At 70.3% G+C, this 57,671-nt stretch carries 53 protein-coding genes and 1 riboswitch (1 of these 54 running past the window's edge); of the genes, 38 read left to right on the top strand and 15 right to left on the bottom strand.

The features are described 5' to 3' along the window. The 18 genes from G6039_RS07055 to sfnG form a co-directional block, all read left to right on the top strand. A protein-coding gene (locus tag G6039_RS07055; RefSeq protein WP_044476334.1) for an LLM class flavin-dependent oxidoreductase crosses the window boundary here: on the top strand, window positions 1–1,158 show its 3' portion. It extends 87 nt beyond the left edge of the window; 1,158 of the gene's 1,245 nt are visible here — the last part of the coding sequence; the start codon falls outside the window, past its left edge; it ends in the stop codon at window positions 1,156–1,158. Then, a complete protein-coding gene (locus G6039_RS07050) occupies window positions 1,155–2,513 on the top strand; it encodes an NtaA/DmoA family FMN-dependent monooxygenase (RefSeq protein ID WP_043796845.1) in 1,359 nt (452 codons plus the stop codon). Before G6039_RS07055 ends, G6039_RS07050 begins: the two co-directional genes overlap by 4 nt. Before the next feature lie 12 nt (window positions 2,514–2,525). Then, window positions 2,526–3,947, top strand: a complete 1,422-nt coding sequence (locus G6039_RS07045; RefSeq protein ID WP_006943641.1) for an MFS transporter — start codon at window positions 2,526–2,528, stop codon at window positions 3,945–3,947. A gap of 45 nt (window positions 3,948–3,992) precedes the next feature. After that, window positions 3,993–4,084, top strand: a riboswitch (SAM riboswitch). Window positions 4,085–4,288: 204 nt separating this feature from the next. Further along, on the top strand, window positions 4,289–5,920 hold the full coding sequence (locus G6039_RS07040) for an ABC transporter substrate-binding protein (protein ID WP_043796847.1): 1,632 nt from the start codon (window positions 4,289–4,291) through the stop codon (window positions 5,918–5,920). Between the two features lie 3 nt (window positions 5,921–5,923). Beyond that, the gene (locus G6039_RS07035; protein ID WP_043796849.1) at window positions 5,924–6,955 is read left to right on the top strand and encodes an ABC transporter permease; all 1,032 of its coding nucleotides are present in this window, start codon (window positions 5,924–5,926) and stop codon (window positions 6,953–6,955) included. Then, complete coding sequence (locus tag G6039_RS07030; RefSeq protein ID WP_043796850.1) at window positions 6,948–7,841, top strand: ABC transporter permease; 894 nt, start codon at window positions 6,948–6,950, stop codon at window positions 7,839–7,841. The genes G6039_RS07035 and G6039_RS07030 overlap by 8 nt, the downstream gene beginning before the upstream one ends. Then, window positions 7,838–9,439: a dipeptide ABC transporter ATP-binding protein gene (locus G6039_RS07025; protein ID WP_043796852.1), complete on the top strand. Its 1,602-nt coding sequence runs from the start codon at window positions 7,838–7,840 to the stop codon at window positions 9,437–9,439. Before G6039_RS07030 ends, G6039_RS07025 begins: the two co-directional genes overlap by 4 nt. Next, window positions 9,429–10,532 (top strand): LLM class flavin-dependent oxidoreductase, encoded by a 1,104-nt coding sequence (locus tag G6039_RS07020; RefSeq protein WP_043796853.1) that lies wholly within the window; start codon window positions 9,429–9,431, stop codon window positions 10,530–10,532. The genes G6039_RS07025 and G6039_RS07020 overlap by 11 nt, the downstream gene beginning before the upstream one ends. Before the next feature lie 14 nt (window positions 10,533–10,546). Then, on the top strand, window positions 10,547–11,917 hold the full coding sequence (locus tag G6039_RS07015; protein WP_043796854.1) for an NtaA/DmoA family FMN-dependent monooxygenase: 1,371 nt from the start codon (window positions 10,547–10,549) through the stop codon (window positions 11,915–11,917). Further along, window positions 11,914–12,690 carry a DUF1684 domain-containing protein gene (locus G6039_RS07010; RefSeq protein WP_006943651.1) on the top strand — a complete coding sequence of 259 codons (777 nt, stop codon included), beginning with the start codon at window positions 11,914–11,916 and terminating at the stop codon, window positions 12,688–12,690. The genes G6039_RS07015 and G6039_RS07010 overlap by 4 nt, the downstream gene beginning before the upstream one ends. Beyond that, window positions 12,687–13,841 (top strand): LLM class flavin-dependent oxidoreductase, encoded by a 1,155-nt coding sequence (locus G6039_RS07005; RefSeq protein ID WP_043796856.1) that lies wholly within the window; start codon window positions 12,687–12,689, stop codon window positions 13,839–13,841. Before G6039_RS07010 ends, G6039_RS07005 begins: the two co-directional genes overlap by 4 nt. A 242-nt stretch (window positions 13,842–14,083) precedes the next feature. Continuing rightward, on the top strand, window positions 14,084–14,662 hold the full coding sequence (locus G6039_RS07000) for a hypothetical protein (protein ID WP_006943653.1): 579 nt from the start codon (window positions 14,084–14,086) through the stop codon (window positions 14,660–14,662). 171 nt (window positions 14,663–14,833) lie between these two features. Beyond that, on the top strand, window positions 14,834–16,006 hold the full coding sequence (locus G6039_RS06995) for an LLM class flavin-dependent oxidoreductase (RefSeq protein WP_043796858.1): 1,173 nt from the start codon (window positions 14,834–14,836) through the stop codon (window positions 16,004–16,006). A gap of 1 nt (window position 16,007) precedes the next feature. Further along, the gene (locus tag G6039_RS06990) at window positions 16,008–17,222 is read left to right on the top strand and encodes an SfnB family sulfur acquisition oxidoreductase (RefSeq protein ID WP_043796860.1); all 1,215 of its coding nucleotides are present in this window, start codon (window positions 16,008–16,010) and stop codon (window positions 17,220–17,222) included. Between the two features lie 122 nt (window positions 17,223–17,344). Beyond that, window positions 17,345–18,562 carry an acyl-CoA dehydrogenase family protein gene (locus G6039_RS06985; RefSeq protein ID WP_043796861.1) on the top strand — a complete coding sequence of 406 codons (1,218 nt, stop codon included), beginning with the start codon at window positions 17,345–17,347 and terminating at the stop codon, window positions 18,560–18,562. Beyond that, the gene (locus G6039_RS06980) at window positions 18,559–19,971 is read left to right on the top strand and encodes an LLM class flavin-dependent oxidoreductase (protein WP_006943659.1); all 1,413 of its coding nucleotides are present in this window, start codon (window positions 18,559–18,561) and stop codon (window positions 19,969–19,971) included. Before G6039_RS06985 ends, G6039_RS06980 begins: the two co-directional genes overlap by 4 nt. Before the next feature lie 29 nt (window positions 19,972–20,000). Then, window positions 20,001–21,374 carry a styrene monooxygenase/indole monooxygenase family protein gene (locus G6039_RS06975; RefSeq protein WP_043796862.1) on the top strand — a complete coding sequence of 458 codons (1,374 nt, stop codon included), beginning with the start codon at window positions 20,001–20,003 and terminating at the stop codon, window positions 21,372–21,374. Between the two features lie 100 nt (window positions 21,375–21,474). Next, a complete protein-coding gene (sfnG, locus tag G6039_RS06970; RefSeq protein WP_029546686.1) occupies window positions 21,475–22,596 on the top strand; it encodes a dimethylsulfone monooxygenase SfnG in 1,122 nt (373 codons plus the stop codon). A gap of 10 nt (window positions 22,597–22,606) precedes the next feature. Here the strand turns inward: sfnG and G6039_RS06965 are convergent, their stop codons facing one another. The 6 genes from G6039_RS06965 to G6039_RS06945 all read right to left on the bottom strand — a co-directional run bounded on the left by G6039_RS06965 (window position 22,607) and on the right by G6039_RS06945 (window position 26,812). Beyond that, entirely contained in the window at window positions 22,607–23,098 is a 492-nt protein-coding gene (locus G6039_RS06965) for an NADPH-dependent FMN reductase (protein WP_043796864.1), read from the bottom strand. 228 nt (window positions 23,099–23,326) lie between these two features. Continuing rightward, complete coding sequence (locus G6039_RS06960; protein WP_043796865.1) at window positions 23,327–23,839, bottom strand: winged helix-turn-helix domain-containing protein; 513 nt, start codon at window positions 23,837–23,839, stop codon at window positions 23,327–23,329. A 101-nt stretch (window positions 23,840–23,940) separates the two neighbouring features. Beyond that, window positions 23,941–24,504 (bottom strand): flavin reductase family protein, encoded by a 564-nt coding sequence (locus G6039_RS06955; RefSeq protein WP_043796867.1) that lies wholly within the window; start codon window positions 24,502–24,504, stop codon window positions 23,941–23,943. 64 nt (window positions 24,505–24,568) lie between these two features. Next, window positions 24,569–24,640, bottom strand: coding sequence for a putative leader peptide (locus G6039_RS31390; protein ID WP_353852504.1), 72 nt, complete (start codon window positions 24,638–24,640; stop codon window positions 24,569–24,571). 95 nt (window positions 24,641–24,735) lie between these two features. After that, entirely contained in the window at window positions 24,736–25,599 is an 864-nt protein-coding gene (locus G6039_RS06950; protein WP_043796868.1) for an NADPH-dependent oxidoreductase, read from the bottom strand. A 94-nt stretch (window positions 25,600–25,693) separates the two neighbouring features. Continuing rightward, window positions 25,694–26,812: an LLM class flavin-dependent oxidoreductase gene (locus G6039_RS06945; protein ID WP_010596237.1), complete on the bottom strand. Its 1,119-nt coding sequence runs from the start codon at window positions 26,810–26,812 to the stop codon at window positions 25,694–25,696. Window positions 26,813–27,310: 498 nt separating this feature from the next. On the opposite strand from G6039_RS06945, the gene G6039_RS06940 reads away from it, so the two are divergent. The 8 genes from G6039_RS06940 (at window position 27,311) to G6039_RS06905 (ending at window position 35,497) form a co-directional block, all read left to right on the top strand. Further along, on the top strand, window positions 27,311–28,375 hold the full coding sequence (locus tag G6039_RS06940; protein WP_010596238.1) for an isopenicillin N synthase family dioxygenase: 1,065 nt from the start codon (window positions 27,311–27,313) through the stop codon (window positions 28,373–28,375). After that, entirely contained in the window at window positions 28,372–29,211 is an 840-nt protein-coding gene (locus G6039_RS06935; RefSeq protein WP_006943671.1) for a MetQ/NlpA family ABC transporter substrate-binding protein, read from the top strand. Before G6039_RS06940 ends, G6039_RS06935 begins: the two co-directional genes overlap by 4 nt. After that, window positions 29,208–30,218, top strand: coding sequence for a methionine ABC transporter ATP-binding protein (locus tag G6039_RS06930; RefSeq protein ID WP_043796874.1), 1,011 nt, complete (start codon window positions 29,208–29,210; stop codon window positions 30,216–30,218). Before G6039_RS06935 ends, G6039_RS06930 begins: the two co-directional genes overlap by 4 nt. Next, complete coding sequence (locus G6039_RS06925; RefSeq protein WP_029546695.1) at window positions 30,215–30,883, top strand: methionine ABC transporter permease; 669 nt, start codon at window positions 30,215–30,217, stop codon at window positions 30,881–30,883. The genes G6039_RS06930 and G6039_RS06925 overlap by 4 nt, the downstream gene beginning before the upstream one ends. A gap of 119 nt (window positions 30,884–31,002) precedes the next feature. Then, a complete protein-coding gene (locus G6039_RS06920) occupies window positions 31,003–32,046 on the top strand; it encodes a YeiH family protein (RefSeq protein WP_006943674.1) in 1,044 nt (347 codons plus the stop codon). Between the two features lie 169 nt (window positions 32,047–32,215). Beyond that, window positions 32,216–34,177 carry a gamma-glutamyltransferase family protein gene (locus G6039_RS06915; protein ID WP_029546696.1) on the top strand — a complete coding sequence of 654 codons (1,962 nt, stop codon included), beginning with the start codon at window positions 32,216–32,218 and terminating at the stop codon, window positions 34,175–34,177. Window positions 34,178–34,315: 138 nt separating this feature from the next. Then, entirely contained in the window at window positions 34,316–34,744 is a 429-nt protein-coding gene (locus tag G6039_RS06910; RefSeq protein WP_029546697.1) for a CBS domain-containing protein, read from the top strand. 81 nt (window positions 34,745–34,825) lie between these two features. Then, complete coding sequence (locus G6039_RS06905) at window positions 34,826–35,497, top strand: hypothetical protein (RefSeq protein ID WP_043796876.1); 672 nt, start codon at window positions 34,826–34,828, stop codon at window positions 35,495–35,497. On the opposite strand, the gene G6039_RS06900 is transcribed toward G6039_RS06905, so the two are convergent. Further along, a complete protein-coding gene (locus tag G6039_RS06900) occupies window positions 35,488–37,236 on the bottom strand; it encodes a cutinase family protein (protein ID WP_043796878.1) in 1,749 nt (582 codons plus the stop codon). The two genes, G6039_RS06905 and G6039_RS06900, sit on opposite strands and share 10 nt — an antisense overlap. A gap of 197 nt (window positions 37,237–37,433) precedes the next feature. Here G6039_RS06900 and G6039_RS06895 point away from each other — a divergent pair, with 197 nt between their 5' ends. The 3 genes from G6039_RS06895 to G6039_RS06885 all read left to right on the top strand — a co-directional run bounded on the left by G6039_RS06895 (window position 37,434) and on the right by G6039_RS06885 (window position 40,096). Beyond that, the gene (locus tag G6039_RS06895; protein WP_029546700.1) at window positions 37,434–37,994 is read left to right on the top strand and encodes a dihydrofolate reductase family protein; all 561 of its coding nucleotides are present in this window, start codon (window positions 37,434–37,436) and stop codon (window positions 37,992–37,994) included. 58 nt (window positions 37,995–38,052) lie between these two features. Continuing rightward, entirely contained in the window at window positions 38,053–38,469 is a 417-nt protein-coding gene (locus G6039_RS06890; RefSeq protein WP_006932325.1) for a TIGR03618 family F420-dependent PPOX class oxidoreductase, read from the top strand. A 307-nt stretch (window positions 38,470–38,776) separates the two neighbouring features. Then, on the top strand, window positions 38,777–40,096 hold the full coding sequence (locus tag G6039_RS06885) for an MFS transporter (protein WP_006932321.1): 1,320 nt from the start codon (window positions 38,777–38,779) through the stop codon (window positions 40,094–40,096). A 110-nt stretch (window positions 40,097–40,206) separates the two neighbouring features. On the opposite strand, the gene dnaB is transcribed toward G6039_RS06885, so the two are convergent. From dnaB to rpsF, 5 genes are all read right to left on the bottom strand, one after another. Then, complete coding sequence (dnaB, locus tag G6039_RS06880) at window positions 40,207–43,422, bottom strand: replicative DNA helicase (protein WP_043796882.1); 3,216 nt, start codon at window positions 43,420–43,422, stop codon at window positions 40,207–40,209. 472 nt (window positions 43,423–43,894) lie between these two features. Next, window positions 43,895–44,350, bottom strand: a complete 456-nt coding sequence (gene rplI, locus G6039_RS06875) for a 50S ribosomal protein L9 (protein ID WP_006932315.1) — start codon at window positions 44,348–44,350, stop codon at window positions 43,895–43,897. Window positions 44,351–44,369: 19 nt separating this feature from the next. After that, complete coding sequence (rpsR, locus tag G6039_RS06870) at window positions 44,370–44,612, bottom strand: 30S ribosomal protein S18 (RefSeq protein ID WP_003938621.1); 243 nt, start codon at window positions 44,610–44,612, stop codon at window positions 44,370–44,372. Between the two features lie 43 nt (window positions 44,613–44,655). Further along, complete coding sequence (locus G6039_RS06865) at window positions 44,656–45,165, bottom strand: single-stranded DNA-binding protein (protein ID WP_006932313.1); 510 nt, start codon at window positions 45,163–45,165, stop codon at window positions 44,656–44,658. Window positions 45,166–45,229: 64 nt separating this feature from the next. Next, complete coding sequence (rpsF, locus tag G6039_RS06860) at window positions 45,230–45,517, bottom strand: 30S ribosomal protein S6 (protein WP_003938619.1); 288 nt, start codon at window positions 45,515–45,517, stop codon at window positions 45,230–45,232. Between the two features lie 130 nt (window positions 45,518–45,647). On the opposite strand from rpsF, the gene G6039_RS06855 reads away from it, so the two are divergent. The 4 genes from G6039_RS06855 (at window position 45,648) to G6039_RS06840 (ending at window position 48,439) form a co-directional block, all read left to right on the top strand. After that, a complete protein-coding gene (locus G6039_RS06855) occupies window positions 45,648–46,991 on the top strand; it encodes a glycosyltransferase 87 family protein (protein ID WP_206530792.1) in 1,344 nt (447 codons plus the stop codon). Beyond that, complete coding sequence (locus G6039_RS06850) at window positions 46,988–47,587, top strand: GNAT family N-acetyltransferase (protein WP_043796888.1); 600 nt, start codon at window positions 46,988–46,990, stop codon at window positions 47,585–47,587. The genes G6039_RS06855 and G6039_RS06850 overlap by 4 nt, the downstream gene beginning before the upstream one ends. A gap of 76 nt (window positions 47,588–47,663) precedes the next feature. After that, the gene (locus G6039_RS06845) at window positions 47,664–48,014 is read left to right on the top strand and encodes a CD225/dispanin family protein (protein WP_006932305.1); all 351 of its coding nucleotides are present in this window, start codon (window positions 47,664–47,666) and stop codon (window positions 48,012–48,014) included. Between the two features lie 11 nt (window positions 48,015–48,025). Further along, entirely contained in the window at window positions 48,026–48,439 is a 414-nt protein-coding gene (locus G6039_RS06840) for a DUF2752 domain-containing protein (protein WP_043796892.1), read from the top strand. A gap of 99 nt (window positions 48,440–48,538) precedes the next feature. Here G6039_RS06840 and G6039_RS06835 read toward each other — a convergent pair whose 3' ends face one another. The 3 genes from G6039_RS06835 to G6039_RS06825 all read right to left on the bottom strand — a co-directional run bounded on the left by G6039_RS06835 (window position 48,539) and on the right by G6039_RS06825 (window position 53,411). After that, entirely contained in the window at window positions 48,539–50,116 is a 1,578-nt protein-coding gene (locus G6039_RS06835) for a glycosyltransferase family 87 protein (RefSeq protein ID WP_043796895.1), read from the bottom strand. 9 nt (window positions 50,117–50,125) lie between these two features. Then, window positions 50,126–52,642, bottom strand: coding sequence for a transglycosylase domain-containing protein (locus tag G6039_RS06830; protein WP_231385975.1), 2,517 nt, complete (start codon window positions 52,640–52,642; stop codon window positions 50,126–50,128). Window positions 52,643–52,988: 346 nt separating this feature from the next. Beyond that, window positions 52,989–53,411: a DUF5318 domain-containing protein gene (locus G6039_RS06825; RefSeq protein ID WP_065923290.1), complete on the bottom strand. Its 423-nt coding sequence runs from the start codon at window positions 53,409–53,411 to the stop codon at window positions 52,989–52,991. 94 nt (window positions 53,412–53,505) lie between these two features. Here G6039_RS06825 and G6039_RS06820 point away from each other — a divergent pair, with 94 nt between their 5' ends. The 5 genes from G6039_RS06820 to G6039_RS06800 all read left to right on the top strand — a co-directional run bounded on the left by G6039_RS06820 (window position 53,506) and on the right by G6039_RS06800 (window position 57,494). Beyond that, complete coding sequence (locus G6039_RS06820) at window positions 53,506–54,336, top strand: DUF1707 SHOCT-like domain-containing protein (RefSeq protein WP_029546711.1); 831 nt, start codon at window positions 53,506–53,508, stop codon at window positions 54,334–54,336. A 23-nt stretch (window positions 54,337–54,359) separates the two neighbouring features. Continuing rightward, complete coding sequence (locus tag G6039_RS06815) at window positions 54,360–55,187, top strand: DUF1707 SHOCT-like domain-containing protein (protein ID WP_029546712.1); 828 nt, start codon at window positions 54,360–54,362, stop codon at window positions 55,185–55,187. After that, entirely contained in the window at window positions 55,184–55,735 is a 552-nt protein-coding gene (locus G6039_RS06810) for a hypothetical protein (RefSeq protein ID WP_231385976.1), read from the top strand. The genes G6039_RS06815 and G6039_RS06810 overlap by 4 nt, the downstream gene beginning before the upstream one ends. 120 nt (window positions 55,736–55,855) lie before the next feature. Further along, a complete protein-coding gene (locus G6039_RS06805) occupies window positions 55,856–56,413 on the top strand; it encodes a PadR family transcriptional regulator (RefSeq protein WP_006932293.1) in 558 nt (185 codons plus the stop codon). Beyond that, complete coding sequence (locus tag G6039_RS06800; protein WP_006932291.1) at window positions 56,406–57,494, top strand: inositol-3-phosphate synthase; 1,089 nt, start codon at window positions 56,406–56,408, stop codon at window positions 57,492–57,494. The genes G6039_RS06805 and G6039_RS06800 overlap by 8 nt, the downstream gene beginning before the upstream one ends. The last annotated feature ends 177 nt before the right edge of the window (window positions 57,495–57,671 follow it).

The raw sequence follows: 57,671 nt of genomic DNA, 5'->3' as shown, positions 1-57,671 counted from the left end.
CCCGACGAATTGACCTCACCCACGTACTGGGCCGATCTCGTCACCACCGCGGAACGCGGGCTGCTGGACTTCGTCACGATCGAGGATTCCCTTGCCGTACCCGCGAACCCGTACACGAGCGAGGACCCCGACGCGGTGGACCGGGTACGGGTCCGGCTCGATGCGCACCTGATCGCCGCGCGGGTTGCACCGTCGACCCGGCACATCGGGCTGATCCCGACGATCACCACCACGCACACCGAACCGTTCCACGTGTCCAAGGCGCTGGCCACCCTCGACTACACATCGCACGGTCGCGCCGGCTGGCAGGTCAAGGTGTCCTCCTCCGCGCAGGAGGCCGCACACTTCGGCCGGCGCGACATCCCCGGACTCGACAAGCGCGACCGGCAGGCGCTCGCCGAGAATCGCCTGCCCGAGTTCGTCCACGACCTGTTCGACGAGGCCGCCGACGCCGTCGAGGTCGTTCGGCGGCTGTGGGACAGCTGGGAGGACGACGCGGAGCTCCGCGACGTGAAGACACGACGGTTCATCGACCGCGACAAGCTGCACTACATCGACTTCGAAGGCCGGTTCTTCCACGTTCGAGGGCCGTCGATCACGCCCCGACCGCCGCAGGGGCAGCCGGTGGTCGCACTGCTGGCCCACCGCGACCTTCCGTACGAACTGGCCTCGCGGCAGGCAGATCTGGTGTTCGTCACCCCGTCGGACACCCGCCGCGTGCGTGACCTCGTCGACGAGGTCACGGCGGCGGGGGTGCGGGTCGGGCGTGTCGGTGAACCGCTGCGTGTGTACGCGGACCTCATGGTCTTCCTCGACACACCGCGCGAGAGCGGCGCCGAGCGGCTCCGGCGTCTCGACGCACTCGCGGGCAGCGCATTCGACTCGGATGCACTCGTGTTCACCGGATCGGCGGCCGAACTCGCCGACCGGATCGGTGAGTGGCGTCGACAGGGTATCGACGGCTTCCGGCTCCGGCCCGGGGTGGCAGTCGACGACCTCGACGTCATCGTCGACGCGCTCGTCCCGATCCTGCAACAGCGCGCGGTGTTCCGCTCCGAGTACCCCGGCACGTCCCTGCGCGGACTTCTGGATCTGCCGACCGACATTCCCCACCGCTACGCCGTCACCACGGCCGGAACCGAAGGACACGACCGATGAGCACACGCAAGCAGGTCATCCTCGGGGCCTACCTCGGCGGTGTCAATCACCACACCGCATGGTGGGATCCCCGGGCGGGCAGCCAGATCGAGTTCTCGACCTTCGAGCACACCGCCCGTACCGCCGAGCGCGGCAAGTTCGACTTCTTCTTCCTCGCCGAGGGCCTCGTGCTGCGCGAGCGCGCGGGCCGGATCTTCGATCAGGACATCATCGGCCGGCCCGACACCTTCACGGTCCTCGCGTCGCTGGCCGCCGTCACGGACCACCTCGGCCTGGCCGCCACCATCAACACGACCTTCAACGAGCCGTACGAGCTGGCTCGGCAGATCGCCTCTCTCGATCACCTCTCCGGCGGCCGGGCCGCGTGGAACGTGGTCACCTCCTTCGATGCCTTCACGGGGCACAACTTCCGCCGCGGCGGCTTCCTGGATCGCTCCCACCGGTACGAGCGCGCGGAGGAGAACCTGACGCTCATCCGTCAACTCTGGGATTCGTGGCGTAGCGACGACATCGTCGCCGACAAGGCCGGCGGCCGGTTCCTGCGTCGACCCGACGCCGGCGCCTTCGAACACCACGGCAACCACTTCGACGTGCACGGCAGGTTCACGGTTCCGCGCAGCCTCCAGGGACGCCCGGTGATCCTCCAGGCCGGGGTGTCCCCGCAGGGCCGGGACTTCGCTGCCGCGAACGCCGACGCCATCTTCTCCCCGTACGGGAAGCTGCCCGAGGCCACGGAGTTCTACCGAGATGTCAAGGCCCGGGCGATCGCTGCCGGCCGCTCCGCCGACGACATCAAGATCCTGCCGTCGGCGAGCTTCGTGATCGGTGACACCGAGGCCGAGGCCGTCGAGAAGTACCACGAGATCCGTAACCAGCAGGTCACCGGGCAGACCGCCCTGATCCTGCTCGAGCAGATCTGGAATCGGGATCTGTCCGAATACGATCCGGAGGGCCCGCTGCCGGACATCGATCCCGACCCCGACGCCGAGCCGATCATCCAGGGACGGGCGTTCGTCCACCAGGACCGGTTCGAGACCGTCGCACGGCTCCGCGCGATCGCGGAGGAGAAGAAGCTGACGCTGCGAGAGGTCGTGATCGACCAGTTCGAGCGCGGACCCCTCGTCGGTACCGCGGCACGGATCGCCGAGCAGATCGACGCCTTCGTGCAGAACGACGGCTCGGACGGGTTCATCCTCGGTTCGCACCTCGTGCCTTGGGGGCTCGACGATTTCGTCGACGAGGTGGTGCCCCTGCTGCAGGACCGTGGTGTCCTCCGCGTCGAGTACACCGGAACCACGCTGCGGCACAACCTCGGGCTGCGGGTGCCGGCCGATCCGGTGGCGGTCGGCGGTTAACCCACCTCCCGCGTGACACTCACCGATCGGGCGCAGACGCCCCGGCAGACGACGTCGGTGGTGCCGGTCTGTGCGGCCGCCGGCTTCACCACCCTGCTCGATTCGTCGGTGCTGAACATCGGCCTTCCCGCCTTGCGGACCGGTCTCGACGCGGGCGTTTCGCAGATGCAGTGGATCCTGGCCGCATACTCGCTGAGCTTCGGTCTTGCGCTGGTCCCGGCAGGCCGGCTCGGCGATGTGGCCGGCCGGCGGCGGCTGTTCCTCGCGGGCATGACCCTCTTCGCGGTCATGGGGGTGTGCGGAGCTGTCGCGTCCGACCCCTGGACGGTCGTCGCCGCACGGGCCGGTCAGGGGGTCGGGGCGGGCCTGATCAGCGCGCAGGTGCTCGGGATCCTGGCCGAGAACTACACCGGCCCGGCGCGCGCCCGGGCCCTGGCCGCCTACAGCACGGCCGGAGGCCTCGCCGGGCTGTGCGGTCCACTCGTCGGTGGGCTGGTGCTCGGCGCTGCACCCGGGGACTACGGGTGGCGTGTTCTGCTGATTCTCAACGTGCCGTGCGCACTCGTCACACTCGTGCTCGCGGCCCGCCGCCTGCCCCCGGATCGGGGACGACCGTCGGCCCGCAGCGGGGTCGATGCCGGGGGCCTCGCGCTGCTCGCGGCGGCCACGACGCTGGTGATGGTGCCCGTGGTCTCCGAACCGGGTCCGGTGGGTGCGGTGTTCGCCGTCGGGGGAGCGGCGGTCTCACTCGCCACCTTCCTGTGGTGGGAACGCCGTGTCGCCGTGCGCGGCGGCAAGCCCGTGCTGCTTCCCGAACTGACCGGATCCGGCGGATACGTCCTCGGCACCTTGGTCGCACTGTTCTGGTTCGGTGCGGTGCTATCCCTGAACACCGTCGTGAGCCTGTACCTCATCGAGGGGCGCGGCTATGCCGCTGTCCAGGCCGCCGCCGTGCTGTCCGCCGCCGCCGCGGCGATGGCCGTCGCCTCGGCCGTGGGGTGGCGGGTCGTCGCGCGATACGGCCGGGTGACGGTCGTCGTGGTGGTGGCAGCCGAGATCGCCGTCGTCGGTGGCTACGCCGCCGCTGTGCGGCACGACGCCACGATGCCGGTGTTCGTGGCGCTGGCCGCTCTGTCGGGTCTCTCGGGTGGATTCGTGGATGCACCCAACCGGGCGCTGACGCTCGAGTCGTCCCCGGCGGGCGGTCACGGTGTCGCGGCCGGGTTCCTGCAGCTGTCACAGCGGTTGTCCGCGACGGTCGCCCTCGCCGCGGTGTCCGGCCTGTATCTGTCGGCGCTGGCGACGGACGGGGACGACGTCGCCGGTGCCGCGTCGGCCGGCCTCGCGGTGTGCGCCGCCATGCTCGCGGTGTCGCTGCTCTGTGCGCTCGCCGACCGGCGCCGTCGTGCCGGCGCCGGGTTTCGATCACGGTGAGCGAAAGGGTTCTCCGAACTCGTTCGCAACGCGTACGGTCACCGGGAACCATCCAGAGCGACCGAGAGACCCGGCTCGAGGACGTCGCAGCAACCCCCTGCCGCAGGTGAGGGTGCTACCGCCGGGAACGATGGAGGAGAAGGCATGGCAGGCGAGGGGTTCGTGGGCGCGTGGGCGCGCCTGCACGTCGACCTGTGCCGTCAGTGCTCGGGCATCTGTCGCCCCCGATCCTGTCGCGCCTGAGCGGCGCTACCCAGTCGAAGAACTACGACCGTCTGCCCGGCCGGTGGCATCGCGAAGCGCGGTGCCATCTGCGCCTCACGAGATCATGGAGTTCCCCGGTGCCTGTTCCGTTCACCTCTGCCGCCCGACGTCGCGCCGTCGCGGGCGCCACCGCCGCAATCCTCGCCGGTGGGCTCGCCGCGTGCGGCGCCGACACGGCGGGCACTTCCTCCGGTGGCGGCACCCCGCAGCCCGGCGGCACCCTGCGCTACGGCCTGTCCCAGGCCCCCACGTGTGCCGATCCCGCGCAGGCCGGCAGCAACCAGACCATCTACGTCGCCCGTCAGATCGTCGACTCGCTCACCGATCAGGACCCCGGGACCGGTGAACTGAAGCCGTGGCTCGCCGAAAGCTGGGAGGTGAACGGGGACGCCTCGGCGTTCACGTTCCGGCTGAAGGACGGCGTGACATTCAGTGACGGCACCCCGTTCACCGCGGAGTCGGTGAAGAAGAACTTCGACGCGATCGTCCAGACCCTCACCGGCGCCAAGGCAGCGCTGGCGGCGAGCTACCTGTCGGGGTACACCGGCACCACGGTGCTCGATCCGCTCACCGCCCAGGTGTCCTTCGCCGGACCGAACGCGCAGTTCCTGCAGGCGTCGTCGACGCTGCAACTCGGCTTCCTGTCCGACAGGGACGTCGCGAAGTCCGCCGAGGAACGCTGCGCCGGCGACCTGTCCGGCACCGGTCCCTTCGTCTACGAGGACTACCAGCAGGACAAGTCCGCCACGCTGGTCAAGCGCACTGGATACTCGTGGGGATCCGACGTTTTCGCGCACGACGGCGAGGCCTACCTCGATCGCATCGAGTTCACGATCGTCCCGGAGTCCGGTGTACGCACCGGCAGCCTCGCATCCGGCCAGCTCGACGCGATCAGCGATGCTCTGCCGCAGGATGCTTCCCAGATCGAAGGCAGCGGCGGACGGATCCTCACCACGCCGAACCCGGGTGTCCCGTTCGGTTTCCAGCCGAACGTCACCCGTGGCGTCCTGACCGATCCGGCGGTGCGCGCCGCGATCGTGCCGGCCCTCGACCGCCAGGAACTCGTCGACACCGTCCTCGGCCCCGATTTCCGGCCCGCGACCAGCACCCTCGCCTCCCGCACCCCCGGCTACGCCGGACTTGACGACGTCACCTACGACCCGGCGAAGTCGAAGTCGATCCTCGACGCCGCCGGCTGGGTTCCCGGCCCGGACGGCATCCGCGTCAAGGACGGCAACCGCCTGTCCTTCTCGGTGCTGTTCAGTTCGGTGTTCGCCGGCAACCAGGCGATCCTCGAGCTCGTGCAGCAGCAGCTGCGCGAGGTCGGTATCGACCTGCAGCTCGACCTGGTCTCCACCCCGGAAGCCACTGCCCGGCAGGGCGCGAAGGACTTCGACGCCACCTACTACAACAGCACGCGCGCCGACGGCGACATCCTGCGCACGACGTTCGGACTCGACGGGCGCAACCTCAACAACCGCGGCCCGATCCCGCCGCTGGACGAGGTCCTGTCTGCGCAGCTGCGCACCACCGACCCGGCCGAACGCGGCGAGCTGATCGAGCAGGCACAGCAGCTGGTCCTCGACAACGGCCTGTGGCTGCCGACCGTGGAGCTGTCCCAGGCCATCGGTGCGGCGGGGGCGGTGCAGGACCTGAAGTTCGAGGCCTCCGCCCGGTTGCAGTTCTTCGACACCTGGCTGAGCGAGTAGACCATGGCCCGGTATCTCGGTTCCCGGCTCGTGCAGGCGCTGTTGGTGCTGTGGGCGGCGTTCACCGTCTCGTTCGGCGTGCTGTACCTGCTGCCGTCCGACCCGGTGAGCATCGCGGTCGACGGCGCCGGCAGCGGCACACCGGTGGATGCGGCCGCTGTCGCGCAACTGCAGGAGCGGTACGGGCTCGACCGTCCGTTGTCGGGGCAGTACCTTACTGCGCTGAGCAACGCCGTCCGGGGTGACTTCGGCATCTCGATCGTCACGGGACAACCCGTGACCGAAGCGATCGCCGCCGCCGTACCCAGCACCCTGGCCCTGGCCGCGGTCGCCCTGGCGCTCGCCGTGCTCCTCGGCACCTCGATCGCGTTCGTCGCCACGTACACGGGCGCCCGGTGGCTGCGCAGCACGCTGTTCTCGCTGCCGCCGCTCGGTGTCGCGGTTCCGACCTTCTGGGTGGGACTGCTTCTGCTCCAGCTCTTCTCGTTCCGGATGAAGCTGCTTCCGGCATTCGGCGACCAGGGCATCGAGCATCTGGTGCTGCCCGCGATCACCCTCGCGCTCCCCACCGGTGCGGTGATCGCGCAGGTCCTCGCCGCCAGCCTGCAGACCACATGGCGGCAACCGTTCGTCGAAGCAGCTCGCGCCAAGGGCGCGTCCCAGTGGCGCATCCAGACCCGGCACACACTGCGGCTGTCCAGCATCCCCGCATTCACTATCGCCGGGGTGACAGTCGGCAACCTGTTGGCGGGGTCCGTGGTCGTCGAGACGGTGTTCTCCCGCGCCGGTGTCGGTCGGTTGACCCAGACTTCGGTTCTGGCGCAGGATATTCCCGTCGTCCAGGGCATCGTGGTCTTCAGTGCGGTGATCTTCGTGCTCGTCAACCTCGCGGTGGACCTGGTCTATCCGCTCATCGATCCGCGCATCGCCGACGGCCGTCGCGGCGGCGGTTCGCCCTCGCATCCGACGCCCGCCGAGGTGACCACCGAACTCACCGGCTTCGCGGTGGAGGAGGAGAGGAAGGCTCATGTCTGACGTCCTGATCCGGGAACCGGTCGCCGCATCCGCGCAGGCCGCGACCGGGCCACACGGACCGTCCCGGCTCCGGGGAGCGACGAGCGCCCTGCGCCGCTACGGGGTTCTCGTGGTCTCGACGACCGTGCTGCTCCTCGCCGTCGGCTTCGCCCTGTTCCCCTCGGTCTTCGCGTCCGGTGATCCGCTGCAGGGTGTCCCGGCCGACAAGTTGCAGGGGCCGTCCGCGGCGCACTGGTTCGGCACCGACAACATCGGGCGCGACGTGTACACCCGGGTCGTGCACGGTGCGGGCCTGTCCCTGACCGCGACGCTCGTCGCCGTCGGAATCGCTCTCGTCGTCGGCTCGCTCGTCGGGTTGCTCTCCGGCGCGGTCGGCGGAGCGGTCGACGGCCTACTCATGCGGGCCGTCGATGTTCTGCTGTCCATCCCCGCCCTGCTGCTGTCCCTGGCGCTCGTCACCGCCCTCGGATTCGGCACCATGAACGTGGCGATCGCGGTCGGCGTCGGGCTCGTCGCGAACTTCGCCCGCGTCATGCGGTCGGAGGTCCTGCGCGTGCGCCGCGCCCTGTACGTCGAGGCGGCGTTCGCATGCGGTGTCCGCTGGCACACCGTCCTGCGCCGGCACGTGCTGCGCAACTCGTACGCCCCCGTCGTCGCGCTCGCGGCGGTCGAGTTCGGCATGGCCGTGCTCGCCGTGTCGTCGCTGAGCTTCCTCGGCTTCGGCGCGGTGCCGCCCACCCCGGAATGGGGATCGCTGATCTCCGAAGGCAGGAACTACCTGGCCACCGCCTGGTGGATGACGACACTGCCCGGCCTGGTCATCGTGGCGGTCGTCCTGTCGGCGCACCGCCTCGGTCACGCCATCGAAGAACGGAGCACTCGATGACCGCGGCCCTGCTGGACGTACGCGACCTGCGGGTCGAGTACGGCAGCCGTCGCGACCCGGTCACCGCGGTGGACGGTGTCGGCTTCACCCTTTCCCGGGGCGAGGTCGTCGCGGTGGTCGGCGAGTCCGGTTCCGGCAAGTCGACGACCGCACACGCGATCCTCGGCCTGCTGTCGGGTAGCGGCCGGATCACCGGCGGCACCGTCACGTTCGACGGGCAGCGACTGGACTCCCTGTCCGAACGCGCCTTCGAGAAGGTGCGCGGTGCCCGCATCGGACTCGTGCCACAGGACCCCACCACGTCCCTGAACCCGGTCGTCCGCATCGGTGACCAGGTCGCCGAGGTCCTGCGTATCCACGGTCTCGCCGACCGGCGCACCGCGAAGATCGACGCGCGGCGCATCCTCGCGGAAGCCGGGCTCGACGATCCCGAACTCCGTGCCAGGCAGTACCCGCAGAACCTGTCCGGCGGGCAGCGGCAGCGCGTGCTCATAGGCATCGCGCTCGCATGCCGGCCGGACCTCGTCATCGCAGACGAGCCGACCAGCGCCCTCGACGTCACCGTGCAGCGGCGCATCCTCGACCATCTCGACAGCCGCATCGCCGAGACCGGTACCGCGGTCCTGCTCATCACCCACGACCTCGGCGTCGCCGCCGACCGCGCCGACCGCATCGTCGTGATGAGCCAGGGCCGGATCGTCGAGACCGGGCCGGCCCGGCAGATCCTCGAGAACCCCCGGCACGAGTACACCCGGGCGCTCGTCGCCGCCGCACCGAGCCTTGCCGGCGCCGCGGCCCGGCCCGGCCGCGGACCCGCGGAACCCCTGCTCACCGTGTCCGGGGTCTCGAGGACCTTCCGCATCGACCGGCGCACGTCGCTCGAGGCGGTGCGCGACGTCTCCTTCTCGGTTCCGCGCGGTCGCACTCTGTCCCTGGTCGGCGAGTCCGGTTCCGGCAAGTCCACGGTGTCCCGCATCGCGATCCGACTGGAATCCGCCACGTCCGGGCAGGTCCGGTTCGACGGGCGGGACATCACCGCGCTGCGCGGCCGGGACCTGCGCGAGCTCCGTCGCCGGGTGCAGATCGTCCACCAGAACCCCTATGCGGCCCTGAATCCCAAGCTCCGCATCCGCGACGTCGTCGCCGAACCGCTCGAAGCCTTCGGCATCGGCACGAAAAGCGAGCGCGCCGAACGTGTTGCGGAGCTGATCGGGCAGGTGGCGCTGAGCACGGCACACCTCGAGCGCAGACCCGCGGAACTGTCCGGCGGACAACGACAGCGCGTGGCGATCGCCCGCGCGCTCGCGCTGCACCCGGAACTCCTCGTGCTCGACGAGCCCGTCTCCGCGCTCGACGTGTCGGTCCAGGCGCAGATCCTCGACCTGCTCGCTCGCCTGCAGGACGAGCTGGGGCTGAGCTACCTGTTCATCTCCCACGATCTTGCCGTGGTCCGGCAGATCAGCGACACCGTCGCGGTGATGCGGTCCGGCGAAATCATCGAATCCGGGACCACCGAACAGATTTTCGACAGACCACAGCACGAGTACACGAAACTGCTGCTCGATGCCATTCCAGGGAAGGTTCGGCATGCCCGATAGTTCACAGTTGTTGCTCGCCCTCGAATTCCGCGGAACCGGAACGCATCCGCATTCGTGGCGTCGCACGGATTCACGCGCGGAGGACGTGTTCACCGCCCGCTACTGGGCGGATCTCGTGGGCAGCGCGGATCGTGCCGGCGTCGACCTGGCCTTCCTCCCCGACTCGTTCGGTATCGACTCCGGTGCGGACACCGTGCGCGGCCGGCTCGAAGCGGTCGGCGTCGCCGCCCGGCTGTCCGCCGTCACCTCGCGGATCGGGCTGATCCCCACCGCGACGGTGACCCACACGGAACCGTTCCACGTGGCCAAGGCCGTGCAAACCCTCGACCACACCACGGCCGGCCGTGCGGGGTGGCAGGTCGCCGTCTCCGAGGGTGAGGACCGGGCCGCCCTGTTCGGCCGCAAGGGCACCCAGGGCACCGGCTCACTGTGGACCGAGGCCGCCGAGGCCGCCGAGGTCGCGGCCCGCCTGTGGGACAGCTGGGAGGACGACGCCGAGATCCGCGACGTCGCCACCGGCCGGTTCGTCGACCGGGACAAGCTGCACTACATCGACTTCGTCGGCGAGCACTTCTCCGTCAAAGGTCCGTCGATCACGCCCCGGTCACCCCAGGGCCGGCCCCTCGTCGCCGTTGCGGCAGCGGACGAGCAGTCGTTCGACTTCGCCGCGGAACGCGCCGATCTCGTGCGTATCGAGGCCGCCGACCTCGGGTCCGCCGCGAACCTGGCCGAGCGTCTGCGCGCGCAGGCCGGTGATCGGCGACCGGCGGTGCTGCTCGACATCGACGTGCTGCTCGCCGCGGACGACGCCACCGCCGCCGCGGACCTGGCCCAGCTCGAGAACTGGGCCGGCGCTGCCTACACGCCGGAGTCGCTGTTCTACCGCGGCGGCCCGGCAGGGCTGCTCGCACTCCTCGGGGACGTGGACGGCCTGGACGGCGTGGTGCTACGTCCGCTGGCCCTCGCCGGCACGGTCGCGGCGCTCACCGAACGGGTCCTGCCGGTGTTGCGGCGGCAGGACCCGACGTCCACTGGAACCCTGCGGGACCGTCTCGGCCTGCCGCGCCCCGTCAACCGCTACGCCACCGCCTGAGGAGGCCGACAACCATGCCGCAGAACACCGTTCGAAAGCAGATCCATCTGGCCGCGCACTTCCCGGGCGTCAACAACACGACCGTGTGGGCGGATCCCGAATCGAAGAGCCAGATCGACTTCGAGTCCTTCCTGCACCTGGCCCGGACCGCAGAACGCGGACTGTTCGACTTCTTCTTCCTGGCCGAGGGACTGCGGCTGCGCGAGCACCGCGGCCGCATCCACGATCTCGACGTCGTCGGCCGGCCCGACACCCTCACGGTTCTCGAGGCCCTCGCCGGTGCGACGACCCACCTCGGGCTCGCGGGCACGATCAACACCACCTTCAACGAACCGTACGAACTGGCCAAGCAGTTCGCCACCCTCGACCATCTGTCCGACGGCCGCGCCGCGTGGAACCTCGTCACCTCCTCCGACGCCTTCACCGGCGAGAACTTCCGGCGTGGCGGCTATCTCGACCACTCGCAGCGCTACGTCCGCGCCCACGAGATCGTCGACGTCACCCGGCGGCTGTGGGACGGCTGGCGCCCCGGAGCACCGGTCGTCGACCGCGAAAACGGCATCTTCGCGGCGGATTCCGACATCGCTCCGTTCGACATCCACACCACCCAGTTCGACATCTCCGGGCGGTTCGAGGTGCCACGCAGCCCGCAGGGACACCCGGTGCTCCTGCAGGCCGGCGACTCGGACGAGGGCCGCGAATTCGGCGCCGCCAAGGCCGACGCCATCTTCACCGGCCACGGCACCCTCGAGGAGGGCCACGCCTTCTACGCCGACGTCAAGGGCCGCCTCGCGAAGTACGGGCGCAGCCACGCCGACCTGAAGATCCTTCCGGCCGCGACGTTCGTCCTCGGCGACTCCGCGGAGGATGCGGCCGAGCGGGCCCGCCACATCCGGCTGCAGCAGGTGAGCCCGCAGACCGCGATCGCGTTCCTCGAGCAGGTGTGGGGCCGCGACCTGTCCGGGTACGACCCCGAGGGGCCGCTGCCGGACGTCGAACCGGAGGACAACCTGAACATCACGCGCGGCCGCGTCCGCCACGCCAAGGATCCGCGCGCCGTCGCGCTGGCCTGGCGGGAGAAGGCCGAGGCCGAGAAGCTCAGCATCCGCGAACTGATCATCGAGGTCACCGCGCGGCAGCAGTTCGTCGGCACCCCCGATCACGTCGCCGCCGAGATCGACCGCTATGTGCAGACCGACGCGAGCGACGGCTTCATCCTGGTTCCGCACCTCACCCCCGGCGGCCTCGACGAATTCGTCGACAAGGTCGTGCCGCTGCTGCAGGAACGCGGCAGTTTCCGCACCGAGTACGAGGGCGCCACCCTGCGCAGTCACCTCAACCTGCGCCACCCGCACGAGATCGACGAAGGAGTTCAGGCATCGTGACCACCACACTCGACCGAGAGACGTTCACCGAGGACTGGCGGAGCTGGCACGCAGCCCGCGAGGAGGCGCTGCGCCGCCCGGACGGCTGGCTCAGCCTGACCGGGCTGTACTGGCTGGACACCGAGCCCACGATCCTCGACGAGGTGCCCGGATTGTGGCGGGTGGACGGCGAGCGCGTGCTCCTCGAATCCGACGGCGGAACCGAGGTGCACGAGCCGATCGAGGGCGCACCCGGTGTCCGGGTCGCGGCCGGCGACGGCTACGCCGAGATCATCCGCCGCACCGGCCGGTTCGCCGTCCGCATCCACGACCCGAAGTCGCCGGCTCTGACGGCCTTCACCGGAATCCCCGCGTACGAGCCTGCGCCGGAGTGGGTGCTGCAGGGCCGCTTCGAGGCCTTCGATCAGGTGCGGACCGTCACCACCGGCGCCGTGGTCGACGGCCTCGAGCACCGCCACAGCGCGGCCGGGCTGATCCGCTTCACCCACGACGGCGCCGAGCACCGCCTCGTCGCCTTCGGCGACGGCTCGGGTCCGCTGCGCGTGCTGTTCACCGACGGAACCAGCGGCGTGACGACCTACCCGGCCGCGCGGATCCTCGAAGTCGCCGCGCCGACCGCCGACGGCTCGGTCACGCTCGACTTCACCCGGGCCGCCAACCTGCCGTGCGCGTTCACCGACGCGGCGACGTGCCCCATCGCCCCGGCGGAGAACCGGTTGCCGTTCGCCGTCGAGGCCGGCGAACGCACTCCGCGCGACGAGGAGGCCCGGTGACGACCGCATCGAATCCGGTGCCGCTCTCGGTCCTCGACCTCTCCCCCGTCAGCGAGGGATCCACCACGGCGCAGGCGTTGCACAACACCGTCGACCTGGCCCGGAGGACGGAAGGCTGGGGGTACCGCCGGTATTGGGTGGCCGAGCACCACTTCGTCGCCGTCGCGTCGTCGTCGCCGGCCGTGCTGATCGGCGCAATCGCCGCCGCCACCAGCACCATCCGCGTCGGCGCCGCCGCGGTTCAGCTCGGTCACAACACCGCGGCCGGTGTGGTCGAGGCGTTCGGCACGCTGGACGCGCTGTATCCGGGCAGGATCGACCTGGGACTCGGCCGGTCGGGACAACGCCGGGCGGAGGCGCTCGCGGCCGCCCGGTCCGGGGCCGCCGAAGAGGAATCGCACCGCGCCACCGAGGTGCGCGACGGCCTGGTCATTCCGCCGCCGTACCAGCCCGGGCCGTTGCTGTCCTCCCCGCGCCTGGCCGCCGGGTTCGCCGCGTTGCAGCAACCGGGGGCGCAGGCCCCGGACTTCGACGGGCAGGTGGACGACATCCTCGCTCTGCTGGACGGGACCTATCGCACCGAGGACGGGATCGAGCTGCACGCCAGCCCCGGCGAGGGCGCGGACGTCGAGCTGTGGGTCTTCGGGACCAGTGCGGGGCCGTCGGCGTCGCTGGCCGGACGGCTGGGTCTGCCGTTCGGTGCGAACTACCACGTCAGTCCCGGCACCACCGTCGAGGCGGTCGAGGCGTACCGCGCGGCGTTCCGCCCGTCCCGCTTCCTCGACCGACCGTACGTGGTGGTGTCCGCCGACGCGGTCGTCGCCGACGACGATGCCACCGCGCGTGACCTGGCGGCCACGTACGGGCACTGGACGCACAGCATCCGGTCCGGCCACGGGGCCGTCCCGTACCCGGACCCGGCCACGTCGGCACCGCTGAGCGACGAGGAGCGCAGCCTCGTCGACGACCGGCTGATCACCCAGTTCGTCGGCGCTCCCGCCACCGTGGCGGAGCGGCTCGAGTCGCTGCGGCGCGTCACCGGGGCGGACGAGCTCGTGGTCACGTCGGTGACGCACCGGCACGAGGACCGGCTGCGTTCGTACGAATTGCTGGCGCGCGAGTGGGGGCTCGCCGCGCTCCGCGCCGCATGACCCCGGTGGTGAACCCGCCCGGACGGCGGGTTCACCACCGAATCGAGCATTCCCGACCGATTGTGTAGGATATCGCCCATGGCACCCGAGACCGCAGCGACCGTCGTCGCCCGCTGGTGCCGTCGTCACGTCGATCTGGGCCGGACCTCCTCGGGCATCTGTACGGGCTGACCGCTCACAGCCCCTTCCGCCACGTCGCGCCGGAGTACCACCGGAGCGGCGCATTCTCCAGGAGAAAACCCTTGTCGCACAACGCTACCCGGACCATCGATCGTCCCCTGCGTATCGCCGTCGAGCTTGCCGGGCCCGAGGGACCGCACTACTGGGCCGATCTGACCGCCGGACGCGCCGACGAACCGGCGCTCGACCTGAGCGCCTCGCCGTCGAACGTGGTCCGGATCCGCGCCGCCGACCTGAGGGAGAGCGCGAAGCTCCGCGAACGGGCACGCTCCGAAGCCCGCGCCGACGGTCGCGATCCCGACAGCATCAGCGTCCTGGTCGATCTCGAGGTGCTCGTCGCCGAGGAGGCCCGCGGCGCCCGCAAGCAGTATGCGCTGCTCGACGGCCGTCGTCGCGCAGACACCCTGTCCTACATCGGCACCCCGCACGGCCTCGCCGGACTGATCGCCGACATCCACACCACCCGCGTGGCCGACGGCGTGACGCTCCTCCCGCTCGGTGCCGAGTTCACGATCGAGCACATCGTCGACGGCACCCTGCCGTGGCTCGAATCACGGGGGCTGGCAACGCCGTCGCCCGCTGTGGTGGAGGTCCTGCGCCGCTTCGGCACCGGGGACCGCGGGCTCATCCTGGCCTCCTGACCGTCGTTCGAGACGCGGGGCGAGAGCTTCTTCTCTCGCCCCGCCTTTCGTCGTCCGGTCCGCGCGTCCCGCTCGGCAGCGGCGCCAGGCGCCGTCCGGCGAGGACCAGAATTGGAATCGGACCGATTTCAACCGTGGCCCGCGCTCCGCCCCGCCCTTAACCTCGCAACAATGTCCCTCGCATTCCATTGGTTTCTTCCCACCTACGGCGACAGCCGCCTGATCGTCGGCGGCGGCCACGGAACGCCCGCCGGGGCGGCCCGCGGTGATCGGCGCGCCACCGTCGGGTACCTGGCGTCGATCGCCCGCGCCGCCGAGGAGTTCGGATTCGCCGGCGCACTCACCCCTACCGGCGCATGGTGCGAGGACGCCTTCCTCACCACGGCAATGGTGGCGCGCGAATCCGAGCGACTCGCCTTCCTCGTGGCGTTCCGCCCGGGACTGATCAGCCCCACCCTCGCCGCGCAGATGGCGGCGACGTTCTCACTGCACGCCCCGGGGCGGATCCTGCTCAACGTGGTGGTGGGCGGCGAGGCCCACGAGCAGCGCGCGTACGGCGACCACCTCGGCAAGGACGAGCGGTACGCCCGAGCGGACGAGTTCCTCTCGATCGTCCGACGGCTGTGGGCCGGCGAGACCGTCACCCACTCCGGCACGCACCTGAACATCTCGGAAGCCGCGCTGGCCACGCTCCCGAGTCCTGTCCCCCCGCTGTACTTCGGTGGATCGTCCGCCGCCGCGGGCCCGGTGGCCGCCGAGCACGCCGACGTCTACCTCACCTGGGGTGAGCCGCCGGCGGCCGTCGCCGAAAAGATCGCATGGATCCGCGAACTCGCCTCCCGGCGCGGACGCACCATCCGGTTCGGCATCCGCCTGCACGTCATCACCCGGGACACCGCCGCCGATGCGTGGGCGCAGGCCGACCGGTTGATCGCGGCACTCGGCCCCGACACGGTGACCGCGGCACAGGCGGGTCTCGCACGCAGCGAGTCCGAAGGACAGCGCCGCATGCTCGCCCTGCACGAGAACAACCGGCGCAGCGGAGACTGGCGCGACGCCCGCAACCTGGAGGTGGCGCCGAACCTGTGGACCGGGGTGGGGCTCGTGCGCGGCGGGGCCGGGACGGCGCTGGTCGGCAGCCATACCGAAGTCGCCGACCGGATCGCCGAATACGCCGCGCTGGGCATCGACGAGTTCGTGCTCTCGGGATACCCGCACCTCGAGGAGCTGTACTGGTTCGGCGAGGGGGTGCTACCGGTCCTGCGGGAACGCGGCCTGTTCACCGGCGGTGCCGACGGCGCCGTGTCCGGAAGCGTTCCCTTCCTTCCCGCCGGGGTCCGCTGAGATGGGCACTGCCGAGGTCACATCCGGGATCGTCGACGGCGACCACGCGCTCGAGACGGCCACGGTGCTGGGCCGGCGATTCGCCGAGAACGCCACGCTCCGCGACGCGAACCGCGAACTGCCGCACACCCAGATCCGCGAGTTCGCCGGATCGGGCCTCGGCGCGGTGACGGTGCCCCGCGCGTACGGCGGGATCGACGTGCCCACCGAGACGCTCGTGGAGATCTTCCGGCTCCTCGCCGAGGCGGATCCGAGTATCGCGCAGATCCCCCAGTCCCACTTCACCTTCCTCGAACTGCTCCGGTCGCAGGGAACCCTGGATCAGCAGGAGTTCTTCTACGGTGAGGTGCGGTCCGGAGCCCTGTTCGCGAACGCGCAGAGCGAACGCGGCCCCCATCCCGTCGACGTGGACACCACGGTGCTCGTCCCGTCCGGTGCGGATTTCACCCTCTCGGGCCGCAAGTTCTACAGCACGGGCGCCCTGTTCGCGGACTGGATCGCCGTGCGCGCCAGTGTGGTCGGCGACGGCGGCACCCCGGGCCGCGGCACTCCGAGGGCCGTGGCGTTCGTGCCCCGCGACGCCGCCGGGCTCACCGTCGTCGACGACTGGGACGGCATGGGGCAGCGCACCACCGCCAGTGGCACCGTCACCCTCGACGGCGTGACGGTGCCCGCCTCGTCGATCGTCCAGTACTCGGGGCTGTTCGACGGGCCCACCACCTACGGGGCACAGGCACAGATCCTGCACGCCGCGATCGACGTGGGGATCGCGACCGGCGCCCTGCGCGAGGCGGTCGTGCAGGCCGGCCGCGCCCGTCCCCACTTCGAGGCGGGAGTCGACCGCGCGGTGGACGATCCGCTACTGGCTCAGCTCGCCGGCGAGGTGACCGTCACGGTGCGGGCGGCCCAGGCCCTGCTGACCGTCGCGGCCCGCGCGGTGGACTCCGCGCGCGCCGACCTCGACGCCGACACCGCCGCGGCGGCATCGATCGACGTCGCCACCGCGAAGGTCGCGGCGACCCGCGCCGCGCTCGACGCCGCGAACGCGGTGTTCGAACTGGGCGGCACCCGAAGCGCATCCGGCGCGGCCAACCTGTCCCGCTACTGGCGCGACGCACGCACCCACACCCTGCACGACGCGACGCGCTGGAAACTGCAGCACATCGGCCGTTGGACGCTGGACGGGACATCTCCACCGCGGCACGGGGTGATCTGAGACGACCGCACGCCCGTTCCCCGGCGCCAGTATTGAACTCTGGCCGATCGCAACCGGTGCCATCGCGGGCCCGATTGTCCATCGTTGTGTCGACATCGACGCCACACCGAGGAGCATGACAGGTGAGCAGTTCAACGATCCAGACGCCGGCCGTGACCGACGACGAACTCCGGGAGCGCTTCCGGCCGATCTTCGACCGGATCGCCGAGGGAGCCGTCCAGCGCGAGCACGAGCGCCGGCTGCCGTTCCACGAGGTGCAGTGGCTGCGGGAGGCCCGTTTCGGCGCCCTGCGGGTGCCGGTCGGGTTCGGCGGCTTCGGTGCCACGATCCGTCAGCTGTTCGACCTGCTGATCGACCTCGCTGCCGCCGAGTCGAACCTGCCACAGGCGCTGCGCGTGCACTGGAGCTTCGTCGAGGACCAGCGGCTCGCGGGTGACGGACGAGCCCGGCACTGGCTCGCGGCCGCCGCGGACGGCACGCTCGTCGGCAACGCCATCACCGAACCGGGCGTGGGTGCCGCCGACCGCTACCGCACGACCCTCACCCGCAAGGGCGGCGACTGGGTCCTCGACGGAATCAAGTACTACAGCACCGGAAGCCTGTACGCCGACCACATCCTCGTCGCCGCGGACCGCGACGGCGAGCGGGTCTCGGTACTGGTGGACGCGCGGCAGGAGGGCGTCGAGCAGACCGACGACTGGGACGGTTTCGGCCAGCGGCTCACCGCGAGCGGTACCACCACCTTCACGGGAGTCGTGGTGCCGGAGGACCGCATCCTCGGGCCCGGCTACGGCGCCCCGGGCCGCACCTACGCGACCGCCTACCTGCAGCTGGTGCAGCTCGCGGTGCTCGCCGGCATCGCCCGGCGCGCCGAGGCCGACGCCGTCGACTGGGTTCGGGCGCGCACCCGCACGTTCACCCACGCCGTGGCCGACCTGCCACGGCACGACCCGCTGGTCCAGCAGGTGATCGGGAAGCTGTCGGCCGCGGCCTTCGGTGCCCGCGCCGCCGTGCTCGCCGTCGCCGACGACCTCGACGTCCTTCTCGACGCGGGCGCCGACGACCCCGAACTGCTCGACCGCGCCGAGGCTTCCGCCGCCCGCGCCCAGTCGGTGGTGATCGGGCTCGTCCTCGACGCGACGGCGCAGCTGTTCGAGGTCGGCGGCGCGTCCATCACCTCGTCGGAGGCGGCGCTGGACCGGCACTGGCGCAACGCACGGACCGTCGCGGCGCACAACCCGCTGATCTACAAGCAGCAGGCCGTCGGCGCCCATGTGCTCAACGGGGATCCGCTCCCCTACGCGTGGAGCGCGGGCCGTCGCCCCGGAGTCATCGCGTGACCCGGCACATCCGCTTCAACGCGTTCGACATGAACTGCGTGGCCCACCAGTCCCCCGGACTGTGGCGCCACCCCGCGGACCGGTCGCACCGCTACACCGACCTCGGGTACTGGACCGAACTTGCCCGGCTCCTCGAACGCGGCCTGTTCGACGGCCTGTTCATCGCCGACGTGCTCGGCACGTACGACGTCTACGGCGGCACCGACGAGGCGGCGCTGCGGCAGGGGGCGCAGGTCCCGGTGGCCGATCCGCTCCTGCTCGTCTCCGCGATGGCCGCGGCGACCGAGCATCTCGGCTTCGGCATCACCACCGGAACAGGATTCGAGCATCCCTACCCGTTCGCGCGGCGGCTCTCGACCCTCGACCACCTCACCCGCGGCCGCATCGGATGGAACGTCGTCACCGGATACCTGCCGTCCGCGGCCCGCAACTTCGGCGAGGCCGACCAGCTCGATCACGACACCCGCTACGACCACGCCGACGAGTACCTCGAGGTGCTCTACAAGCTGTGGGAGGGCTCCTGGGAGGACGACGCCGTCGTCCGGGACGCCGAGCGCGGCCTCTACATCGACCCGGAGAAGGTGCACCACATCGGGCATCGCGGTGCGCATTTCACGGTGCCCGGCATTCACCTGTCCGAACCGTCACCGCAGCGGTCTCCGGTGATCTATCAGGCCGGGGCGTCGCCGCGCGGCGTGCGCTTCGCGGCGGAGAACGCGGAGGCGATCTTCGTCGGGCCGCCGTCCAAGCGGGTCCTGCGCGACACCGTGGCCCGCATCCGGGCCGCGCTCGTCGACGCCGGCCGCGATCCGTACTCCGCGCGGATCTACGCCCTCGCCACGATCGTCACGGACGCCACCGACGAGGCGGCCGCGGCCAAACACGAGGAGTACAAGCGGTACGCCAGCCTCGAGGGCGCGCTGGTGTTCACCTCCGGCTGGATGGGTATCGACCTGTCCCGCTACGACCTCGACGAGCCGATCGGCAACGTCGAGAGCAACGCCATCCGCTCCGCGGTCGCGGCGTTCCAGGAGGCCGACGACGACGGCCGCGAATGGCGCGTCCGCGACATCGCCGAGTGGGCGAGCATCGGCGGACTGGGCCCCCGCTTCGTCGGCTCCGGCGAGTCCGTCGCCACCCGGTTGCAGGAGTGGGTGGCCGAAACCGACGTCGACGGGTTCAACCTTGCCTATGCCGTCACGCCCGGCTCGTTCGAGGACGTGATCACCCACGTCGTCCCCGTCCTCCAGGAGCGCGGTGCCTACCCGACGACCTACACCGAGGGAACGCTGCGCCACAAGCTCTTCGGCAAGGGCGACCGCCTCCCCGACGAGCATCGGGGCGCCCGCTACCGGCTCGGCGCGCCCCTCTCGACCGTGACCGACCGCCACCGCGCCTACGTCGGCTGATCCATCACCGCCCACCACGAGGAGTTTCCATGACCACCACTCGACGTTCCGTCGCCGTCGTCGGCGCCGGACTGGCCGGGACCACGGCCGCGCTCGGCTTCCTCGATGCCGGATTCGACGTCACCGTCCTCAGCGATCGGGGTCGCGAGTCGCTGCGCAACGACGTGCCGGCGACCGGAACGGCCGTCTACTTCGGCAAGTCCCGCGAGTCCGACGCCCGGATCATCGAGGATCTGTACGCCGACGGACCCCATTCGACCGGCATGAGCACGCGCCTGTATTCGGGCGACGGCGACACCCGCGCCGAGGTCCTCGAGTTCGACCCGGATTTCCGGTACGTCGCGCAGGGCGTCGACGTCCGGCTGCGGGCGGACGACCGGCTGGGCCGTTTCCTCGACCGGGGTGGCCGGTTCGAGGTGCGCGCGGTGACGCCGGAGAGTCTCGATGCGATCGCCGCCGAGCACGACCTGACGCTCGTCGCGACCGGCAAGGGCGGCCTGTCGTCGCTGTTTCCCGTCGACGCCGAGCGCACCGTCTACCGCGAGCCCCAGCGCACCCTGCTGCTGGTGACGCTCCGGGGACTCGGGCACGGCCCGGACACGTGGGGTTACCGCTCCGAGGCGGGGGGCGCCCACAACCTGTTCAACCTGCACACCGAGTACGGCGAGGCCTGGCTCGGCCCGTACCTGCACAAGGACGCGGGTCCGACGTGGAGCTTCCTCGGCTTCGCCAAGCCGGGCAGCCCGTGGGTCGAGCGGTTCGAGGCGGTCACCGACGTCCACAGCGCCCGTCGCACCGTCGTCGAGCTGTACCGCGACTACTTCCCGCAGGACGCCCCCGAGGTGGAGAAGCTCGAGGTCATCGAGGCCGATCCGCACTCGTGGCTGCGCGGGGCCGTCACCCCGACGGTGCGGCGGGCGGTGGGCCGCACGGCCGGGGGCCACGTCGTCGCCGCGATCGGCGACACCGCCATCGCGTTCGACCCCATCGCCGGCCAGGGCGCACAGAACACCGTGGTGCAGGTGGCGGCGCTGATCGAGGCGGCACGCGGCCACGAGGGCGAGTTCACCGCCGACTGGCTCACGGAGCAGTTCGAAAAGCACTGGGACGCCCGCGGTCACGCCGCCGCGGAGGTGACCCGGCTGTTCCTCGGCGATCCGAAGTACGCCGTGCACGCGGAGTTGCTCTTCCCCGCGGCGACCGTGAGTGAGCCGGTGGCCGCCGCGCTGTTCGGGTTCCTGTCCGAACCCGGCACGCTGCTCGGCATCGACACCCGCGACGACGTGCTGGCGTTCATCACCGCGCATGCCGGCGAGCCGGCCGAGGACGTGCTGGCGCGGTTCCAGCCGAGCGGCGGCTTCACCGCGTCGCCGCTCGCCGGCGCAGCGGTCCAGCCCGCCTGACGACGACCCGGTCCCGACCGTCGCGACCGCTCGCGACGGTTGGGATCGGGTTGATTCCAACGATTGGGTGCGGCGGGTGCGGACGCTTGAATTGGTGCCCATGTCGACCGAACACATCACCCCCGAGATCAAGTTCGCCTACTGGGTGCCCAACGTCAGCGGCGGCCTCGTCACCTCGAACATCGAACAGCGCACCAGCTGGGACTACGACTACAACGTCCGGCTCGCCCGCACCGCCGAGAACAACGGCTTCGAGTACGCCCTGAGCCAGGTGCGGTACGAGGCCAGCTACGGCGCGGAGTTCCAGCACGAGTCCACCAGCTTCTCCCTCGCTCTCCTGCTGGCCACCGAGCGCCTGAAGGTGATCGCCGCCGTCCATCCCGGACTGTGGCAGCCGGCGGTGCTCGCCAAGCTGGGTGCCACCGCCGACCAACTCTCCGGCGGCCGGTTCGCCGTCAACGTCGTCAGCGGCTGGTTCAAGGACGAGTTCACCCACCTCGGCGAGCCGTGGCTCGAGCACGACGAACGCTACCGCCGCAGTGCCGAGTTCCTGCAGGTGCTGCGCAAGATCTGGACCGAGGACGATGTCGACTTCCGCGGCGACTTCTACCGCATCCACGACTTCACCCTCAAGCCCAAGCCCGCCAACACGCCCGAGCGGCCCAATCCCGAACTGTTCCAGGGCGGTAACTCCACCGCCGCGATCGCCAATGGTGGCCGCTACGCGGACTGGTACTTCAGCAACGGCAAGGACTACGACGGCATCAGCGACCAGATCGCCGACCTGCGCGCCGTCGCCCGCGAGCACCAGCGCGAGGTCAGGGTCGGCCTCAACGGGTTCATCATCGCCCGCGACACCGAGAAGGAAGCGCGCGACACGCTCCGCGAGATCATCGAGAAGGCGAACCGCCCGGCGGTCGAGGGCTTCCGCGGCGCCGTGCAGCAGGCCGGTGCGTCCACCGGGGACAAGAAGGGCATGTGGGCCGACTCGACATTCGAGGACCTGGTCCAGTACAACGACGGCTTCCGCACCCAGCTCATCGGCACGCCCGAGCAGATCGCCCACCGCATCGTCGAATACCGCCGGCGCGGGGTCGATCTCATCCTGGCCGGCTTCCTCCACTTCCAGGAGGAGATCGAGTACTTCGGCGAGAAGGTGCTGCCGCTCGTGCGTGAACTCGAGGCCGCCGATCAGGACGACCGCGAGCCCGTGGTCGTCTGACGCGGCCCGATCACCGCCACGCGGATCGCAGGACCGGCGCCCAGCGCTGGGCGTAGTCCGCGATCCGCGTGTCGGTGGTGTAGGTGGAGTCGAGCAGGTACAGACCCGGCGCCGGGGTGGTGGCACCGAGTTCGACGAGGACCGGCTTGAGCAGCAGGTCCGGGGCCAGGGCGTGGGCCGGGCCGGCACCGAGCATGAGCGGCACGGCGGTGACATCGCGCAGGCCGTCGCCGGTGGCGAACTGGTCGAGGAAGAGCTTGAGGATGCCGGTGTAGGCGGCCTTGAACGTGGGGCTGGCGAAGACCACGAGGTCCGAGGCGGCGACGGTGTCCACCGCCGCCTTGACGGCGTCGTCGCCCCAGCCGAGCAGGCCGGGTCCGAGGGTGATCACGTCGACGACGTGGTCCGGTGCGGCGCCGGTGAGCTCGGTGGCCAGGAGGGTGGCGGCGTCGAGGGTGCGGGAGCCGGGCTTGGGGTTGCCGGCGACGACGGTGGTCTTCACGCAGGGGCCTTTCCACACACATTCGGGATATCCCGGCGCGGTGCGCTGCCGGGAGGTTCTGGTCGGACCGCGCTCACCGTGTGCACAGCTCTATCACCGCGTAGGTGGTGGCGACGTCCGGCCACCGGACCTCGGCGAACAGCCGCCGCAGTAGACCTTGCCTCTCGCACTCCGATTCGCGTGCGGCCGCCGAAGGGCGACCTGTGGGGAGGTCGTCGTGCCCGGGCGTCATGCGCACCGCCTCGTCAGCAGTTCCGTGATGTGCACGGCCGGGTGCGGGTCGAAGCGGTATCCGCTGCCGCGGACCGTGGAGATGATGCTGCCGAACTGCTGCAATTTGGTCCTGATCCGGGAGACGTGGACATCGACGTTCCGGCCACGACTGTCCACCTCCCGCACCCCGTTCCCGAGGTCACGCAGGACGGCCCGGGACACCACGGTCCTCGGGTTGCGGACGAGATAGGCGAGGATCTCGAACTCGCTGTGGCTGAGCAGCACTCGCCGGCCGTCGAGCAGGACGTCGCGGGCGGGAAGGTCGATGATCAACGGGATGGGGGTCGGGCTGAGCACCGTATGGGTGCTCACGCCCGGAACCAGATCCTGGGCGGCCTCGCGAAGGGCATCGGCGAGCGCCGCCAGGTCACGCGAGGAGTGTGTTCCGATGTCGGGCAGTCGCAGGACGAGAACGAGTTCGGCACCGGCGTCGGTGACTACGTCATTGCGAGTGTCGAGGATTTCCATGTGAGGCTCCGGTCGAGGAGGGGATCCGACGAGCTGACGGGCGATGCGGTGCGGCGACAGCTCGGACACTCGTTCCGGAGACTCGGCAGGCGACTCATGATTCACTCCTCCAATGCGACGGGGCGGTGGTAGGCACCCTCGTGGTACAGCAACGGAATACGCTTTCCCTCCGCCGGATTCGGGTCCTCGTGCGCACGAACCACGACACCGACGACCAGAGTGCTGTCACCGAGCGGAATCAACCGGTCGACGACAACCCGGAGCCAGACCGGCGTGCCGTGCAGGACGGGTTCACCGGATTCGATTCGGGTCCAGAGCGACTCGTCGGAGAACCGCTCCGCCGCGCTGCGCGCGAAGCGCTGCGCGAGATGCTGCTGATGCTCGCCCAACAGGTGGATCACCAACGACTCGGCCGAGCGGACGGCGCCGATGCTCGACGACGTGTCGGTGATGTTGAACGAGACCAGCGGCGGATCGAGGGAGAGCGAAGCGAAGGACGTCGCAGTGAACCCGACCGGGCCGGAGCCGGATTCGAGAGTGACGATCGTGACCCCGGCGGGGTGCCGCCGAAGGGCCGAGCGGTATTGGTCGCCACGGACGCCCGGAGCGTGCTCCGATGCGGCGGTGGCGGAGCATTCGAGGGCATTCGACATCGACAGGGACATAGCCGTTCCTTGAAGGAGGTACATACCGAGACGGAGGGAGGAATCGGGAAGACTCGTACTCAGGTCAGGAGGCACAGAGACACGAGCGGGTGCGGCACAGGTCCACGTGCCTGCGGCTCCACGCTGTTTCGGTCATAGTGCTCGATCCTCACCTGTCTGCAGTCGATCGTGGCCGTCCCCGACGGTCTTCGTCGGGGCACAGCCGAGGCGGTGCCGGGGTTGCCGGCGCCCCTAGCTCGTCGGGAAACCCCTTTCGCGCAACGCGTCTCGAAGTCGGCGGCGCGATCCCAGGGTACCCGGATCCGTCAGTCGTGCCACGATTCGCCCGGTCCAGCTGCCCGGCAGGCCCTGTCCACGGTAGAAGTCCTCGGCGCGGGTGTCGTACCGGGCGATACCCGCGTCCTGCGCCTCGAGTCGGTAACGGTCCCGGTGGCACACCACGTCGAAACCGAGTCGCGGCTTGACCTCGGCCCGCTCCGCCGGATCGGGGAAGCCGACCGAGAGGCCGACGACCGGGAAGACCCGCTGCGGCAGTTCCAGGACGTCGGCGACGCGCTCGGGCTCGTTGCGGATGCCACCGATGTACACGGTGCCCAGGCCGACCGATTCCGCCGCGACCACGGCATTCTGCGCGGCCAGGGCCGCGTCGACCACGCCGAGCAGGGTGCCCTCGGCGAAGTCCGCGTTGACGAGTTCTCGGCCGTGGACCGTAGCGATGCGCTCCGAGCGGGCGAAGTCTGCGAGCCAGACCAGGAAGAGCGGCGCGTGGCGGACCGCATCCTGATCGCCCGCAAGGGTGGCGAGCGCATCGATCCGCTCGCGGTCGGTGACGGCGACGACGGACCACAGCTGCAGATTGCTCGAGCTGGCCGCGGACGACGCGGCGGCGACGACGGCGCGCAGATGATCCTCGGGGACGGGACGGTCGAGGAACCGGCGCACCGACCGGTGCGCCAGCTGAGTCGCCAGCACCTCGTTCCAGGGGCCGGCCGTGTCGGCAGCACCGAAGCGTCGTTCGAGAGCACCGCGTCGTTCGAGAGCACCGCGTCGTTCGAGAGCACCGCGTCGTTCGAAAGCATCGGAGCGAGCGACCACCCGATCCGCGCCGGCGCCGGGGTTCGCTGTGAGTGGGTGAGACGTGGTCACGAGTGGAGCCCTTCTGGCCGGTTCCCGGCCGGTCGGCGGATCGCTATCGGCTGCCCACCGGCGAATCGGCGGTGAACCCTCTGGCGCGCTCGGTGTCGGATTCGCTCCACAGCGTCGTCGGCGGTACCTCCGCGCGCACCAGCGGCACGACCTCCTCGGCGAATCGACGCAGGGTGTCCTTCTGGCGTTCGAAGTCGAGCACGTGGTTGACGGATACGGATTGGAGGACGTGGCCGAAGCACTCGTGGTAGTCGAGGATCTTCTCGGCCACGCGATCCGGCGAACCGACCAGGGCCGGACCCCGCTCGACCGCCTCCTCGATCGTGCGGAAGCTGGTGGTCTTGCCGACGGCGCCCGGATCATGTTTCCTCTTGTCGGCCTGGCGTACCGCACCTTCGTAGATGGGCCGGTACTCCTCGATCGCCTTCTCCGTGGTGTCCGCGAGGAACAACCCGCCCGAACCCGATCCGACGTAGGCCTTCGCCGGGTCGTGACCGTGTGCGGCGTAGTGCTCGCGGTATCGATCGATCAGGACCTTGTAGTTCTCCCGGGGCTGCAGGGCGTTGGCCGTCACGATCGGGTCTCCCCACTTCGCCGCCAGGTCCACTGCCCGCGCCGACGTGGCGGATCCGTGCCAGATGCGGAACGGCCCGTCGAACGGGCGGGGCAGCGTCGTGACATCGGCGAGTGCCGCTCGGTACTCACCCGACCAGTCGACGTGTTCCTCCCGCAGCAGCCGGCGCAGCAGTTCGTAGTTCTCGGTGAGGTAGTCGTACTGTTTGCCGATGTCGAGGCCGAACAGGGGGTACTGGAGCACCTCGTTGCCCTTGCCGATGACGATCTCGAGGCGGCCCCGGCTCAGCTGATCGACGGTGCACAGATCCTCGGCGACGCGCACGGGATCGAGCACCGACAGCACGGTCACACCCGTGGACAACAGGATCCGCTCGGTGGCCTGTGCGATGGCACCGAGGACGACGATCGGGCTGGACGAGAGCACGTCGCCGGCATGACGTTCGCCGACCGAGTAACTGTCGATGCCGAGCTGCTCGGCGAGCACGGCCATCTCGACGACGCGGTTCAGGCGCTCCGCGGGAGCGACGACGTCGCCGGTGACCGGATGCGGCGGGTTGAAGATGATGTCGAGGATCTGGAAGCGCACGAACTACAGAGTCTGCCGTCCCGGTGGGCGTCCGCGAAGGGTTGTCCTCGAGGTGATCGGAACCGTTGCGCCCGGCCGGACACGTCGCCGTCGTCGTCTCGGCATCGGCGTCACGGTAGCCGTGCACCGGGGTGCGGACCAGGATTGCGATCGTCGTGATCCGAAATCGGTGCAGGTCGGACCCGCCCGAAAGGGCGTGGGTTGTCCGAGACCCGTCCACTGGATAGCGTGACCGTCCGGCAGCACCGAGGGCGGATTCCCGCCACGAACGGGCCGCGCCCGCGGCCCATCGGAGGAAAGATGGTCGGCACCAGTCACGCGCAGGTCGTGATCGCACGCGTCGTGGGCACGCACGCCCCGGCGTGTTGTTGTCGCTGACAGCCGTCCCACCGGACGCACCCGCGTCTCCCGATACCGACATCTCCTCCGGCCGCCGGTGCCGCGTTGCCCGTTTCCCGGGCACCCGGCGCTCGACGTGGCCCGAAAGGACTCCCTGCGATGCCTCCCTCGACCACCCTGCCCGTCGTCGACCTCACAGGCCTCGACGGCGATGCCGCCACCCGGGCCGCCCTGCTCGACCGGCTGCGCCGGGTCACGCACGAGGTCGGCTTCTTCCACCTGGCCGGCCACGGCATCGACCCGGCCCTCGCCGACCGGCTGATCGCGGCGGCACGCGCGTTCTTCGCCCTGCCCGACCCCGTGAAGCTGGAGATCGAGAACTCCCACTCGCCTCATTTCCGCGGCTACACCCGCGTCGGGGGTGAACGAACCCAGGGATATGTGGACTGGCGCGAGCAACTCGACATCGGCCCCGAACGGGCTCCGGTGGCACAGTTCGACCCCCAGCGGCCGTGGGAGGTGCTGCACGGTCCGAACCTGTGGCCGAGCCGGGTGCCGCAGCTGCGGACGCTCGCGCTGCAGTGGATCGAGCAGGCCGGCGCGGTCGGCCGTCGACTCCTCCGGGCATGGTCCGAATCCCTCTCCGCACCAGCCGATTTCTTCGACGGCGCGTTCGCGGACCCCGATCCGCTGCTGAAGATCGTACGGTACCCGGGCCACGACCGATCGATCACCGGACAGGGTGTGGGCAGTCACAAGGACGTGGGAGTTCTCACGCTGCTCTATCCGGAACCCGGAAGCACCGGCTTCCAGGTGGAGATCGACGGCACCTGGGTCGACGTCGAACCCCTGCCCGGACACTTCGTCGTCAACATCGGCGAACTCCTCGAACTGGCCACCGGCGGCTACCTGAAGGCGACGACGCACCGGGTCCTTCCGCCGGCTCCCGGCACCGACCGGGTATCCCTGCCGTTCTTCCTCAATCCCGCACTGGATCAGGCGTTGCCGCATGTGCCACTGCCCGGCGCACTCGCCGCCGAGGCCCGCGGCGTCGGTGCGGACGAGCACGGTGACGCCTTGCACGCCGTGTATGGGCTCAACGCGCTCAAGTCACGACTGCGGGCCCACCCCAACGTCACCGAGCGCCATCACGCCGACCTCTCGAACTCCCCCCTCCTCGCCGGCCGGCCCGGCGATCTCGACGAAAGCGAACACTCCGAATGACTCTGCGCCGCACCCTGTCCGTGGTCTCCGCCGTCGCCCTGGCCACCGGGCTGGCCGCCTGCTCCGCCTCCGGGACCGGCGAGGACACGCTCGTGATCTCCGCCTCCGCGACACCGCACGTCGAAATCCTGGAACACGTGCGGCAATCCGGTGCGCTCGGCGACGTCGTCCTCGACATCAAGCCCGTGACCGGCGAGGTGGACCCGAACGAGTTGCTCGAAGCCGGTGACGTCGACGCCAACTTCTTCCAGCACCACCCGTACCTCGCCGACTGGCAGCAGCAGAAGGGCGTGGACAACCTCGAGTCGGTCGCCGCCGTACACCTCGAACCGCTCGGCCTGTACTCGAACAAGATCGCCGCGGTCGCGGACCTGAAGGACGGCGACACGATCGCGCTGCCGAAGGACACGACCAATTTCGCGCGTGCGCTCTACCTCCTGGAGTCGGCGGGCCTGCTCGAACTCGACAAGCCGCTGTCCGAAGCGGACATCGCGACGGTCACTGCCGCGAACATCGTCTCGAATCCGAAGAACCTGAGGTTCGTCGAGCTCGAACGCGCGCAGCTCGCGCGCACCGTCGACGATCCGGCGATCACGGCCTCGGTCGTCAACTCGAACTACGCGCTCGAAGCGGGGCTCAACCCCGCGGACGACAGCATCGTGCGGGAATCCGTCGACAACAACCCGTTCGAGAACATCCTCGTGGTGCGATCGGAGGATGCGTCCGATCCCGCCGTCACCGCCCTCGCGGACGCCCTCGAGTCGCCCGAGGTCGCCGCCTGGATCGCCGAGAACTACGACGGCGCGGTCGTACCCGTCCACGAGGTCGGCGCGTGATCGTCGTCGACGGACTCACCAAGTCGTACCCGGCAACGGGCGGCACCGGCACGATCGACGCACTCCGCGGAATCGACCTGAGGATCGACGAGGGAGAGGTCTTCGGCATCGTCGGCCCCAGCGGTTCCGGCAAGTCCACGCTGCTGCGGTGCCTGAACCTGCTGGAACGCCCCACGAGCGGACGCATCCTCCTGCGCGGCGAGGACCTCTCGCACCTGTCCGAAGGCCGGCTGCGCGGGTCCCGTCGCCGCATCGGCACCGTGTTCCAGCAGTTCAACCTCCTGCACTGCCGCACCGTCCGCGCGAACGTCGAGTTTCCGCTCGAGGTCGCCGGCGTACGGAGGACGGAGCGACGGGACCGGGCCGAGACGTTGCTCGAGCTGGTCGGGCTCACCGACAAGCGGGACGCCTTCCCCTCGCAGTTGTCCGGCGGGCAGCAGCAGCGCGTCGGCGTCGCGCGCGCACTCGCCGCCGAGCCCGACGTCCTGCTGTGCGACGAGGCGACCAGTGCCCTCGACCCGGCCACCACGGAGCAGGTGCTCGATCTGATCGCGACCGTCAACCGGACCCTCGGCGTCACCATCGTCGTCGTCACCCACGAGCTGTCCGTGGTGCGCCGGATCTGCACGTCGGCGGCGCTGCTGGACGGGGGCCGCATCGTCGAATCCGGTCCCGTGGCCGATCTCGTGGCCGACCCCGTCTCCCGCCTCGGTGATGCGCTGCTGCCGGCGGGCGTCGGCGAGCAGAACGGGGACGTGACCGCGCTCGTCACCGCCCGCGGCTCCGCCGTCGCCACGCCGTGGCTGTCCCGGCTCTCCCGCGACGTCGGGGTCGACGTCGCGGTCGTCGGTGGCCGGGTCGACCGTGTCGCCGGTACCGACATCGGCAAGCTGCACGTGCGTTTCGACGGCGACGTGGATCGCGACGCGGTGGACCGATTCTTCGCCGTCCTGCCCGACGTCACCGTCGCGTGGACGACCGGCGTCGTGGCGAGGGTCGGGGCATGAACAAACTCAGCTGGTACGACGCCCTGCCCGAGGTGTGGGCCGCCACGCTCGACACCCTCTACATGGTGGGCGTCGCCTTCCTCCTCACCGTCGTGGGCGGGGTGCTCGTGGGTGTTCTGCTGCACGTGACCGCGCCGGACGGGCTGCGCCCGATCCGCACGCTGTATCTCGTGGTCGGGGCCGTGGTCAACGTGTTCCGTTCGCTGCCGTTCCTGGTCCTGCTGATCGCGCTGATCGGTGTGACCCGTCTGGTGGTCGGGACTGCGATCGGGCCGACCGCCGCGCTCGTCCCCTTGACGATCGGCGCGATCCCGTTCTTTGCCCGCATCGTCGAGAGCGCGCTGCGAGAGGTTCCGCGTGGGCGGGTGGACGCGGCCCGGGCCATGGGGGCCTCGAACCGGCAGATCGTCACCAAAGTACTTCTTCCCGAATCGCTTTCGTCTCTGATCTCCGGTGCCACCCTCACCGCGGTTCTGCTGGTCGGCTACTCCGCGATGGCCGGGGTCGTCGGCGGCGGCGGGCTCGGCGACTTCGCCATCGTCTACGGGTACCAGCGCTTCAACACCCCGGTCCTGATGGTCGCGGTGGTGGTGTTGATCGTGCTCGTGCAGGCGCTGCAGACCGTGGGAGACGTCGCGGTGCGGGCGCTCGCACACCGGCGATGAAGTTCGCTTCGTGGCGGCGCGGCCATGCCTACCGCGGCCCCGTCTCATATCGAATCGATATGAGGTGATGCCGAAACACCGTCTATCCGCGACGCGCGCCACCCGCCAGGGTGGAGACCATGGCCACTTCTCTCCAGACGCTCTCGGCCCCGGCCGCGGTACGCCTGCGCGCTCCGCTTCCGGGACTCGCCGTCTGTGCCGCGGCGGCAGCGGCGGCCCTCGTCGCCGCCCGGCTCGCCGGGGGCATCAGCCCCCTGCTGATCGCCATCGTCCTCGGCGCACTCCTGGCCAACACGACCTCGCTCCCGGCGTCCACCGAACCCGGCCTGGCCGTGGCCTCGCGCCGGTTGCTCCGGATCGGGGTCGCCCTCCTCGGTCTGCAACTCCTCGTCACCGACGTGCTCGCCCTCGGCTGGGGCGTGCTCGGCCTCGTCGTGGCCGTGGTGGTCGGCGGCATCGCCGGAACGATGGCACTGGGCAGGATCCTCGGGCTCGACTGGACCCAGCGCCTGCTCGTCGCCTGCGGCTTCTCGATCTGCGGCGCCGCCGCCGTCGCCGCGGTGGACGGGGTCGTCGACGCCCGCAAGCAGCACGTGGTCACCGCCGTCGCACTGGTGGTCGTCTTCGGCACCGCCATGATCCCCGGCCTGCCGCTCGCGGCCTCCGCGCTGGGACTCGACACCACCCAGGCCGGCATGTGGGCCGGCGCCGCGATCCACGAGGTGGCGCAGGTCGTCGCCGCGGGGGAAGCCGTGGACGCCGGCAACGCCGGGGCGCTGGGCGCGAGCGCCCTTGCGGTGGCCGTGACCGTGAAGCTCGCCCGGGTCGCGATGCTCGCGCCCGTGGTCGCCTGGATCGGCGCGGTGTCCCGCCGCCGCAGCCGCGAGCAGACCGAAATGCGGCGGCCCCCGCTGGTGCCGCTGTTCCTGCTCGGCTTCCTCGGCTGCGTGGCCCTGCGCGCCACCGGCCTGCTCCCCGACCCGGCTCTGGACGTCGCCCGGCTCGCGCAGACGGCGCTGCTCACCGCCGCCATGTTCGCGCTCGGCACCGCCGTGCGCATCGACGTCCTGCGGGGCGTGGGCTGGCGGCCCTTCGCGCTCGCCGCCGCATCCACGGTGTGGGTCTCGGCGATCGCCCTCACCGGAATTGTGCTGCTGGGATAGCGGATACGCTCCACAGCCGCGCGCCGATCGGCCACACACAACAGTCGTGCCGCACGCGGGTGACCGGAAGGTTCGCGGCTGGACGCGGTGGCCCGGCACGACGGCCCGGCCGAAACGGATCTCGCGGGAAGCACTTCGGGCACCGGTGGCCGCTGTTACCGTCGGCGAGATGACACCGGTGGCGAAGGTGGGCTCCACGATCCGCGTCGCGATCGCCGCGGCACTGTCCGTCGCGCTGCTCGGCGCCTGCACGTCGGCCGGGGACGACTCGTCGGGGACCGCCGAATGCATCCACGTCCCCAACGGCACCCCGCTGTCCGCCGCGCCGCCCGCCCCGTCGGCGTCCGAAAGGGACCTGGCCACCAACCCCGAGGTCGCCACCGGCTACCGCGACGACATGACGGCGGTGACGACCGCGTCGTACGCGGTGTCCACCGCCAACCCGGTCTCGACGGAGGCGGCGTGCAAGGTGCTGCGCGACGGCGGCACCGTCGCCGACGCGCTGGTCGTCGCGCAGACGGTGCTCGGGCTCGTGGAGCCCCAGTCGTCGGGGATCGGCGGCGGCGCCTTCCTGCTCTACTACGACGCGGAGACCGGGCAGGTGCAGGCGTACGACGGCCGGGAGACGGCACCGATGTCGGCCACCGAGAACTACCTGCGCTGGATCAGCGACACCGACCGCACCGCGCCCCGGCCCGACGCCCGGGCCAGCGGCCGCTCGATCGGGGTGCCCGGAGTGGTGCGCCTGCTCGAGGAGGTGCACCGCGAACACGGGGGCACGGAGTGGGCCCGGTTGTTCGACCCGGCCATCTCCCTCGCCGACGACGGGGTGGTGATCAGCGACCGGATGGCCGAGTCGATCGCCGACTCGGCACCCGACCTCGCCGTCGACGACGAGGCGCGGGCGTACTTCCTGAACCCCGACGGCACGCCCAAGACCGCGGGCACCGTCCTGGTCAACCCCGCCATGGCGAAGACGCTCGGCGCCATCGCGTCCGGCGGCGCCGACGCCTTCTACACCGGAGCCCTCGCCCGGGACATCGTCGACGCCACCACCACCGAGGCGGGCGGCCGCACCCCCGGGACGATGACGGTCGACGACCTCGCCGGCTACGAGGTGAAGAAGCGCACCCCCCTCTGCACGCCGTATCGGGCGCACGAGGTCTGTGGCATGCCGAACCCGTCCTCGGGCGGGATCGCGGTGGCGGCGACGATGGGCATCCTCGGGAACTTCGACCTGTCCGCGCTGGGACCGACCGACGTCGACGAGAACGGTGGCGAGCCGACCGCCGACGCCGTGCACCTGATCTCCGAGGCCGAGCGTCTCGCGTACGCGGACCGCGACAAGTACGTGGCGGACTCGGACTTCGTTCCCCTGCCCGGCAATTCGCCGCAGACGCTGCTCGACGACGACTACCTGCGCGGGCGTGCGGGCCTCATCGACCCGGGCCGGAGCATGGGCACGGCACAACCCGGCGACTTCGGGCCGGTGCCCCTGGGCACCCCACCACAGGATCGCGAACACGGCACCAGCCACATCTCCATCGCCGACGAATACGGCAACGTGGCCTCGATGACCACGACGATCGAATCGGCGTTCGGGTCGTTCCACATGGTCGACGGCTTTCTGCTGAACAACCAGCTGACGGACTTCGCCGCCGAACCCGTGGACAAGGCCGGGGTGCCGGTGGCCAACCGCGTCGAACCGGGCAAGCGACCGCGCAGTTCGATGGCGCCGACGCTCGTCTTCGATCGCAATCCCGACGGCAGCCGCGGCGACCTGCGCATCGTCGTCGGCTCGCCGGGCGGTTCCGTCATCATCCAGTACGTGGTCAAGACGCTCGTCGGGATGCTCGACTGGGGCCTGGACCCGCAGCAGGCGGTGTCGGCGGTGGCGTTCGGCGCGGCGAACACCCCGGTCACCGGGGTCGGGGGCGAGCATCCGGCGATCGACGGCAGCGACGACGGCGCACGCGATCCGCTGGTGGCCGAGCTGCGCGCGCGAGGCCATCAGGTGGCGGTGCTCCCGCAGTCCAGCGGACTGAGTGCGCTCCGCCGGGACGAGTCGGGATGGGTCGGCGGCGCGGACCCCCGTCGCGAGGGCGCGGTGATGGGCGACGCCACCGGATAACGATCCGACGCGCGGTACGGCCCATCGAGTCACGACTGGATAACCACACGGGGTCTCGTCGAACTGCAGGAATAAGATCGACAACCATCGATCGCCGTCACGGCGGATGACTGGGAGCGGATGGATCGGGGTGCCCGGATGCGGATCGCGGACGTGCTGCGGAACAAGGGGCCGGTCGTGGCCACGGTCGATCCGGACCTCTCGGTCGACGAGATGATCGGTGAACTCGCCCGCCACAACGTGGGCGCCCTCGTCGTGGTGGAGGGCGACGCCGTGATCGGCATCGTCTCCGAACGCGACGTCGTGCGCCGGCTCCACCAGCACGGTCCCGCCCTGCTCGACGCCCGTGTCCGGGACATCATGAGCACGACGGTGTCCACGTGCCTGCCCACCGACACGGTGAACAGCCTGGCCGAGACCATGACCGAACGCCGGATCCGGCACCTGCCCGTCGTGGTGGACGGCCACCTGGTAGGCATCGTCAGCATCGGTGACATCGTGAAGAGCCGGATCGACGAACTGCAGTGCGAACGCGACCAACTCGAGTCGTACATCGAGCACGGCTGAACCCGGGGCACCGGATTTCAGGGGGATTCTCCGGGTGATCCCGGATTACCCTGCGGCGCCTGCCGGACGACAGTGGACCATATGGCGAAGCGTCCGGGGCAGCGGTGGCGGCAGGCGACGGTGTGGCTGCACGTGGTCACGTCCGTGGGATGGATGGGCCAGGCCCTCGCACTGCTCGTTCTGTTGACGCTGAGCCGCACCGCGGTGGATCCCGCCGTGCGGGTGGCCGGCACGACCATGGCGCAGCACCTCGACGGCACGCTGCTCGCTCCGCTGGCCAACGCGTCGGCGTTCACGGGCTTTCTCCTCGCGGCGGCGACGCCGTGGGGATTCCTGCGCTACTGGTGGGTGGCGATCAAGTTCGTCCTCACCGTGGTCCAGGTGAACCTGGGGATCCTCCTGCTGTCGGCGGGCCTGAACGGCTCGGTGGCCGCCGCCCGCGACGGCACGTCCGGACCGGCGGGACCGATGATCGCGGGCACCGCTCTGATGATCAGCGCCCTCGCGTTCCAGGCGTGGTTGTCGGTCGCGAAACCGTGGGGCCGCACCCCGTGGTCGGCCGGGAAGGCGAAGCTGCCCGCCGCGCCGCCGTGGGTCTTCGCCATGGCGACCGGCGCGGTGGCCGCGGACCTCGCCGTCGCGACTCTGCTCGGCCATCCGCTGCCCGCCTTCGCCGCCCTGGCCCTGGTCGTCGCGGCGACGACCAGGGCCAGGGCGATCCGCGAGGCGAGCCCTCAGCCGGCCTACGGCTGAGGCACCGGCGTGGTCGTCGGGGTGGTGGTTGCGGCCGGCGTCGTGGTCCCGGGGGCACTCGACTCCGCGGTCGTCGGGGCGACGGTCGTCGGCTCGACGGTCGGCAGCGGCTCCACGGCAGGCAGGGGCTCCACGGCCGGCAGCGGGGACGGCGCCGCGGGCGAGGGAGCCGGGGCCGCGGGCGAGGGAGCCGGGGCCGCAGCCGGGACGGGCGGCACCGGTGCCGGCGAAGCCGACGAGGAGGCCGCGGCCCGAGTCGGCGACGCCGGGGTCGACGACGTGGTGGTCGTGGTGGCCCCGGCGGCGGCCTTCTCCACGTCGCCGTCCGTCGTCGGCGGGAGCGGCGCCGGATCGATCGGCTTCGACGAGACGACGAGCTGCGGAGCGGTCGACTCGGCCTCGGCCTTGTCGAGCTCGCCGCTCTCGGCCTGCTTCGCCAGATGGGTCAGCCATGCCGCCGCGTACTGCGCGGACGTCAGGGGCTTTCCGTTCTCGGGGTCGGAATCGCGCCAGTAGTCGAAGTGGTGCCCGGTGTCCGGCCCGAGGGTCTGCTGGTACGGATCGCTCAGCGCCACCTCGAGGGTGTTCTCGTTGTCGGCGATGAATCCGATGACCTCGTTGCGCAGCTTCGCGGGCAGATAGGTCAGGTCGATCAGCTCACCGGAGGTGATCTCGCCGTCCGTGCCGGTCGAGGCGACGTCGCGGACGGCCGGTTCGTAGGACGGATCCGACACCTTGATGAGGACGTCGAGGAAGGTCTCGTCGCTCTGCATCCAGTTCTCCTGCGACTGGATGTCGGCGAACGCGGCCATGGCGATCCGCCCGAGGACCGTGGCGACGTCCAGCGCGGTCTCCGGGGTGAGCCCGTCGCGCTCGAGCGCGTCGACGTTCAACTGCCGTCCTACGTTCACCGCGAGCTGCAGCAGGGCGATGTTCTCCGGAGCGGAGCAGGTCAGGTCGCCCTCCGAGCAGAACGACGCCACCTTGCCGTCCAGCGCCCCGAAGCTCCCCGAGGTGCCCGGCAGCGAACCGCTGCCCGACGCGCTGTTCCGGCCCGACTGGTAGGCGAGGTCGAATCCGTCCGGGTTGCGGAACTCGTCCTCCGCGCCGGGGAACGGTCCCTCACCCGCCGTGCGCCCGGCGTCGGCCAGGATGACCACACCCACGACCGAATCCGGATCGACGATCTCGTACGACCCGTCCTCGGCGCTTTCCTGGTTGCCGATCTCCATCGCCACGCGGCGCGCAACGTCGGCGCCCTCGCTGTACCCGACGACGGCGAACTTCGTGTCGGGGCATGCCTGGCGGATCGCCTGCATCACGGTCTCGGCGTTGTCCACGCCGGCCTCGACGGCGTCGTCGTACGACGACATGTTCGCCGGGTACTCGACGTACACGGCGGAGTAGGAACCCTCGGGCACGTCGTCCCGCGGCGCGTTCACGACCTCGTCGACCCAGGGGCTGCTGAAGTCGGTGGACGATGCGGCCGGCAGGGGGTTCCCGTCGGCGTCGAGGAGCATCGCGTGGGTGCCGGGGCGGGGACTGTCGTTGCGCCCGCCGACCGCGATGCTGACCATGTCGTGGCACTCGGTGACCGAGGCGGTCAGCGTCGTCGGGGCCGTCGACGGAGCCGACGGTTCCGAGACAGCGACGGCGACCACCGCCGCCGCGCCCAGCGCCACGGGTGCCACCGCAGCCGCGACAATCCGCTTGTTTCGCACCGCCCAGTCAAGTGCCATGGTCAATCCCCATCCGAAGTCGGTCCGTGCCGACGACCCTGATTGTGGTGTCGACGCGTCGGTCGGAAAGTCGTTCGAGACGGCAATCGTGTTACATGTCCGCGTCGTAGGCGGGGTCGCGATGAGTTCCCGGCGCCCGGGCGGTCGGTATCCCGTAGGCGGAGCGACACGGGCATCACGTCGGAAGGAGGGACCCGTTGCGGACACTTGCCATCACCCAGAACGTCACCCTCGACGGTTCGATCGAGATGCTGGGGGACTGGTTCGACCCCCAGGGTCAGGCGGAGGTGGACAATTCGGATCATCTGGCGGAACTGCACCGGCAGGACAGCGAGTCCGACGCGCTGGTGCTCGGCCGACGGACGTTCGAGGACTTCCGGGGCTACTGGCCGGGGCGGACCGACGATCCCACGGGCATCTCCGCGTATCTCGACCAGGTGCAGAAGTACGTGGTGTCCTCGACCGTGACGGATCCGCAGTGGCAGCACACCACCGTCCTCTCCGCCGAGCCTCTGGCCGCGATACGCGCCCTGAAGGCGCGCATGGGCCGGGACATCGTGGTCACCGGCAGCATCTCGCTGTGCCACGCCCTGATCGAGGCCGGACTCGTGGACGAATACCGGCTGTTCGTCCATCCCGTCGTGCAGGGCCGCGGACGCCGGTTGTTTCCGGACGGATTCGCGTTGCCGCGGCTGCGCCTGCTCGCAGCGAACGCCTTCCGTTCCGGCATCACCTTCTCCCGCTACGCGGCGGGCTGATTCCCCTGCGGCGGCAAACAGCCTCGGCACCGTCGTCGGCGCGAGTAGGCTACCGGGCATGGCCGATCTGTCCGGCGACGTGCGGGCTCTGCTCGGGGCGCGGAACATGGCGCACGTCGCGACGCTCATGCCCGACGGCTCGCCGCACGTCTCCCCGGTGTGGATCGCGGTCGAAGGTGATCACTTGGCGATATTCTCCGCTCAGGAGAACCGGAAGGTCGCCAATCTGCGCCGTGACGGGCGCGTCGCCGTGTCGGTCTGCGATGAGCACAACCCGTATCGGTCGGTCGTCGTCCGCGGCCGGGTCGTCGAGGAACTCGAAGGCGACGAAGCGGTCGCGATCATGGACCGAATGAGCAACCGCTACATCGGCAGCGACTTCCCCATGCGCTCAGCGATCGTGTCGCTCATCGAACCCGAGCGAGTTCACCTGCAGGATCTCCCGTTCCGACATCCCTCGGACGCCGGAACCTGAGCCACAACACTCGAACGATCGGCTCCCGGGCCGCCCCGGCGCGACGGCGACCGTGATCCGCACGCCGCACCGGAATTCGCGCGCTGAACTGCCGCAGCGAATTCCGGTGCGGCGCGTGAATTTCGGTCAGAGCGGATCCCGACCCCCACCATCCCCGGACCGTAAGCACAATGGCCGTTTTCGCTGAGTGAAATAGATTCTGCCTGATCAATTTTCGCGGTCGACCCCGCGCCGCGGCCGAGTTGACGTATCGCAGCGCGCGCAGTCACAATCCGAACGATCACTCGGTTACGAACAGGTGTGCACTATGCGAACAAGCTCGGATCGGACCGCCGCCCAGGCGCCCCGACACGCAACCCGCTCCGCGAGTCTCGTCGTCGCGCTGTGCTGGGTCGCGGTACTTCTCGACGGCTTCGACCTCGTCGTTCTCGGCGCGGTGAATCCGGCGTTGCTGGACTACCCGGACTGGAACCTCGACGCAGGCGGCCTCACGGTCATCTCGACCGCCGGCCTGGTCGGCATGACACTCGGAGCCCTGGCTATCGGCACCCTCACCGACGTCCTCGGCCGGCGACGCACCCTCATCTTCTCCGTCACCGCCTTCTCGGTGCTGACACTCGCGTGTGCTTTCGCGACCTCGCCGGAGATGCTCGGCGGCCTGCGCTTCCTCGCGGGTCTCGGGCTCGGCGGCGCACTGCCCACCGCGTTGGCGATCGTCGCCGAATTCATGCCCGGCAAAAAGGGATCCGCGTCGACGACCGTCATGACCGGCTATCACGTCGGCGCCGTGGCGACCGCGCTGCTGGCCCTCGTTCTCCTCGAAAGTTCGGGGTGGCGTTCGATGTTCATCGCGGGCACCCTGCCGGCGTTCGTCCTCGTCCCGCTGATGATCCGCTACCTGCCCGAGTCGCCGGCCTACCTGTCGGTGCGAGGCCGGCACGACGAATCCGAGCGCATCGCCGCCGACTACGGACTTCCGCCCATCGATGTGACCACGGTGCCGTCGGACACCGACTGCCCCGCGGATGTCGCGAAGACCTCGAAACCGGGATCGCCGGTGCGGACTCTGTTCTCGCCGCAGCTGCTGCGCACCAGCGTGTCCATCTGGGTCACCTCATTCATGGGCCTGCTCCTGGTCTACGGCCTCAACACCTGGCTGCCGACGATCATGCGGGAAGCCGGATACGACCTCGGTGCGTCGCTGTCGCTGCTGCTCGTGCTCAACGCCGGTGCCGTCGCGGGCCTGCTCGTCGCCGGCCGCGTCGCCGACCGGATCGGCGCCCGCACCGCGGGCATCGCATGGTTCACGCTCGCCGCGCTGTTCCTCGCCACGCTCAGCATCAACCTCGCCTACGGCGTCTACGTGCTGGTGTTCCTCGCCGGGTGCTTCGTCTTCAGCTCCCAGGTACTCGTCTACGCCTTCACGAGCGCGGCCTACCCGGCCGAGGCACGCGCCACGGCGCTCGGCTGGTCCGCCGGCGTGGGCCGCATCGGCGCGATCTGCGGTCCGATCCTCGGCGGCGCGCTGCTGCAGGCCGGCGTCGCCTACCCCTGGGGCTTCTACGCCTTCGCCGCCGTCGGCGTACTCGGCGCCCTCGCGCTGTCGACGAGCCGGCCGGTGCGGTAACACTCGAAACTTGCTCACTGATTCGGAATTTGCCGCGTCAATTGCGTGGGTAGATTCCGAATCGGTGAGCGAATCCGTCGGACGTCGCTAAGTGATGCGAACCGGATCTCTCAGCCCCGCGCCATGTCCACGAACCGCGACAGGTGCAGCTGGTGCGCGACGGTGATGGTGGCGGTCGGACCGTTGCGGTGCTTGCCGAGGATCAGGTCCGCCTCGCCGCCGCGCGGGTCGTCACGTTCGAATGCGTCGGGCCGGTGCAGCAGGATCACCATGTCGGCGTCCTGCTCGAGACTGTTGTGCACCGAGATGCCGTCGGCAACGAAGTTGTGTGTGCCCGGGACGGTCCCGTCGAACACGTCCTGCTCACCGATGCTGGTGACGGACACGATCTCGTCCCAGTACACATTGTTGGTGGCGAGCATTTCGATGTCGGCGGTGTCGAGGACGCCCGCCACCTGGGCCAGACTCGATCGCGAACCCCCTGCGGACCGCGAAGCCGCGGCCGCGACCAGCTCACGGGGGGCGAGCTCCTCGACTGCGAGGAGCCGGCTCAGCGTCGCCTCGACGTCGGGTGTCAGGGTGTCGGCGTCGTGGCGTACGAGCTTCGGCCCGAGCTGAGCGAGCACCCACTGCGCCGCAGTGCCGTGTGCACCCACGTCGTGCAGGAAGACGGCCTGATTCTCCGGACCGGTGACGACAACATCCCAGCCCGAGCCTGTTCCGGCCGCGGCGATCCGAGCGAAGACACCGATTCGCAGGAGAAGGCGGGCCAGGTCGTCGGCGAGGCGCCGGTCTGCGGACGGATACCGGACAGCGGCTCGTCCTTCGACCGCGTCCCACGCGACGATCCCGTTGCCCTCCCAGACGTGGCACACGAGCGCGGCGATCTGTTCCTTCGGCAGCGAGAATGCCTGTGGCGGAACAGAGCTATCGGCGACGGTGCGCTCAGCCAGCGCGACGACGTCGTCCTCCGAGACGGCGTGCGTCTCGAGGGGGGCAGGAACCGCGCGGGGTACTGCGACGCGCTCCCCGGCCGTCAGCTCGCCGAGGGGAATCCACCCGTCCACGGTGAGGAAGGGATGGTTCGCGGTGGCCTCGACCTGACGCCCGGAGTCGAGCGTCAGACGGAACACTTCCTTGCGTCCGCTCGGGAACACCTTGGTCATCGGGCGGGCGACCATACGCATGCGCTCGTCCAGCGACCAGACGACGGGCTGTTCACCACTGGCCAGCAACTCGCCGAGGGTGACCTCGCAGCCGTTGTCCGCGCGCAGGACGCGGGTGCTCGCAGTGAGGCAACCCGACTCGCGAAGATCGGAGACCATCGGCTTCTTGTCGGTGCGCTGCTCGGGGCCACGGTTGAGCTGACAGATCGCGACCACCGGGACCTCGAGCTCCTTCGCGAGAAGCTTGAGGCTACGGGAGAATTCGGAGACCTCCTGCTGGCGGGACTCGACCTTCTTACCGGAGGTCATCAGCTGCAGATAGTCGACGACGATCAGCCGGATGTCGTGTTTCTGCTTGAGGCGCCGCGCCTTTGCGCGGATCTCCATCATCGTCAGGTTGGGGGAGTCGTCGATGTACAGCGGCGCTTCGCTGATCTCGCTCATCCGCCGGGCGAGCCGGGTCCAGTCGTCGTCGGTCATGCGGCCCGAACGCATGTCGCCGAGCTTGATCTTCGCCTCGGCCGAGAGCAGCCGCATGACGATTTCGGTCTTGCCCATCTCGAGGGAGAACATGACGGAGGCCATGCCGTGCTTGACGGAGCAGGACCGCAGGAAGTCCATGCCGAGCGTGGAGTTGTGGGTGGGGATCATGGACCGTCCGGCGAGGTACAGGTGCTCGCCGTCGACCTCGACGCACCGCACCGGCACGGACTCGACGGGGCGGACGGCGACGATGCGGCGTTCCCGCGGCACCCCCGTGCGGGTCTCCTTGTGCGCCTTGGCCTTGCTGGGGAGGACGAAGACGTCGTCGTCGGTGGCGAAGCGCACCGTGGAGCCGGTGGTGGTGCAGGTGTAGCCGAGGCCGGCCAGGAGCTCGGCGACGTCGTCGCGCAGTCGGGCGCAGTCGGATTCGAAGCGGACGGTGCCGTCGTCGACGACGTGGCCGCCGGCGTCGAGCAGACCGGCGAGCAGCTCGCGCCGCTGCCGTTCCGACGCCCGCTGGTAGGCGCCGGGGATGCGGGCGCCGAGCGTCATGAGTTCCTCGGCGAACCCGCCCTCGCCCTGCACCCGCATGTGCACGTGGGGATCGGCGGAGGGGCCGCCGAGCCAGGCGCCGAGGGTGAACGGGGCGACGGGCAGATCGGCGACGGGCAGCTGCAGCGCGGCGACATTGCCGACGACGTGACCGTCCGCGAGGGACGCGGCGATCTCCCCGGTGGTGCGCACGCGCGACGGGCCGCCGTCGGAGGTGACCCACTGGTGCTGTTCGTCGGCGACGAGGACGGTGCCGTCGGAGAATTCCACCTCGAAGCACGGCCGGCCGTGCAGCACCTCGGTGGCGGCCAGCACCCGGGTGGGGCGGCCGTGGGCGTCGAGGAGTTCGTCGCCGGCGGCGACCTCGCCCATGGTCGTCCAACCGCCGGGGGTGGGCAGGGGAGTGTCGAGGGCCAGCGCCTTGCCGACGCCAGGACGGGCGGCGACGATGATCATCTGCCCGGGATGGAGGCCGTTGGTGACCTCGTCGAGCTCGGCGAATCCGGTGGGCACACCGAGGGAGATGCCGCCGCGGCTGGCGATCGAGTCGATCTCGTCCATGGTGGGCTGCAACAGCTCTTCGAGCGGGACGAAGTCCTCGGACGTGCGGCGCTCGGAGACCTCGAAGATCTCGGCCTGGGCCCGGTCGACGACCTCGGCGACGTCCTGGCCCTCGGAGCCGGCGTAGCCGTACTGGACGATGCGCGTTCCGGCCTCGACGAGGCGGCGCAGGATGGCCTTCTCGGCGACGATCTCGGCGTAGTAGCTCGCGTTCGCAGCAGTGGGCACGGTCTGGGTCAGGGTCACCAGGTAGGCGGCGCCGCCGATGCGGCGGAGTTCTCCGCGCCGGTCGAGTTCTGCGGACACCGTGACGGGGTCGGCGGGCTCACCGCGGCTGTAGAGGTCGAGGACGGCGTCGTAGACGGCCTGATGGGCGGGACGGTAGAAGTCGCCGGGCCGCAGCACTTCGAGCACGTCGGCGATGGCGTCCTTGCTGAGCAGCATGCCACCGAGCACGGACTGCTCCGCAACCATGTCCTGCGGGGGCTGGCGGCCGAAGTCGCCGGCCGGCTCCTCGGGCGGTCCCGGGTAGTCGGAATGGCCCCGATCGTCTACTACAGCCACGCGACGCCGTCCTTCCCCTTCTCGGCACCTCCGCCGGGGACAGACCCCGTCCACCGGCGCTCGACACCACTTCTACCCGGCCCCACCGACACGTCGTCCGGGACGCGCGCGCTCGACGTTAGGCACTCGGAGGGCGGCGTCCAAATCCGCCTGTGCACACAACTGTGGATGAATTGTGGAAAGGGGAGGACGGCCTTGTGCACCCCTTGGGGACAACCTGGGGACAACGCATCTCACACTTCGCATCGCTGCTGTTCAGACCGGGAAAATAGACTTTCACAGGTGTGGAGAACAATCGATTCGGCGTGTCGCCACGGATGTGTTTCCGGGCGTGTTCCGCCCTCCCGGCCCCGGAATGCCGTGCCGCGGATCACAAACCTACCGGTACCCCTGTGGGGTTATCCACAGCCCCTGTGGAAAGACGACGAAGAGCCCTGCACACAGTGTGTGCAGGGCTCTTCGGGAGCCGGAATCAGGCGGCCACGACGTTCAGATCGAACTTCGCGGTCACGTCCGGGTGCAGCTTCACGACGACCGTGTGCTTGCCGGTCGACTTGATGTGCGCCTTGGGCAGCTCGATGATGCGCTTGTCGACGACCGGGCCACCGGCGGCCTTGATGGCGCCGGCGACGTCGGCCGCGGTGACCGAGCCGAACAGCTTGCCCGAGTCCCCGGCGGTCTTCACGGCCAGGGAGACGTTCTCGAGGCCCTCGATGGCGGCCTTGAGCTCCTTGGCATGATCGAGGCCGCGCACCGCACGAGCCTCCTGGGCGCGGCGGATGCCCTCGACCTGCTTCTGGGCACCACGGGTGGCGACGATCGCCAGGCCGCGGGGCAGCAGGTAGTTGCGGCCGTAGCCGTCCTTGACCTCGACGGTGTCGCCAGGCGCACCGAGGTTGTCCACGTCAGCGGTGAGAATGAGCTTCATCGTGTGTCCCTCCCTTTCCTTAGCGAGCCGTCGAGACGTAAGGAAGCAGGGCCACCTCACGCGAGTTCTTCACAGCGATGGCAACGTCGCGCTGGTGCTGCACGCAGTTGCCCGTGACACGGCGAGCGCGGATCTTGCCGCGGTCGCTGACGTACTTACGCAGCAGCGTCGTGTCCTTGTAGTCGATCTGCACGTTCTTTTCCTTGCAGAAGGTGCAGACCTTCTTCTTCAAAACCTTTTCGCGCGCGGGCGCCTTAGGCATGGTCTTTCTCCGTACTTTCCGAATGTTCCGATCGAAGGTCGGATCAGAACGGGGGTTCGTCGTCCCCGCCGAAGGAGCCCGCCGCCGCCGGCGCGCTGCCCCACGGGTCGTCCCCGCCGGTGCTCGCGCTGGCACGAGCCCCACCCGATCCTCCGGAGGAACCACCGAAGCCGCCCCCGCCACCGCCACGGCTGGCCTTGTTGACCTTGGCCGTCGCGTAGCGGAGCGAGGGGCCGATCTCGTCGACCTCGAGCTCCACGACAGTGCGCTTCTCGCCTTCACGCGTCTCGTAGCTGCGCTGCTTGAGGCGGCCCTGCACGATCACGCGCGAGCCACGGGTCAAGCTCTCGGCCACGTTCTCCGCCGCCTCGCGCCAGATGTTGCAGCGCAGGAACAGCGCCTCGCCGTCTTTCCACTCGTTGGACTGACGGTCGAAGATGCGGGGCGTCGACGCGACGGTGAAGTTCGCGACCGCAGCTCCCGCCGGGGTGAAACGCAGCTCGGGATCAGCCGTCAGATTGCCGATGACGGTGATGACGGTGTCGCCTGCCATGTGGTTCCTCCTGCTGTGTGTGGAGTCCTGATGCGCCCGAGCCTACGGCCGGACGCCGACAGACTCACTTGCCGTGGCGCAGAACCTTGGTGCGGAGCACCGACTCGTTCAGGCCGAGCTGGCGATCCAGCTCCGCAACCGTGGCGGGCGTAGCGCTGATGTCGATCACCGCGTAGATGCCTTCGCTGTGCTTGGCGATCTCGTACGCGAGACGACGCTTACCCCACACGTCGACCTTGTCGATCTTGCCGCCGTCCTGGCGAACGACGTTGAGGAACGTATCCAGCGACGGGGCGACAGTGCGCTCGTCCAGGCTGGGGTCGAGAATGACCATCAGTTCGTAATGACGCATAAGACCTCATCACCTCCTATGGACTATGGGCGGTCACGGACGGTCCGTGACAGGAGGGTCGTTGCGTCAGCAACCCATGCAGGCTACACGATGCGCCCTTGACCAGCGAAATTCGCCTAGGGTGAAGAACATGCGCACGAGTTCCCGGACGCCCGCGCTCGTCGCCGTCGTGACGTGCGCGCTCGCCATGTGGCTCGGCTACCTGAACAAGGCCCGCTGCGCCGCACCACCGTTCGACCCGCAGGGGCGCAGCGTGCGTTTCGACGCGGTCAAGGACGCCACGGTCTGCTACTCCGACATCCAGCAGTTGTGGATCGGTCGCGGCATCAACCTGCACCTGTTCCCGTTCCTCGACGGCGGCATCACCCGCGACGGCGTGCTCACCGGCGGCACCGTCGAGTACCCGGTGCTCAGCGGCATCCTCATGTGGGTGGGGGCCCTGCGCGCCGACACCGACGCCGAGTTCCTCCTGCACTCCGCGCTGCTGCTGGCACCGTTCGGCCTGCTCGTCGCCTGGTACCTCGGCCGGCTGGCCGGGTGGGCCGCGCTGCTCTGGTCGGCCACGCCGCCCCTCGTGATGTACGCGTTCCTGAACTGGGACCTGCCCGTCGTCGCGACCACCGTCGGGGCCGTCGCCGTGCTCGGGGTGCGCCGCTGGCCGCTGCGCACCCGCGCGGTGATCGCCGCCGTCCTGCTCGCCGTCGGGTTCTGCCTCAAGGTGTATCCCGGCATCTTCGTGCTGCCGCTGATCGCATACGTCCTCACCGGCGGGGACGAGCCCGGGCCGCGGCGGGACGTGCGGGGCGCGGTGGCGGTGGGCGCCGCCGCGGCGGCGACGGTGATCGCCGTGAACCTGCCGTTCGCGCTGCTCGGGTATCCGGGGTGGCGCGCATCGTTCGAGTTCCAGGGCAACCGCGCGGCCGACGCCACGAGCAATTCGATCTGGTACTGGGGGCTGCGGCCCCTCGTCGGGGGCTATCAGGACACCGAGGTCACGGCCGAGTACAACGACCTCGTCTCCGTCGTCTCGCCGTTGCTGATCTGCGCCGCCTTCGCGCTGGCGCTGTGGCTGGGGTGGCGGCGGTACCGTCGCGACGGCTGCTATCCCTGGGTGGCGGTCGGCGCCGCGATGCTGTGCGGATTCCTGCTGCTGCACAAGGTGCATTCGCCGCAGTACACCCTGTGGTTGCTGCCGTTCCTGGTGCTGCTGCGGGTGCGGTGGCCGCTGATCGTCTCGTACCTCACCGTGGACCTCGCGATCGGCATCGGCGTGTTCCTGTGGTTCGACGCGACCATGACCCGGACCGACACCACGATCCCGCTGCTGCTCACCCTCGTCGGGGTGTGGGGCCGGGCCGTGCTGCTCGTCGTACTGTTCTTCGTGTTCGCCGGCGCGCCGCTGCGCCGGCCCGACCCGACCCCACCCGACGAGGAGCGGCCCCGGATGCCGGCGATGAGCGGAAAACCCGGATGAGCACAGCCTGGTACGAGCAGCCGGTGCTCGACGGCACGCGGATTCGCCTCGAACCGCTGGCCGCGGGACACGCGCCCGGCCTGCTCGCGGCCGTCGACGATGCCGACGCGATCTTCCGGTGGACGTCCGCCGACCTCCGGACACGCGACGACGCCGACGCGTTCGTCCGTACCGCGCTCGACGATCCGGACCGCCTGCCGTACGCGGTCGTCGACAAGTCCGTCGGCGCCGTCGTCGGCACCACGTCGTACTACCTGATCGATCCCCGGCACCGGACGCTGGCGGTCGGGCACACGTGGCTCTCGCGCGCGGTGCACGGTGGCGCCGCCAATCCCGAGTCGAAACTGCTGTTGCTGCGCCGCGCCTTCGACGATCTCGGCGCGGTCCGCGTGGAGTGGCACACCGACGAACACAACGCGCAGTCGCGCGCGGCGATCACCCGGCTCGGCGCCGGGTTCGAGGGCTTGCTGCGCAAGCATCGGCGACGCCGCGACGGCAGCTGGCGCACCACGGCGCTGTTCGCGATGACCGACGACGACTGGCCGGCCGCCCGGGTGGGTCTCGAGGCGCGGGTGGCCGACCGTCTCGCCAGGTGACCGCGGCTGGTCTACCCTTCCGCGCGGGGGGACCCCGGAACAGGCTGGGATCCCGATGGGGTGATCGAGGACGACGATGAGCGACTATCCGCAGTACCCGCCGAACAATCCGGGCGGTTATCCCCCGCCGGGCGGATACGGGTACTACCCCGGCCCGCAGTTCGGGCCGCCGCCCGAGAACAACCTGGTGTGGGGCATTCTCACGACGATCCTGTGCTGCCTGCCGCTCGGTGTCGTCTCGATCATCAAGGCGAGCCAGGTGAACTCCCTGTGGGCGCAGGGCCAGTTCGATGCCGCACGCCGGGCGGCCGACGACGCGAAGAAGTGGGCGATCTGGTCGGTGGTGGCGAGCGTGGCGGTGTGGGTGGTGATCGTCGTCTTCTACATCGTCGTCCTCGCCGCGGCGGTCTCGTCGTCGAGCTACTGAGGCATCCGGTCGTGCAGACGCTCGCCGCCCGGCTCGCCGCACCCGTCGGGGTGGCGGCCGTGTCGGCGTGTGTGTGCGCGGCCGTCGCGTGGGCCGACCCGACGACGCCGGGCGGCCCGATCCCGCCGTGCCCGACCCGCGTCCTGTTCGGCATCTGGTGTCCCGGGTGCGGATCGTCGCGGATGCTGTATTCGCTGCTGCATCTCGATGTTCCGGACGCCCTGCGGTACAACGCGCTCGGGGTGCTCGCCGTGCTTCTCCTGGGGTGGTCGTTCGCCGTGTGGACGGCCGGCCGGGTCCGTGGCCACCGGATCGCCCAGTGGTACCAGTGGCGGTGGGCGCCGCAGCTCGTGCTGTGGGTCGTGCTGGGCTGGTTCGTCGTCCGCAACCTCCCCGTCGCGCCCTTCAACGCGCTCCGCGTGTAGACGGCGCTCGTCGCGGACGAGCACTAGCGCGCGAAAATGCTTCCCGCGCAAGTTTTTACGCGCACAGGCAGCACCCGTCGCGCGCGGCTCGGGCCGGGGCTACGGGACGGTGCTCGTCGCGGGTGTCTGCCGATCGGCCGATTCGGGAGGTGATGTCCGCCGGATGCCGGGACGGAGACGGCCCGGGAGCCGGCGCGGGGGAGCGTCGGGGGCATGGTCGAGCACGCCACCCACGGGGTCGTCGACGAAGCCGTAGCGCACGAGATCTTCGGCCGGCCGGAGAATCTGCCGGACGACGAGCGCGCACAGCGCCACGACCGCGAGGTCGCGCAGCAGGACGGTGGTCGTGAACCACTGCTCGGGCAGGCCCTTGTTCTCGGCGCCGAGATAGAAGTACATGCGCGGCACCCAGACGAGGGCGTCGATCGTCATCCACGCCAGCAGGATCCGCCGGTGCGGCAGAGCCAGCACGGCGAGCGGCACCAGCCACAGCGAGTACTGGGGGCTCCACACCTTGTTGGTGAGCAGGAACGCGGCAACCACGAGGAAGCACAGCTGGGCGAGGCGGGGGCGGCGCGGAGCCGTCCACGCGAGCCACGCGATGCCGGCGCAGGCCACGGCGAACAGCAGCAGCGACACCGAGTTCAGCGTGGAGGTGTCCCAGCCGGACCAGCCGGTCAGCGACCGCACGACGTTGTAGATCGAATCGGGGTCCGCGCCGCGGTCGGTGTTGAGCCGGAAGAACTCGGCCCAGCCGCGCGGGTAGAGGACCATGATCGGCAGGTTCACCACGAGCCACGCGACGGCCGCGGCACCGGCCGCCTGCCCGAGCGCCCGCAGCTTCCCGGTGCGCAGGCACAGCAGCAACAGCGGGCCGAACAGCAGCAGCGGATACAGCTTGGTGGCGGCACCGAGTCCGAGCAGCACCCCGGCGAGCACCGGTCGCCGTCGCGCCCAGGCCAGCAACCCGCCGGCCGCGAACGCGGTGGCGAGCGCATCGAAGTTGGTGAAGGCGTGCACGACGACCAGCGGCGAGGCGGCGACGAGCGCCGCGTCCCAGATGCGGCGGCCGGCGGAGAGAGCGGTGGCCCACACGGTGGCCAGCCAGGCCATGGCGAGACCGATGGTGACGATGTCGAAGTAGATCGCCACCTGCAGGCCGCCCGGAAGCCACGACGTGGCGTCCCAGGCCTTCGCGGCCCGCATCGAGACGTACTGGTAGAGGCCGGCGAGGACCGGATACTCCATGTACCGGACCTGGGTCTGCCCGTCCGGGCCGGGCTCCTCCCACGACGTCTTGTACGGGAAGGCGCCGGTACTCAGGCGTTCGGCGCCGTAGAGCGGCACGACGTCGGAGTAGCACATGGCGACGTACTGCCGGTTGTCGCTCCAGTCCAGTCCGAGCGCGCCGCCCTCGCCGACCGGTCCCTGCTGGATGCAGGCGGCCTTGGTGAACCAGCCGAGGGCGAGGAACACCACCGCGAGGAGCAGCATCGCGCGCAGCGGCGTGAAGAAGCGAGTGCGTCCGAGCAGGGCGTACCGCCCGACGGGTCCGCCGATGACGGTGGACAGGCGCGACACCGTCGGGTCGGTCCATCCGGGTGCGTCGCGCCAGTCCGCGGATCGGCGGTCTGCGACGAGCGGACCCGGCGACGCGAGCTCTCTCTTCTCGGTCACCCCGCGAGGCTACCCGCCGGGTGTGGCGCCGACGGGGTCCTCCTGGAACCGGCTGTTGCCGGACTGCTGGTCTTCACCGGTGCCGGTCGAGTCGTCCTGTGTCCCGAAGCCCGGCGTGTCCGCCTCCGTGGTGGGAGTCGGCGTGGGCACCCGCTGCGTGGTCGTCTGCGGCGCCACCCCCGGCATGGGGATGGTCACGCCCGGGAGGATCTCGACGTTGCGGGTCGTGATCTCCGGCGGCGTGGGCAGCTCCGGCGTCGTCCGCTCGGTCGTCGTGGGGGTCGGCGTCGTGGTCTTCGGCGGCGCCGGCGCGGAGTACGCCGGCACGCCGGCCTGTCCGGCGATCGGTTCGGGCGTCGGGAACTTCTCGACGTCGGTGCCGTCGAGGGCGCCGTCCATCGTGTCCTTCCAGATGTCCGACGGCAGGCCGGAGCCGTAGATCATGCCGCCCCAGCTGTTCTCCAGGGGCAGGCCCTGTTCGGTGCCGACCCACACGGCCGTGGACAGCGACGGCGTGTAGCCGACCATCCAGGCGTCCTTGTTCGAGCCGGTGTCCCCGAGCTGGGCGGTGCCGGTCTTGGAGGCGGACGGCCGGCCGCCGGCGAGGGCGTGCCCGTTGGAGTACGCGGCGATCGGCATCATCGCGGCGGTGGTGTTGTCGGCGACGGCCTCGTCGACCCGCTGTTCCCCGGCCGGGGTGCCGCGGTCGAGCAGCACCGTGCCGTCGGCGGTGACGACCTTCTGCACGAAGTAGGGCTCGTGGTAGGTGCCGGACGCGGCGAGCGTCGCATACGCCGACGCCATGTCGATCACGCGGGACTGGTACTGCCCGAGCACGATGCCGTAGTTGGGGCCGACGCCGCCCGGCTCGGTCAGGGTCTCGCCGACCCCGGGGATCTCCTCGGGGATGCCGAGCTGGTGCGCCATGTCGGCGATGGCCTGCGGGCCGTTGTCCATCTCGAGCATCATCCGGTAGAAGCTGGTGTTGAGCGACCGCTTCAGCGCCTCGGCGATGGTGCAGGTACCGCAGTTCTCGCCTTCGACGTTGCCGATCGAGATGCCGTTGACGGTGAGCGGGCCGCTGTCGTACATGGCGGACAACGGGTTGCCCTGGTCGAGGTTGGCGGCCAGGCCGAACACCTTGAACGACGATCCGGTCTGCAGGCCGGACTGGGCGAAATCGAACCCGGCGCCGTCGTCGCCGCCGTAGTAGGCACGGACGGCGCCGCTGCGCGGATCGACGGACACGACGGCGGTGCGCAGCTCCTCCGGCTCGCCCTCCATGTTGGTGCGGACGGCGTCGAGCGCGGCCTCCTGCGCCTGTGGGTCGATCGTGGTGGTGATCTGGAGTCCCTCGGTGTTGAGCAGGGTCTCGTCGATGCCTTCCTCGGAGAGCTCCCGGAGCACCTGGTTGCGCAGCAGGCCCTCCGGCCCGTTGCTCTGGCCGCCGTTGTCGACCTCGGCCAGCGGCACGTACCGCGGGTACTGCATCGACGCCCGGTCGGCCGCGTTCAGGGTGCCGGCGGACACCATCCCGTCGAGGACGTAGTTCCAGCGCGCCTGGGCGCCCTCCGGGTTGGTCTCCGGGTCCAGCAGCGACGGCAGCTGGATGGAGGAGGCGAGCACCGCGCCCTCCTCGACGCTGAGCTCGCCGACCGGCTTGCCGAAGTACGCCGTGGAGGCGGCGGCGATGCCGTACGCACCGCGCCCGAAGTAGATGGTGTTCAGGTAGGCGGCGAGGATGTCGTCCTTGGACCACTGGTTGGCCATCTTGGACGCGAGGACGAGTTCCTTCATCTTGCGGGTGAGGGTGCGCTCGGATCCGACCAGCGCCGTCTTCACGTACTGCTGGGTGATGGTCGAACCACCGCCGGCGCTCTCCCGGCCGAGGATGTTGTCGCGGGCCGCGCGGGCGAAGCCGCTGACCGAGAATCCCGGGTTGCTGTAGAAGTCGCGGTCCTCGGCGGCGAGCACGGCGTTGCGGACGTGCTCGGGAATCTCGTCGAGCCGCACCTCGGTGCGGTTGCCTTCGGGCGGCACCACCTTGGTGATGACGGTCGAGCCGTCGGCCGCGTAGACGGTGGCCACCTGGTTGGTCTTCAGGTCACCGGGTCGGGGGACCTCCTGGACGACGTAGGCCAACATGAACGCGAGGATGGGCAGTACCAGAGCCAGCGCCACGGCCGCGTAGCCGACGCGCCGCACGGTGCGCCAGCGCGTCGACTTGGGCTCGCCACCACCGCGGGGCGGCTCGTCGCCACCGCCGCGCGCGGTGGGCGGAGGCGTGGGGGGACGCCCGCCGGGCCCGGGCGGGCCGCCGGCCGGCCGGTTGGGCGGCTGCTGACGGTTCTGGTTCGGCACCGGGGGCCGGTTCTGGGGCGGCAGTTGCCGGGTGCGGTCCTGCGGCGGCTGCTGCGGTCGCGGCGCTTGTGGGTTCCCCGCGGCGAACTGCTGCGGCGGGTACGGCTGCGGCCCGCCCTGCTGGGGGCGCGGCTGCGGCGGATAGGGGCGTCCCGGAGGCGGCATCCGCCGATCCATGGGCGGCCCACCCCCGGGTGCGCGTCCGGGCGGGGGTCCCCCCACGGGTCCCGGTCGCCGCGGCGGCGGGGGACCTGCCGGTCCGTTCCCGTGCGGCGGCCTCGGCCGTTCGCCCTGCGGATCGTTGTGGGGGGAACTCACGTACTCATCTCCAACCGGTAGCGCGGACGCGGTGGCACGCGTCCTCGTTTCACGTCTGCAGACTTCGGTCTCGTCGGGCAGCGCGCGTTCGGGCAGTGCAGTGTTCTTCGGGCAGTGCAGTGTCACAAGGGGACGGAGTCACCGGGGACGGGGTCACCGGGGACGGGGCGGTTCAGCAGGGGTCGCGCACGGCTCACTCGCTCGCGGTGCGGCGGCTCTGGCCGGTCGACCTGCGGCGGGGCCGCTTGGGCGCGGGTTCCGCCCCCAGGACATAGGACTGGACAAGGTGGTTCCAGCTGCACGTGCGGCACACCTCGACCACGTGGACGGAGAACTCCTCCTGGCTGGCGGCCAGGCGGACCAGTTCCTCCGCGGTGCGGGCCGACCCGGACACCGGGCCGAGCTTGTCGCCGAACACCCACGACACGAGTGTCAGCTGCTCCTTGCGGCAGATCGGGCAGACCACGTCACTGCCCCGACCGTGGAACTTGGCGGCGCGGAGCAGGTAGGGGCTGGCGTCGCACACCTCTGCGACGCCGGTCCGCCCCGAGTAGACCTGGGCGAGCAGCGACCTGCGCTGCAGCGCGTAGTCCACCACCTGCCGCTGTATCCGCACGGGTCCAGAGTACGTGCGGACGGCACGTGGGTGGGCGGGGTGTGGGGCGCGCGACTGCGCGACGCGCCCATATCGGGCGTTCTAGGCTGCCCGGGTGGTGAGCCGACACACGCCGCGAACGCGGGCACGCGACATCGACCGGGCACTGGTCTGTGGCCGTCTCGACACCGCCTACGCCGACGGCCAGCTCGATTTCGGGGAGCACCGGGATCGGACGGCCCGGGCGATGTCCGCAAAGACGCTGGGCGAGCTCGCGGACCTGGTCCGCGACCTGCAGCCACCGGAGGATTCCGGGGACCTCGCAGCGCCGCCGTCGGGCCGCCGGCCCGGTCTGCGCCGGGCCGCCGCCGTGACGGTCGCGGTGGCGGCTGCGGCGGCCGGCGCGGCGGTGATGCTGTCGGATGGGGACGGCCCGGCGCCGGGACCCGCGGCGGTGCGGGAGCAGCCCGCCGCGCCGGTGGCGGTCCCCGACGACGGTGTCGATCCGATCGTTGTGACCCCGGTCCGGCCGCTCGAGCCCGGCGGGTTCGAGGCGGTTCTCGCGGCGGTGCGGGACCGCTTCGGCAACACGGTCGTGTACCGGCTGGTCCTCCGTCCGGAGCGGGCCCACATCGAACGGGCGCTGCCGGACGAGCCGGGCCGGATCGCGACGTACACCTACGCGGGTGGGGCACTGCGGGCCCAACCGGTGACGGTGCAGCGCTTCCCCGGCTACCAGGACTTCGACCTCGGCGCGGTCGACGCGGGGGCCGTGACCGCCCGGATCGCGGAGGCGCCCGCGCTGGTCGGCCTGCCCGGCGGCACGGTCTCGCACGTGTCGTTCGCCCACGACGGCACCCCGGCGGTGACCATCTACGTCGAGTCCGGCGACGGCACGCGGTACGTGAAGATTCTGTTCGACGGCGGCGTGCTGGGCGTGTTCTGAGCTGCGTCGTTACGATCTCCCGCATGATCGGCCGCCATTCGCCTTCCACCAGGGCACGCGACGCCGATCGGGCTGCGGTCCGGGCGCGGCTCGACGCGGCGTATGCGGACGGTCAGCTCTCGGGCGCCGAGCACGAGGTCCGGGATGCGCGCGCCGGTGCGGCGGACACGCTCGGCGAGCTCGACGAACTGGTCGCCGACCTGCAGGCGAGCCCGGGCGCCGCCGCGGCGGCACGGGTCCGCGCCTGGGGTCCCTGGGTGTTCGCCGGGGCCGTGGTGACGGCGGCGGTGGTGGCGGGGGTGGCGACGTTCCGCTGGGTGCGCGCCGACCCGCCACCCGCCGGGGCGCAGCAGGCGCTGTACCTCGACCCGGCGGCGCTGCGACCGGTCGTGGTGCCGACGCCGAGCCTGGTGACCCGGGCGGGCCTCGAGCAGTACCGGGCCGACCACCTGGCGGCGTTCGGGAACACGCTCGTCGACAAGGTGGACTTCTTCGAGCAGCACGCGAGCATCACCCGCTCCGTCCCCGACGTCCCGGACCGCATGGTGTCGTACACCTACCGCGGCGGTTTCGACCCGGACCATGCGCCCCGGACCCGTGCCGTGGACACCCCGGTGGTCGACCTGGCGACGCTGGACGTCGACGAGATCGCCCGCTACGTCGCGGGGGCGCCGCAGAGCGTCGGCGTGCCGGACGGCACGGTCGGCCACATCTCGGTCGGCTTCTCGTACGACCAGCCGTCGGTGCGCATCTTCGTGCGCAACACGGCGGGCGAGACCGGATTCCTCGAGGTGACGCCGCAGGGCGAACTGATCGAGCTGCATCGGTTCGAGAACCGAGGGACCCGGTGAGGGCCCGGCGTGTGGTGATCGCGGCGACGACCGTCGCGGTGGGGGCCGTGACGGGCGCGCTGGCGGGAGTCGTCGGGAACGCGGCGGACGGGCCGGAGCCGCTGCCGGACCTGACGTCGCCGCAGGGGCTGGCTCGGTTCGTCGAGGACTATCGGGCCGAGTTCGGCGACACGCTGGTCGACGACCTGACCCTGTTCCCGGAGCATGCGTCGTTCGACCGGGCGGTGGCCGGCGATCCGCACCGGTATCTCTCGTACACCTTCGACGGCGAGTTCGACTCGTGGAGCAGTCCGAGTACCCGGCCGTCGGATGCGGTGGCCTTCGATCTGGCGGGCCTGGACCTCGTCGCGGTGTCGGAGATGATCCTCGGCGCTCCCGCGACGCTGCGGGTGCCCGACGGCCGGGTGGAGCAGGTCGGCGTCGACGTCGACGACGAGGGCCGGGCCACGGTCGTGGTCCACGCGCAGCGTCCCGGCACCGATCAGGGCGGGCATCTCGTCTTCGCGTTCGACGGCACGCCGATCGCGGTGTTCCCGTACGAACCCTGACCGATTTACCGATACCCGTTGTTACATGCACTCCGCTCCAGTATCGTCCTATATATCGGTGCGATATAATCGACAATCGCATCACTCGGATAAGTTCATCGACACGGCGGAGGAGGCCCTTTGCTCGAGCTGGCAATCCTCGGGCTGCTCCTCGAGTCGCCCATGCACGGCTACGAGCTCCGCAAACGACTGACCGGACTGCTCGGCGCGTTCCGCGCCTTTTCCTACGGTTCCCTCTACCCGACGCTGCGACGTATGCAGGCCGACGGACTCATCGAGGAGGACTCGGGAGCACCCGGCACCGTCATGCGACGAGCCCGTCGCGTGTACCAGCTCACCCCGGAGGGCCGTAAGCGCTTCTCCGAGCTGGTGGCCGACACCGGGCCGCAGAACTACACCGACGACGGTTTCGGCGTGCACCTCGCCTTCTTCAGCCGCACCCCCGCCGAGGCGCGGATGCGGATCCTCGAGGGCAGGCGCCGCCAGGTCGAGGAGCGCAGAGAAGGGCTCCGCGACGCAATCGGGCGGGCGAGCGGCACCTTGGACCGCTACACCCGTCAGCTTCATCAGCTCGGGCTCGAGTCGAGCGAGCGCGAGGTCCGCTGGCTCAACGAATTGATCGCCGCCGAGCAGTCGACAGCACAACGCAACACAGAAGGAGAACCCGACCATGGGTGAGAACAGCACCTCGGTGCGCGTGGCCATTGTAGGCGTGGGGAACTGTGCCTCGTCCCTGGTCCAGGGCGTCGAGTACTACAAGGACGCGGAGGCGGGCACCACCGTTCCGGGCCTGATGCATGTCGAGTTCGGCCGGTACCACGTGCGCGACGTCCAGTTCGTCGCCGCGTTCGACGTGGACGCGAAGAAGGTCGGCTTCGACCTCTCCGAGGCGATCTTCGCCAGCGAGAACAACACCATCAAGATCGCCGACGTGCCGCCGAGCGGCGTCACCGTCCAGCGCGGCCACACCCTCGACGGCATCGGCAAGTACTACGCCGAGACCATCGAGCTCTCCGAGGCCGAGCCCGTGGACGTCGTGCAGGCGCTGAAGGACGCGAAGGTCGACGTGCTCGTGTCCTACCTGCCCGTCGGTTCCGAAGAGGCCGACAAGTTCTACGCCCAGTGCTGCATCGACGCCGGCGTCGCCTTCGTCAACGCGCTGCCCGTGTTCATCGCCTCCGACCCGGAGTGGGCCGCCAAGTTCACCGAGGCCGGCGTCCCGATCGTCGGCGACGACATCAAGTCGCAGGTCGGCGCCACCATCACCCACCGCGTGATGGCGAAGCTGTTCGAGGACCGCGGTGTGCAGCTCGACCGCACCATGCAGCTCAACGTCGGCGGCAACATGGACTTCAAGAACATGCTCGAGCGTGAGCGCCTCGAGTCGAAGAAGATCTCCAAGACCCAGGCCGTCACCTCCAATCTCAAGAAGGAGATGGGCGCCAACGACGTCCACATCGGCCCGTCCGACCACGTCGGCTGGCTCGACGACCGCAAGTGGGCGTACGTCCGCCTCGAGGGCCGCGCCTTCGGTGACGTGCCGCTGAACCTCGAGTACAAGCTCGAGGTGTGGGACTCGCCCAACTCGGCCGGCATCATCATCGACGCCATCCGCGCCGCGAAGATCGCCAAGGACCGCGGCATCGGCGGCCCCGTGCTGCCGGCCTCCGCCTACCTGATGAAGTCCCCGCCGGTCCAGATGGCCGACGACAAGGCTCGCGCCGAGCTCGAGGCCTTCATCATCGGCGCCGACGCCTGATCCGCGGCTTCCACCGCCTCTGTGGCCGAATGTCACATTCCTTCGATCCAGGCTGACTCAGGTGGTCCATGCGACACGCTCCCTGACCAGGGGAGATGTCAGTGGGTCGAGCAGCACGAGAGGCGAAGAAGGCTAGGTTCTTCGCCATGCGCATGACGAAGGTGTCGATCGCCAAGG

The sequence above is a fragment of the Rhodococcus aetherivorans genome (assembly GCF_011058165.1).
Taxonomy (GTDB): domain Bacteria; phylum Actinomycetota; class Actinomycetes; order Mycobacteriales; family Mycobacteriaceae; genus Rhodococcus; species Rhodococcus aetherivorans.
The sequence above is the reverse complement of the archived record's forward strand: the minus strand, read 5'-3'. Positions and strand labels throughout refer to the sequence as shown.

Bases quoted from the DNA above. Each gene is read 5' to 3' on its own strand.
- G6039_RS06925 (WP_029546695.1), top strand. From the start codon at position 30,215: ATGAACAAACTCAGCTGGTACGACGCCCTGCCCGAGGTGTGGGCCGCC.
- G6039_RS07015 (WP_043796854.1), top strand. From the start codon at position 10,547: ATGCCGCAGAACACCGTTCGAAAGCAGATCCATCTGGCCGCGCACTTC.
- G6039_RS07035 (WP_043796849.1), top strand. From the start codon at position 5,924: ATGGCCCGGTATCTCGGTTCCCGGCTCGTGCAGGCGCTGTTGGTGCTG.
- G6039_RS07025 (WP_043796852.1), top strand. From the start codon at position 7,838: ATGACCGCGGCCCTGCTGGACGTACGCGACCTGCGGGTCGAGTACGGC.
- G6039_RS06830 (WP_231385975.1), bottom strand. From the start codon at position 52,642: ATGCCGCCTCCGGGACGCCCCTATCCGCCGCAGCCGCGCCCCCAGCAG.
- rpsR (WP_003938621.1), bottom strand. From the start codon at position 44,612: ATGCCTAAGGCGCCCGCGCGCGAAAAGGTTTTGAAGAAGAAGGTCTGC.
- G6039_RS06865 (WP_006932313.1), bottom strand. From the start codon at position 45,165: ATGGCAGGCGACACCGTCATCACCGTCATCGGCAATCTGACGGCTGAT.
- G6039_RS06855 (WP_206530792.1), top strand. From the start codon at position 45,648: ATGCGCACGAGTTCCCGGACGCCCGCGCTCGTCGCCGTCGTGACGTGC.
- G6039_RS06975 (WP_043796862.1), top strand. From the start codon at position 20,001: ATGACCACCACTCGACGTTCCGTCGCCGTCGTCGGCGCCGGACTGGCC.
- G6039_RS06940 (WP_010596238.1), top strand. From the start codon at position 27,311: ATGCCTCCCTCGACCACCCTGCCCGTCGTCGACCTCACAGGCCTCGAC.
- G6039_RS06900 (WP_043796878.1), bottom strand. From the start codon at position 37,236: ATGGCACTTGACTGGGCGGTGCGAAACAAGCGGATTGTCGCGGCTGCG.
- G6039_RS06890 (WP_006932325.1), top strand. From the start codon at position 38,053: ATGGCCGATCTGTCCGGCGACGTGCGGGCTCTGCTCGGGGCGCGGAAC.
- G6039_RS06845 (WP_006932305.1), top strand. From the start codon at position 47,664: ATGAGCGACTATCCGCAGTACCCGCCGAACAATCCGGGCGGTTATCCC.
- G6039_RS06990 (WP_043796860.1), top strand. From the start codon at position 16,008: ATGGGCACTGCCGAGGTCACATCCGGGATCGTCGACGGCGACCACGCG.
- G6039_RS06960 (WP_043796865.1), bottom strand. From the start codon at position 23,839: ATGGAAATCCTCGACACTCGCAATGACGTAGTCACCGACGCCGGTGCC.
- G6039_RS06905 (WP_043796876.1), top strand. From the start codon at position 34,826: ATGGCGAAGCGTCCGGGGCAGCGGTGGCGGCAGGCGACGGTGTGGCTG.
- G6039_RS06815 (WP_029546712.1), top strand. From the start codon at position 54,360: ATGATCGGCCGCCATTCGCCTTCCACCAGGGCACGCGACGCCGATCGG.
- G6039_RS06955 (WP_043796867.1), bottom strand. From the start codon at position 24,504: ATGTCCCTGTCGATGTCGAATGCCCTCGAATGCTCCGCCACCGCCGCA.
- G6039_RS06920 (WP_006943674.1), top strand. From the start codon at position 31,003: ATGGCCACTTCTCTCCAGACGCTCTCGGCCCCGGCCGCGGTACGCCTG.
- rplI (WP_006932315.1), bottom strand. From the start codon at position 44,350: ATGAAGCTCATTCTCACCGCTGACGTGGACAACCTCGGTGCGCCTGGC.
- G6039_RS06800 (WP_006932291.1), top strand. From the start codon at position 56,406: ATGGGTGAGAACAGCACCTCGGTGCGCGTGGCCATTGTAGGCGTGGGG.
- G6039_RS06850 (WP_043796888.1), top strand. From the start codon at position 46,988: ATGAGCACAGCCTGGTACGAGCAGCCGGTGCTCGACGGCACGCGGATT.
- sfnG (WP_029546686.1), top strand. From the start codon at position 21,475: ATGTCGACCGAACACATCACCCCCGAGATCAAGTTCGCCTACTGGGTG.
- G6039_RS06910 (WP_029546697.1), top strand. From the start codon at position 34,316: ATGCGGATCGCGGACGTGCTGCGGAACAAGGGGCCGGTCGTGGCCACG.
- G6039_RS06915 (WP_029546696.1), top strand. From the start codon at position 32,216: ATGACACCGGTGGCGAAGGTGGGCTCCACGATCCGCGTCGCGATCGCC.
- G6039_RS07020 (WP_043796853.1), top strand. From the start codon at position 9,429: ATGCCCGATAGTTCACAGTTGTTGCTCGCCCTCGAATTCCGCGGAACC.
- G6039_RS06935 (WP_006943671.1), top strand. From the start codon at position 28,372: ATGACTCTGCGCCGCACCCTGTCCGTGGTCTCCGCCGTCGCCCTGGCC.
- G6039_RS06885 (WP_006932321.1), top strand. From the start codon at position 38,777: ATGCGAACAAGCTCGGATCGGACCGCCGCCCAGGCGCCCCGACACGCA.
- G6039_RS07030 (WP_043796850.1), top strand. From the start codon at position 6,948: ATGTCTGACGTCCTGATCCGGGAACCGGTCGCCGCATCCGCGCAGGCC.
- G6039_RS06995 (WP_043796858.1), top strand. From the start codon at position 14,834: ATGTCCCTCGCATTCCATTGGTTTCTTCCCACCTACGGCGACAGCCGC.
- rpsF (WP_003938619.1), bottom strand. From the start codon at position 45,517: ATGCGTCATTACGAACTGATGGTCATTCTCGACCCCAGCCTGGACGAG.
- G6039_RS07050 (WP_043796845.1), top strand. From the start codon at position 1,155: ATGAGCACACGCAAGCAGGTCATCCTCGGGGCCTACCTCGGCGGTGTC.